Consider the following 56,147-nt stretch of genomic DNA (forward strand, 5'->3'; position numbering starts at 1 on the left):
ACCGGTTACCAGATCTTCGCACCATCCAGGACCTAACCGGTTACCCTGCTTTCCGATCATGCCCTCTAAACGCGGCCTTTTTCGTGCCCGCTGGATGGGCAATCGCCGAATATTATGCATTTATGCATAAATTTACTTGCGCCTCTATTGCCAATGTATGTCAGCACAGATACTGTTTATTTATACAGTTTACGCAAGGAGCGAATTGTGGACCATGCACCCTCCCCTACATCGAAACTGAGAAGTTCGTACGAACTTGTCGGCCTTCGTCTCCAAGGGCTTATCGCCTCTCCTCGGGTCCAGAGGATTCAGTTGGTCGAGATATCCAGGCGCGAAGATGAGAGCCCTGAAGCCTGGCAACAGGTGATCCAGGATATCGGCGACACCGCCGGTATAAGGGTCGAGCATTTGGATGACGGCGTCGTCCGGATCGGCTGGCGCGAGTACTGCGATTCCTAAATGAGCCCGCCATTGAGCGGGCTTTTTATCGCCTCCCATAAAATATATGGGAATACCCATTGACGATAAATATGGGGTTGCCTATATTCGTGTTCATCGAGACGCCACGGCGAATCGTCAGCAGCGAAAGCTGCGCCGCTCTTTAGCGACACTCCTTGCCGGATCACCACCGGCCCAGATTCAAAGGCAGCGATGAACCGGCCTCAACGGTTCAGAGGGTTGGCAACTGACCCGGGCGTGCAGCGTAAAGCGCCAAATCTAGTTTTCCGGCGGACAGGGTCGCGGTCGGAGAAACAACGGAGTGCGAACTGGACATGGGCCAGGTTGTATCGGATGCGCACCAACGAATGGATTTACCCGTGATCAGCCAGTAGCGGGTCACGGCTCCACAGATTTACTGATGCCGCTTCTATGAGGCGGCATTGGAAATCAACGGGAGTCACAAAATGCTCAACATCAACGAAGCTGAACTCAAGAAATCCATCGTGTCGAACGTCGCCGATCAGTTGCTGCGGGAGGATGAAGATCTCACCGAAATGGTCGCGAAGGAGGTGAAAAAGCGCATCGACAAAATCTTCGATGAGCGCGTGACCTCGCAGATTCAGAAGGCGATCGACGAAACCATCAACGGTTCGTTCGAGCGCGAATATCGCCGGGTGAACCAGTGGGGTGAGCAGGAATGGCCATCTACCACGTTGCGCAAGGAACTGGAAAAAACGGTAACCGCCTACTGGAACGGCAAGGTAAACCCCGGAGATGGCAAGCCAGCATCTAGCGATTACAACTCAGTCACCCGGGCTCAGTGGCTTATGACCAAGATCTGCGCCGAAGACTTCAGCAAGCAAATGCAGCAAAGCGTGGCTAACGTAACCGGCGCCCTGAAAGACGGCTTGCGCAATCAGCTTGCCAATCAAATGGACCATATGCTGAACGACCTTTTCAAAATCAAAAGCCTGCAAGACCAGGGCAAGGTTGAAAAGCCGTATTGAACAACCTGCGCCACGACAGCCTGTCGTTAACTGCCCGATCCTCTCTATGAGAGCGCATCGGAGTGTGAACTGAGTACCGCCAGCCAGCGCGAGAGCAAAGGCAGACAAACGTCATGCAGTTCACACCCCAATGCGGTCATGCAATCAACGCTGTAGAAAATTTGAATTAGCCGGTTGTCCTTCCGGTCAAGAATTATGAGCGCAGTAAATCTGACGAGGTAAAAGCATGACTATCCAAGCAGAGACACTCGTACAACTGACTGAAGCACTCCGGGAGCGCGGGCTGAAATTGGTATCTGATGTCCACTTCATCCGTGCCCCGTATCGGCAAAATCACCGCTGGATCTGCTCAGTAGAGTAACGATCCATTTTGCTGACGGCCTGGCTCGATAGCCGGCCGTTGGCACCTCCTCGCTGCATCCCCTTTGCTTTATCCCCGACACCACTCGCATGCACTCCCCTTCGCGCCCAACGGCTACCAGCGAAGCGAATGAGTGCGGCCGAGTTTTGTTGAATCCATACCCGCCAACCTGGAGGCGACCATGAACGCAGCATTGAAGATGTGCCAACAGCGTTACGACGCTCAGTTGCCTCCAGAGGTCAGCGAGGGCGACGAGGTTACGGAATGGCTTGAGCATTCGGCGGTGCGCCTGGTGTGCGGCGTCGATATCAAGTGGAAGCGTCGCTACGGCCAGCCGCAAGTGGTGACGTTCGACCGGTTCTGTAAGGTCCTGCAGGGTCACCTAAACCAGCGCCAGATAGATGGCCTGGACCATCGCGACTCGTTTGCCCGCCTGCTGCTGTCGGCAATGCTCGGCAGTCAGAGCGATGCGCGGTCCCACGCTGCCGACCTTCTGGGCCAACAGCGCCCGATTGAGGCAGTCGAGAAGATCGCTGTAGCGCTGCTGAGGCCGTATGCCGAAGACGCCGTAGCAGCAGAACGGGAAGAGCGCGAAGACGACGTGGATGACGACCTATGAGCCCACACATCCTGATCGACGAAGCGCTTGATGCTCTGGCGCACCCCGCAAGCGAGCCAGGCGCCCAGGTCGTCGTCCAGCGAATGATTACGAGCATGCTCACCGGCGGCGTGATCACCATCGAAGAATTCAACCACTACTGCCAGCGCCTGCTGAAAATCACCAGGCACCGCAAGGAGGCTGCATGACCACGCCAATAGTGAAATCGCTGATCGACGAGCAAATCGAAGAGCTGCCTGCCGACCGCATGATCCTGGCCTTCACCCACACCAAGTGGCTGGGCGCCCTTTCGCTGGCACATGACGCTGGCATCCCAAATGTTCACGCATGGAGCGGCCGCGCCTGCTTGTGCGGTGAGTGGACAGTCGCTTATGAGGTGAAGGCATGAAGATTGATCTGACCAAAAAACCGGACGGTGCCACTCACATCAACCCGCACTCGGGACTGTGGGTGAAGTGCTTCGGCGGCAACTCTGGTAGCTACCAATTCTTCAAGAACGACGAGTGGGAAATGGGCTTCGGGTGCATGAGCAACTCCTACCTTGAGATAGCCCAGCCGGAACCCTGGACAGGCGAAGGCCTGCCGCCTGTTGGGACGGTATGCGAGTTTGCCGGGTTCAATCCCGAGGAAACCATGCCAACAGACCCGCGTGTTGGCGATCAAGTGACGGTGATAGCGCACTTCATGAGTGGATCTTTCGAGGTAGCTGCATTCACCTTTTATGCGCCTCCTGAGTTCGAATATTTGCAAGTCGCTCAAGGCGCATACGGTTGCTTCCGCCCCATCCGCACGCCAGAACAGATCGCCGAAGAGGCTCGCCTCGCAGAGCTAAACCTAATGATCGGCGCGATCAAGGATCACCCAGGTGGACGGCACGGCGTTGATCATCTGACTCAGCTCAAGATTCATGAAGAGGCCTGCATCAATCTGTACGACGCTGGCTGGCGTAAGCAGCTGTAGCCATGACCACCCACCAGCGCACCCGGCGCATGCTGATTTGGCGCGGCTCCTTCTGCGCCCTATCCCTCTTCACCTTCCTGATGTTGCTCAGCGCTCTCGCTGATCGAATCACTCAATAACCAACACCTTCAAGCGCTGCGAGCATCGCGGCAGGGAGTCACCGTGTCCGCACAACAGCAAGTCATCACCATCGACGACATCAGCGCCGACAACGCGCCGGCTATTTACGTAGCTGGCGGCCTGGGCCAGTTCTTCGAGGCGGTGAAGGCCGAAGTCACAGGCGAGGTGCCCGATCTGACTACTGTGAAAGGTCGCGCTCGCATTGCATCCCTGGCCGCAACCGTCAGCAAATCCAAAAAGGCAGTCGAAACACCTGGCCGCGATTACCTGAAGCGCCTGAAGGAAATGCCCAAGGTGGTCGAGGCTGAACTTCGCGAGTTCGTCGACGCTATGGATGCTCTGCGCGACGAGACGCGCAAGCCTCTGACTGACTGGGAAGCGGCTGTGGCTGCCAAGAAGCGCGAGATCGAAGCATGGGTTGGTGAGCTGCGCCTTGACCCGCTGACTATCAGCACTGCCGACTCCGAATACCTGAAAATCAGCATCGGCGCCTTTGAAGGCATCGTGATTGATGGCGAGTGGCTTGGCGATTACGAGGCCGAGGCGCTGCGTTTGAAGGCGGACACCTTAGAAGCGCTGCGTGCCGCCCTAGTGAAGCGCGAACAATACGAGGCTGAGCAGGCCGAACTGGTCCGGTTGCGTGCCGAGGCGGAAGCTCAGGCCCAGCGGGACCGTGATGCAGAGATTGCAAGGGTTGCCGCAGAACAAGCCAGAATCCAAGCCGAGCAGCAGGCCAAAGCCGAGCGAGAAGCTGCCGCGCGACGTGAACAGGAATTACTGGACCAGGCCGCCGCCACTCAGCGCGCCGCCGCACAGGCTGCACTGGATGCCGAGGCCGCCGCCGAACGCCAGCGCCTGCAACTGGAGCTGCAAGCCGAACAGTCCCGCGCAGCAGCGGCACAGGCTGAAGCCAATCGCATCGCCGCCGAGCAGCACGCTGAGCAAGAACGCATTGCTGCGGTGCGACGGGCTGAAGAGGCTGCCGAATTAGCTCGTCAAGATGAGCGCCGTCGAGCTGATGCGGCCGCCGCCGAAATTGTCCGTCAGCAAGAGATGCGCGAACGCGACGAGGCGCATCGCCGCGCCATTAATCGCACTGCCCTGGAAGCCTTCATCGCAGGCGGCATGCCAGAGGAATGCGCCAAGCAGGCAGTCAAATTGATTGCCCAGCGCAAGATCCCAGCTATCACCATTTCCTATTGAGGTCGCCATGACTAACTCAGCCCTGGCCGAGCGCACCGAAACTCGGCAGGTCGCCAGCCCGGCGGCCACCAACGAATCAACCGCGATGCTGACAATGATCCAGCGGGCCGCGACCGACCCGGCGTTCGATGCAGACAAAATGCAGAAGATGATGGAGATGTACGAGCGCCACACGGATCGCACGGCAGCAGCAGCCTTTAACGCCGCGATGGTTCGGGCTCAAGCGGAAATCGGTCCCGTATTTCGTGACAAGTTCAACGCCCAAACGAGTAGCGCCTATGCGGCTCTTGAGTCGATTGATCGCAAGATTTCACCGGTCTACACGCTCCACGGATTTTCGCTGTCGTTTGGCACTGGCGATAGCCCACTGGTCGGTCACATCCGCACTGTCTGCGACTGCATGCATGAGGCTGGGCACACAAAGACCTATCACGTCGATCTTCCTATCGACTCTGCGGGCATCAAAGGTAGCGTGAACAAGACCGGGGTTCATGCAGCAGGATCTACCTTCAGTTACGCCCGTCGCTACCTGACAATGATGATTTTCAATGTTGTGCTGACGAACGAGGATAACGACGGAAACGGCGAAGAGGTCCAGCCCCACAGCCTTGGTGAGCTGATGAATGAGTGGATTCCGAAGGCCTACGCCGCCGACTCCAAAGAATCACTCACGGCAATTTGGCAAGAGGGCGTAAAGGCCTCTAAGGACCTGAAAGCCACCGACAATAAGACCGCGACTGACCTCTACGAAGCATTGAAAGTAGCGGTAACCACTCGCGGCATGCAGCTCAGCGCAGCGCCGCAAGAAGGAGTAAGCCAATGATCATAGTCAACTGCACACAAGGCTCCGCTGAATGGCTACAGGCCCGCGCCGGGGTCATCACCGCAAGCATGTTCAGCACCGCCCGCTCCAAGGTTAACGGACTGACAGCACAACAGAAGATCTACGTCGACGCCATGCTGGCCGGGCACAGCGAAAGCAAATCCCGCGACCTGGCCGGCTACAAGGCTGGGCCAAAAGCAGAGGTCGTTCAGCGCGCTCTAGATGGGGAGAAAGTCGGCGAGCCATCTAACGCCGCGCTTACCTACGCCTTTGAGCTGGCGGTTGAGCGGATCGGCGGTGCGCCGCTGGATGGCGGGTTCGAAACTTGGCAGATGCGCCGAGGGCATGAACTGGAGCCGGAAGCCCGCATGGAACACGAAATTCAGACGGGCTTGATCGTCACACAGGTCGGACTGGTGAAGACTGACGATGGCGTCTTCGGCGCCAGCGCGGACGGATTCATCGGCGAGGACGGCGGTGCTGAGTACAAGTGCTTCCTAGCCCCTGACAAGCTTCGCGCCTTCCACATCGACAACGATGCCAGCGAGGTCATCGACCAGGTGCAGGGTTGTATGTGGATCGCCGACAAAAAGTGGTGGCACATCGGAATGTACTGCCCACTACTGAAGCCGGTAGGCCGCCAGCTCTGGTGGAAAGAGTTCAAGCGCGACGACGACTACATCGAAAGCCTTGAGGAAGACCTGTGGGAATTCAAGCTGCTGGTTGACGGGTACGAGGCGGCGCTCAGGAGTAAAGCAGCATGATCAGCCCAGAACTCAGCACTATCCGCCAGAAGGATGTCGACCGCGACTGGATCGCCCGCGCCATGGCCGAATTTGAAGGCCGTGACGCCCTCGAAACACTGCCGATGCAAGTTCGCGATGCTGACTTCGGCACGATGTTCAACGGCAAAGCCCGAGACGGCACGCGGGCCGAGCCAAACCAATCGCTGGAATCCAAGGTAGCGGCAGCGGCATCAGCGATGACCATCACCGAAGCCATGAAGACGTTTCACCTCAGTGAACGTGATCTGAAGCGCATGGCGACCCGCATGGGTTTCAAGTTCAAGCGTGGCTACACCACCAACCAGAACCACAAGGCTACCGACGGCCCGATGGTTGAACGAATCACGGCGCTGCGAGACGTAGGCCTGAACCGGTCCCAGGTGATGAAGCAGACCGGCATGAGCTACGATAAATTCCACCGCCTGCTTAAGGACTACAACATCGTTTTCCCGGCACTGCCGTTCAACTTGCGGAACGGAAAGAAGAAGTCTTGAAGCAATCCATAGCCCGCACCCAGCAACGCAAACGTCAAACCTGGCTCGCACTGCCGGCCAGCGGAATAGAAGAGGTAGGCCATGGCAGCCGAACAGAAGGAACGCACAGCCAGGCTTGCCGAGAAGCGGCAGGAACTGGGCGAGCAGGAATTGCGGCACACGGTCCCGTACGGCACCCGGCAGATGCTCGACGAGCTGATGTGCTGGCATGAGATCGAGGAAATCAGCGAGGCGGTGCAACTGCTGGTGCTGAATGGCCGGGCCGAGGATCTGCCGTCGGCACCGCCGAAGCTCAAAGGGCCGTCCGATATCATCCGTCACTACTTCCGACAGGGAATGCGTGACCGGCTGGCGGCACTCACCGCAGAACTGGGCGAAACGAAAGACCGGGCGACCATCTGGCGACTGATCGCACATGCCCACTCGCTGGGCGCTGAGAACTCGGTACCACTCTTCGAAATTAAGCGCCACAATTATGAAATACCAGAAACCGTGGCGCGCAAATTATGGAAAGCAGGCCTTGCAGAATCGCTTCAAATTATCGCCGCCGACGACGGCGAAAGTTGAATGGACACCCATGCATCTAATTAGCTAAGAAATTCAATAAGCTGACTGCCCAGTTTCGTAGTGCGCTTCTCGAGAAGACCATTAAGACTGTTGGTCATATCAAGCCCACCTTGCTGGATCAGCCCTCGCTGAACAAGGTCCATCCAAATCGGCTCATAAAGTTCTCGCCGATTTTGTAAACTTGGTATCGCGACCTCAAGAACCCTTATCAAGCTGCCCATGCTGAAGTTAGGCGGGATTATATCCTTGCTTTTAAACCACCGCGCCGGAAAATCAAAAAACTGAAGCAGCCTGATATGTGTCACCGTACACACATCTACAAAATTTAGAAATAATTGTCGACAGTCATCATCTGGGCAATTAGGCAGTGCGGAATTCTTTACTGCATTTCGTAATGCTTCAAGCTTTTCTAACTCGTGATTTCTTAGCGATATATTGCATGCCTGCGCAACGGTGCTAATAAAAGACTCATTCTCCTGAAGATCTTTTTCAGTTAGAACTCCATTCTCCAATATCTCATTCAGTTCATCTGAAACTTGGATCATCCACTCAGTTCGCCGCTTTGAAAGTGGACCTTCAAACATCGAGTTAAAAAATTCGACCATAGCCCCCCCGGCAATGGGGACTGTTCCAAGTGCAATCCGTATTACGCGATTTACTTTCTCGCCTGCCGGTTCATCCAATGGATCAACAAGCCCTACGTCGATTTTGCTCATACTTTCTCCTTGATCCGGCTCCATGCCGGTCACCCGTGATAACTCAACTAAAACCTAATAGCCACCACCGGCCACGGAGCGGGATTTCTGATGGCAGTCTATGTTCGCTCGTGACGGTAATCGACCCAATATTTCCAAACACGCTGTGATACATCACCAAGCTCGTGCAAGCCGCCGAGTTTATCCGTATACACCCAAGATGGAATTTGATTATGCCCCGGATCGTCATAGGGCATGTTCCGGTCGCGAATATCGTAGGTCTGTAGCCGCTTCGCTGGATGCTTGACGTCATTGACAAGCAATCTGCAAATATCGAGCGCAGTACCCGCATCACAATCAACGCCTTTAACCATTTCGATCAGATCTACAGGATTTTTTACCCCACGCTGTTTTGCAGTTTTGTCGGTCATGTGATTCAGAAAGAATAGCGCAGTGATTAACCGGCGATAGATCAAGGAAAAACGATCTCTATCGACCGGCACGTCACGTTGGTATTCCTTCCAAAACTCTAGAAAGGCGGGCGCAGCGAGCTCTCTAAAGTAACCTCGAACGTCATTTAAACCGACTTCACCCACGCGACACTCCTTTTTCCGGCCCCATGCCGGGCCGTCCACAAATACCCCCATATCAACGAATCACGCCAGCCGGCGAGGCAGGCGCACGCTTGGAGATAACCCATGAGCACCTTTGCAGTGTTTGGAATGACCCTCGATGTCGCCAAGACAGAGGCCCGCAAGAAGACGGCTGGCACCCGGAAGAACCCGAAGGCTCCTGGCGGCGTCGAGCCGATCCCAGAAGCCGAATGGCTGGAACTGGTCGCAAAGCGCACCGAGAAGATCATGGGGGGGGGCGGCGGTCCGCCAGCTCTCGCCACTCTTCGACGCGCCGCAGTACGCCGAGCAGTTCATTGAGCTGGCCCGCAAGACGCTGAGGTGCCGCGACATGCATATCCGGGCGAAGGCCGTGCTGGTGGACGCCAAGGGCAAGCCAATCATTAACCCAAAGACGAAGGTGCCAAAGGTGGGGTTTGCGGGCTGGCCAATCAAGTCAGAAGGCCAGGCCGCCTGAAGCTGCCTTGCATAGGGCTCTGTTTGTTTATTCACTCCTTACGAATTTAAATGAATTTTAGTTAGACCCACGCGCTGTAAGGTTCAAGCGGTCTTAACTCTAGCCGAGCCCTATTAACTTGCCTCTCGGCAAACGCCGACGCCTCGAACTTGGTTTTCCCGACTTTAAGTGCAATCCTCTCCGCAGCATTATAAAACTGGCGCTCCACGGGTGTTAGATCTTTCATAACTCACTCCAATTTAGTTTTTCAACAGCGCAACAATAAACAAAAATACAACTTAGGTGTTTGTAAAAACCATTTTTATCGATTGTATTTTTCAATGAACCGAAGTTTGACATGCATTCATCCGGTATAACTTCCGACACAATATTTGATTTTTTCCAAACTTAACTTCGGAGTCCTACATGCCCGTCACTTATGGAAGCGTGTGCAGCGGCATCGAAGCTGCGACACAAGCCTGGCAACCGCTGGGCATGCGCGCCGCCTGGTTCGCCGAGATTGAGCCGTTCCCCTCGGCGGTTCTGGCCCACCACTACCCCGACGTGCCGAATCACGGCGACATGACCAAGCTGGCCGCAATGGTGCTGGCCGGCAAGATCCCGGCGCCGGGTGTTCTGGTCGGCGGCACGCCGTGCCAGGCCTTCTCGGTCGCCGGTATGCGCGAAGGACTCACCGACCCGCGCGGCGCCCTCACCATCAAATACGTGGAGCTTGCAGATGCAGTTGACTATGTTCGCGCCGGCCAGCGAAAGCCCGCCAGCGTTATCGTCTGGGAGAACGTCCCCGGCGTCCTCAGCGACAAAGGGAACGCCTTCGGATGCTTTCTTGGCGCGCTTGCTGGGGAAGACTGCGAGCTGCAGCCTCCAGGGAAAAAATGGCAGGACGCTGGTTGTGTGTATGGACCCAAAAGAACAATCGCGTGGCGGGTCCTGGACGCCCAATATTTCGGCCTGGCCCAACGACGCCGTCGTGTGTTCGTTGTCGCAAGTGCTAGAGACGGGTTCGATCCCAGCGAGGTACTTTTTGAGCGCGAAGGCGTGCGCCGGGATACTGCGCCGCGCCGAGGCCAGGGGCAGGACGTTACCGGAACAGCTCCTTTCGGCCCTGCGCTCCAGTGCGGAGAAGGATGCGAGTACGTCTTCCCCGAGCAGTTAGGCGCTTACGGCTGCCCGAACTGCGAAGGTGACTTCGGGCCAGCAGTATCGATGTTCGGCGGCATCCCGGCATTCGGCTCTGGGCGTATGTCCGGTTCTATCGAGAAGGCGGGTACCCTCACTCACCATGAAGGCCGCAACGATCTGGACAGCGAAACATTCTTTGTTCAGGACAGGCCGGTTTCTGCACTGACCGCCACCGGCGTAGGCGCATGCGGTGCTGACGACAACCAGGCCCAGGCCGGGCACTTGATAGCAGGTACACTCAACGCCAACGGCAAGGCGGCTGGCAGCGCGACTAATCAGGACGCCGAGTCGGGTCTGCTTGTGGTGCATGGCACGCAAGACCCCGGGGTCAGCAACAAACTTGCTTTCGCCCTGGGCAGGAACAATGGACAGGAGAACGCTGTGTTGGCTTTCTCCTGCAAGGATCACGGTGCTGACGTTGGGGCTATCGCTCCCACGCTGCGCGCCATGAACCACTCAGGAAGCCACGCCAACGCTGGTGGACAGGTGGCTGTGTGCATCACCGGCGACATCACCCATACGCTGAAGGCCGAAGGATTTGATGGCAGCGAGGATGGCACAGGCCGTGGCCATCCAATCGTTCCCGCTTACTCCACCAAGCTGCATCACACAGCCGCTCTCGGCGCGGGCAAGTGGTACGAGGAATACACAGCCTCTCTGGACGCCTGCAGCCCGCCTCCCGCGCTGCTTGCACCAAGCCAGGTTCGCCGCCTGACACCGCGAGAGTGCGAACGCCTCCAGGGCTTCCCCGACGACTACACGCGCATCCCGTGGCGTGGCAGGGTGTTGGGCCTCTGCCCGGACGGACCCCGCTACAAGGCGATCGGCAACAGCAAGGCCGTCACCGTGGTTCGATGGATCGGCCAGCGGCTATTGCGTCAATTGGCGAGCTGATCAGCAAGCGCCAGGCGGTATGCCGTCTTTGTTGAAGTCCTTCAAACGCTCCTGCTCTTCCTCAGTGGAATGCATCGGGATTTCTTGCTCTGGCTCTTTCTTCTTTTCTTCACTCATCGCTATGTCCTCTGGGTGGTTGCTATTTCGGCACCTGTTGGAATCAGCAGTTCAAATCAATCCACTCCAGCGCCCGGGCATGGCCCGGCAAGGACTCCCCGTGAAACGGATTTACCTGAGCGGCCCCATGACCGGCCTGCCCGGCCTCAACTTCGCCGCCTTCCACGCAATGACCACCAACCTGCGCGCCAGCGGCCACACCGTCACCAACCCCGCCGAGATCAACCCCGACGGCGGAACCTGGAACGACTGCATGCGCCGCGATATTGCCACCCTGATGGACTGCGACACCGTGGCCACCCTGCCCGGCTGGGAGCATTCAAAGGGCGCCCGCCTGGAAGTCCTGATCGCCGAACGCCTCGGCATGACGGTTGTGAAAGCCCATGATCTGTTAACGAGGGAGGCTGCTGTTCGCACAGAGCGTCAAGCGCTTCAGACGCTCCTGCGGAAAAACGCTGGACGCTGATCATGGGACGGTGAGGATGAATGGATAAGATTCAGCCAGCGCTTTACTCGCCTAAACGGCTCGACTAGCAAGAAACTGAGATTTCAGTCGAACGCTGATTTGTCATATCTGTTAAGACAAAGCCATCACTAGCGCCCGCCTCGAGAATATCCAGAACGTATTCTCGAAACTCCCAAAGCAGCTGGAAATCGCTTAACCCTCGCTCAGCTGCTTGGAGAGTACAGAACAGCTCTGCAAAATGGGAGTTACGGCACAAACGCCTATTGCCGTAAAGGTCTGTGGGCTCACTAAAAAACGTCTCGCCGCTTGGACTGATGAGCCGAAGAATAAATTTCATATACCCACCCCTTTTTAAGTATAAGTGGCAACCAGCGAGATATTTCTAACTCAGATAATGACAATTTGCCACCACTCACCAACTGGAATCCGATAAGAGGTATGGGAGCCCAACTACGTGCCTCCGGATACTTAAATTAGCCCCCAAAACATATAAAGAGTACATCCGTACTCTACCCGCAAAACCTGTAACCCCTCCCCCTTCAAATTCAGCAGCTAAATGTCCCCTAGCGATGAAATCAGCCTTGATCACATGGATTAGCGTCTGACGAATTGAGAAATGAGTTCCACGCCTCAAACGCGTGGTGATGGCGAAGCGTAGCAGCGTCCCAATCAACGCCGACCACTTCCTTCGCGGAAACCATCATCATAATTTTGCTGGTGGCTGCGTCGAGTTCGATTAAGAGCTGGTGAGATTTGAACCTGAAGTCATCTAATCCGCACATACATTCGCCTTGCGACAGGTCTAGCCGGAAATTCCGTGTTGTACCCGTCTAACTGACGACAGAGCGTTGATGCCAAACGTTCCATAGCGTAGACGAGCTACCGTTTCGCTTGATTTGAGCCCGCTCGGGGAAGTTTCTCAGGCTTCGAGGTGGTAATCGACCGTGTAGCGCGCGGGGCTTTTAGCCTCGCCAAATCAAGGCCCCTCGCCAGAGCCTCCGTCATGGTTTCACCAGGCAATGATTCAGGTACCTCCTCAAAAAGCATCTTCTCATCCGCCCTGTAAACGCCTATGAACAACTCCGTCCGTCCAAGAAGCGACATACGGACTTGGACATTTAACATGGTGCCATCGGCCTGCCGCTCGTCCACGGATCGAGTGTGAAGCGAGGGGTCCGCCCAATCCCAGAAAACCTTGCCTCTTCGTCTCATCTGCATCTCCCTGATATTTAGGCGGCGATTATGCGACTTGTACGAATCTGAACGAAATACCACTCAGAAAATATTTATTCACCCCTCACCTCTAAAGTCAGCCGCTATAGCGGCAAGGACAGGTATCACCCAATGGAAACTACAGACGCTGTAGAGATTGCTTTCGTCAATGGCGCGGCGGCAGCTTGCGGCTGCAAGTCTAGGTTCAGCAGTGGCGGCGGCGAGTATTCGGACGTGCACTTAGTAACTCTGTGCGGAGAGCACAGCGGGAACAAGCCTTTCGGGCCGGTCGAGGTTAAGCGCGATGCGGATGGTTGGTGGTATCACCCAAACATCCCGAGCTTTGGCGAAGGCGAAGACCCGGCGCCCTACATTGCCTGGGTCAAGGAACAGGGACTGGAACTGAAAGGCTGGCACTCTGGTGACGAACTCGAGGATCTTCCTGAAGAGGATGCTGCGTGCACCGCCTGGAATCCCGAATCGCCAGGCCCTGAGTGGTTCCTGATGGGGATCTTCGATACGGATGACGGCCCCTATGTTCAGTGGGCGCGCCGGGAGGTTGCGCCATGAGCCGAAGCGGATATAGCGATGATTGTGGCGGATGGGATTTGATCTGCTGGAGGGGTGCCGTGAATTCGGCGTTGAAGGGAAAGCGCGGTCAGGCTTTCCTGATCGAATTGCGCGATGCGCTGGACGCTATGCCTGAGAAACGCCTGGTGGCAGACACCCTCGAAGCCGATGGCCAGTTCTGCACCCTGGGCGTTCTCGGGGCAAAGCGCGGCATCGACATGGGAACCATAGATGCGCATTGCCGCGAGAAAGTGTCGGAAGCATTCGGGATAGCGCCAGCCATGGCAGCAGAAGTCGTGTTCGAGAACGACGAGTGTGGATGGAACGAAACCCCAGAGCAGCGCTGGCAGCGGATGCGCAAATGGGTAGACGGTCATATCAAGGAGGTGACGCCATGATCGCCGCCCTCTGGTTCGCCTACGTCTTCATCTACAAGGGGCCAAGGCCATGAGCCTGCCGTACGAGAACGCCACCAGCGGCGACAAGGCATTCGCCGAAATCCAGAAGATCCTGGGCCGCTTCGGCTGCGACAACTACGGGATCATGCACAAAGCCAAGGAGCAGATCACCCTGGTGCAGTTCGAACACCGCGGCCGTACGGTGCAGTTACCCGGGCACTGGGGCGGCTATGCCAGCGCCTGGCTTCGCGAGCATCCACACAGCAGTCGCATGCGCTCGACACCCGACGAACACCGGCAGAAGGCAGCAGACATTGCACAGATCGCCGTCTGCTCAATGCTGCGCGACTGGGTGAAGGCCCAGGTCACTGCGGTCGAGTGCCAGCTCATGACGTTCGAAGAGGTATTCATGCCTCACATGCTGCTGCCCGACGGGCGCCGCATGGTTGAAGCCGCGCAGAAAATGTTGCCGCCCGCGCAATAACCCCAATCCCCCTACATGCCTGCCGGTGAGCGGCGGGCAAGGTGCTCACCCAGAAGAATCAGCCTCGCCATCCGTGGGCTGGTAAAGAGCCTATCTTCTGGGTGAGCGCGCCAAACATACATCCGAATAACAATCATTATCAAATATTTCCGATAACCGCCCAGCGCGGAAAGGACACCCCATGTTCGCTATGAAACTCACCCTGATACTGCTGGGCGCTTTGCTGTACCTGTTCGGAACCGGCTGCTGGTTTTTCTGGACTGGTCCTTACCTGCTCGATACAGGCACCACTGAGGCATTGCTGTACGCCTTTGGCGGGACCTGCACCTGGCTACTGACAACCTTTGGTGTTGCCGTACAAATTATCAAAACAGCGCGGCCCACGGCGGGCGGGAGGTAGTTATGGCAGAAGCCGATGAAAAATCAGATGCATTTCAGCTCGACAAAGTGCCGGAAGTTCGCATGGCCGAAATCATCGGCACCACCAAGCGGGCGCTGGAAGGCAAGCGCGACCGAGGCGTAATACCTGAGGGCGTCTGGAACAAGATAGATGGCCGAATTTTTTATAGCTTGAGGAGATATGAAGCATGGCTAGAAAGCCAATGGGCCTGCCCACAGGAGTTGAATTCGTTGGTCAGTCCGTTCGTATTCGGTTCACTTGGAGAGGCGAGCGGCGCTGCGAAACTCTCGCATACCCACAAACCCCAAAAGGGATTAAAGCGGCAGCCGATCTACGCGATCAAGTAATAAGCCTGGCCAAGCATGGGGTTCTGAATGATCAGCGGTACGCCGAGATGTTCCCGAACTCCAGTTACACGCCTGTTTCACTGGTGATGACGTTCGGTGAGTATGCACAGGCTTGGATCAACAGCTTGGAGATCGTGCCAGGCACCCGCAGAAACTATCGCTCAACGATCAACACTTACTGGATGCCTTGGCTTGGCCAGCTCCCAATCACTTCAATCACTACGATGGTGCTGCGCAGAGTCATCAGCGAAACAGCCTGGGAATCGCAGTCGGTTAAGCGCGAGTCGATAGCACGGGTCACATCGCTGTTGAAAGCGGCCATGCAAGATGAGCTGATTGAACGTAACCCTGCTGCACCGATCAAGCTACCCAAGAAGGCAAAAAAACAGGTTGATCCTTTTTCCGGAGATGAAGCGGCCGCAATCATTGAATGGATGTACGCAAATTTTAAAAAGCCAGGTGTGCGGATATTTGCTGCTTACTTTGAATTTGCTTTCTTCAGTGGGATGAGGACAGGAGAGATAGCGGCATTGCGCTGGGATGAGATCGACATGGATGCGCGAACAGCACACGTTTGCCGGATCGTTGTAGATGGGGAAGTAGAGGAGCGCACCAAAACTAAGTACGCGCGGACAGTGATGCTCAATAGCCGAGCGCTGAATGCCTTGCGGCAGGCCAGGCAGATCGCGGATGATCGCTTGCTACAGAGGCGTAGGATTAAAACGGCATCGCCGTTTGTGTTTCCACCATCGGGTGGCTCTGAATTCATCTGCCGACCGTCTCAGACCGGCGACCAATTCAGCAAGGCATTGACGGCGCTTGATCTGCGGCATCGGCCGCAGTACAACTGCAGACACACGTATGCCACCATGTGCATCATGGCGGGCGTAAATCCTGCGTTTATCGCCGACCAGCTTGGACACAGCATCCAAGTGTTGCTGACGACTTATGCAAAATGGATGTCGTCTACCACTGACTGGTCAGAAGTAGGGAAGCTCGAAAAATCAATGATCGGTACAAAATCGGTACAAGCGTAACCAATCATCGGGTTACAGCCTTTATTTAAAGGCTCTCTATCACTTTCTGATCCATACTCCTAAAATGTAACGGCATTTGTCATAAAACCCGTATCCAAACGGTATTTCCTTACTTTTTAGCGAGTTCACCCGCGTGAAAATTCGTCTCTCTATTGTCAGCCTATTTTTTGCATTTACAGGCACCTTCGCACACGCAGCCGAAACCACCCTGGCTCCGCGTGATACGTCCAAACTTCAGATCGCTTCCGGCAGCGCCATGCTCGTCGACCTGCAGACCAATAAAGTCATTTATTCCAGCAATCCCGACGTGGTGGTGCCTATCGCCTCGGTGAGCAAATTGATGACCGGCCTGGTGGTGCTGGAAGCCAAGCAGAACATGGATGAATACATCGATATCAACATCAAGGACACGCCGGAGATGAAAGGCGTGTTTTCCCGGGTGAAAATCGGCAGCGAAATGCCGCGCAAAGAGATGCTGCTGATCGCCCTGATGTCCTCGGAAAACCGCGCCGCCGCCAGCCTGGCTCACCACTACCCGGGCGGCTATCCGGCCTTTATCGCGGCGATGAACGCCAAGGCCAAGGCGCTGGGCATGACCAGCACCCACTACGTCGAACCCACCGGCCTGTCGATTCACAACGTATCCACGGCCCGTGACCTGAGCAAGCTGCTGGCCTATGCGCGCAAATTTCCGATGCTCAGCCAGCTGAGTACCACCAAAGAAAAGACAGTGTCGTTCCGCAAACCCAACTACACCCTGGGTTTCTCCAACACCGACCATCTGATCAACCGCGCCAACTGGGATATCAAGCTGACCAAGACCGGTTTCACCAACCAGGCCGGCCATTGCCTGGTGCTGGTGACGAGCATGGGTAACCGCCCGGTTTCATTGGTGATCCTGGACGCCTTCGGCAAATTCACGCACTTCGCCGACGCCGGTCGTATTCGCAATTGGGTCGAGACCGGCAAGAGTGGTTCGGTGCCGGACGTCGCGTTGCGCTACAAGGCTGACAAAAATCTGAAAAACCGCCCGAATGCCGCAGAAGTGCGTCGCTAAGCGGCAGATCGATAAAAACGGCGCCTTGGGCTAAGGCCAGTCAGTTAAGGCTTTTTGTAGGAGCGGGCTTGCTCGCAAAAAACTCACAGGCGCCGTGTTAATTCAGGCAACACGCGTTATCGTTGACGGTTTTCGCGAGCAAGCTCGCTCCTACAGACGGCACTTTCGCTTAACTGACTGGCATTACGCCCTGGGCGCCGTTTTTCATTTGCGTTGCGCCAACACCTTGAGCGCCTGCGCCGCCGCCTGCTCCTGGCCGGCCTGGGCCGTGGCGTTGGCCGACTCGCGCCAGCGTTGTGCATCCACATTGGCGGGCAGCTGGCTTGGACGCTGGGTCAATATGGCCCAGTGACCGGCGCTTTTCCACGCGGATTCAAAGTCACTGAAGCTCATCTGCATCCGCCGCTCCATGCCGGAGCGCAGCAGCACGGTGCTCTTTTGTTGATTGAACCCCACCACCACGACATACCGGGTCCCGGACCAGAAACTCGGGTTGAGCCGCGCCATCACCGGGTACCCCGCCGCCACTTGCGCCAGCACCGCCGTCAGTTGGCTCTCCAGCGGGTACACCATCAGCCCGTACTCCCGCGCCAGCACCTGCATGTTGCGCTCAAGGTCGGCCTCACCGCCCGGCAGGTGCAGCGGCTTATCCAACAGACCCGGTGTCATGACAATGCCTTGTTGCGACAGCATGCTGGCCAAGGCGCTGGGGCCACTCTGATAGGCCTCGCTGCGAAAGGTCGGTACGCCATTGAGTTCGACGCGTTCCGGCAGGCCCGGCAGTTTCGAGGGGTGCCCGGAACACGCCGCGAGCCCCAAGGCACAGGCCAGCAACAAGGTGGTTTTAACGTTCGAGCGTAACCGCAATTTTTTACTCTCTTGATCAACTGCCGGTGAGGCCCCAGATCATAGCCCAATCGCGTTCAGGTAGGAGAGCGGCGGCATTGATATAGCAAACAAGTTGGACGGACTCGACCATTGGTCAATAGCAGGCAACCGCCGGCTAGCTAGACTGTCCATTGAGAAGACTGTGTGTGTGCCCCGAACGGGGCGAAAGGAGGCCAAAATGAGCCTTGCAACTACGATTTTCCTGTTGATCTGCGGTTGGCTGGCCGTAGCCGGCGCCATGCTGTGGGGCGTGATGCGCGTGACGCGTCGCCATCATCACCCCCACGTCAAGCCCGCCAAGCCACCTGAAGCGGCGGCGGCACGGCACGCTTAGCCAGGCATGCAATTGAAGTCCTGGGTCGCGGCAACTTCCTTGCCGTGACCATCCTTGAGCACCGCGCGCACGGTAGTGCCCAGGCTCGACTCGACCAGGGTGTAATGCTCACCCGCCTTGAAGTGTTTGTACTCGACACGTCCCTGACAGTCCTGCTGGTTGTCGTCGCCCGCCTCCTCTTCAAATAAGGTCACATCCAGTCGATGATCGCCCGGGGTCACTTCAAAGAAACGCCCGTCATCCACGCGCTTGCCGTCGACGCGTTCGGCCATCAGGTCATTCGGGGCTTCTTCCTTCAAACCAATCCACGCTTCGCTCGGGTCCGCCTTGGGGATCGGGCCGGCACACGCCGACAGCAGCAATACAGCACCGAGGGCAGGAATCAACAACAGAGGTTTAAGTGACATGGCAGGGCTCCAAAGAACATCAGTAAAAAGACGAAGCGAAATGTGTCGCGTCCGATGGATGACAAGCTTGGAGAGCGGCCCTTTGTAGAACAAATGAATACACATGAAACGTTCTTCAGCGCTTAACTAAATGTTCCTTCATTTGGCTGAAAGGTGCGTGTTAGGTGGGTCGGGCAAGACTGCCGGGGTTTGCAATCCTGCTCCCTCGGAGGTTCACGCATGCTCGGGCTGGTAAAGACCGCACTGCAAAAGCCGTACACGTTTATCGTGTTGGCCATATTCATTTGCATCATCGGGCCGATGGCGGCCCTGCGAACCCCTACGGATGTGTTTCCCGATATCGGTATCCCCGTGGTCGCCGTGGTCTGGCAGTACAACGGCCTGTCACCGGACGCCATGGCCGGGCGGGTGATCTATACCTACGAACGCTCGCTGAGCACCACCGTCAACGACATCGAACATATCGAATCGCAATCGCTGCCCGGCATGGGCATCGTGAAGATCTTCTTCCAGCCCGGCGTGGATATCCGTACCGCCAACGCCCAGGTAACCGCGGTTTCACAAACCGTGCTCAAGCAGATGCCACCGGGTATCACCCCGCCACTGATCCTCAACTACAGCGCCTCCACGGTACCGATCCTGCAAATGGCGTTCTCCAGCCCCAGCCTGTCGGAAGCCAAGATCCGCGACCTGGTGCAGAACAACATTCGCCTGCCTTTAAGCGCCCTGCCCGGCCTGGCCATGCCCACGCCAATGGGTGGCAAGCAGCGGCAGATCACCCTCGACCTCGACCCTCAGGCACTGGCCGCCAAAGGCCTGTCGGCACAGGACGTGGGCAATGCCCTGGCGCTGCAAAACCAGATCATCCCGGTGGGCACCGCCAAGCTCGGTCCCAATGAATACACGATCCTGCTCAACAACAGCCCCAAGGCCATCGATGAACTCAACGACCTGCCGATCAAGACCGTCGACGGCGCGCTGATCACCATCGGCCAGGTAGCCCACGTGCGCGACGGCTCGCCGCCGCAGACCAACATCGTGCGGGTCGACGGCCACCGCGCCGTACTGATGCCGGCGCTGAAAAACGGCAGCATCTCCACCCTGTCGATCATCGATGGTATTCGCCAGATGCTGCCGCGCATCAACGAAACCCTGCCACCTTCACTGAAGACCTCGCTGCTCGGTGACGCCTCGGTGTTCGTCAAGCAATCGGTCGGCAGCGTGGCCCGGGAAGGCATCATTGCCGCACTACTGACCAGCGCGATGATCTTGCTGTTCCTCGGCAGCTGGCGTTCCACACTGATCATCGCCGCCTCGATCCCGTTGGCGGTGCTGTCAGCCATCGCGCTGCTGGCGGTCAGCGGGCAAACCCTCAACGTGATGACCCTCGGCGGGCTGGCGTTGGCGGTAGGGATCCTGGTGGACGACGCCACGGTGACCATCGAAAACATCAACTGGCACCTGGAACAAGGCAAGGCGGTGAAAACCGCAATCCTCGACGGCGCCGCGCAGATCGTCGGCCCGGCATTCGTCTCGCTGCTGTGTATCTGCATCGTGTTCGTGCCGATGTTCCTGCTGCACGGCATCGCCGGGTATCTGTTCCGGCCGATGGCCCTGGCGGTGATCTTCGCCATGGCCAGCTCGTTCATCCTCTCGCGGACGCTGGTGCCAACCCTGGCGATGTTCCTGCTCAAGCCGCATACACCGGAGCAAGGTGCGGGGCATCACCCGGAAGATGACTTCATCAATCACCACGAGGGCGAGCAACACAGCAAACCGCGCAATCGCGTGCTGCAATCGGTGCTGAATTTTCAGCAAGATTTCGAGCGTCACTTCTCGAACATCCGCGACACTTACCACGGCCTGCTGACCCTGGCGCTGGGCAATCGCAAGCGCTTTATCGTCGGCTTCCTGGCCTGCGTGATCGCCTCGTTCCTGCTGCTGCCAAGCCTGGGCCAGGACTTCTTCCCGGCCACCGACGCCGGTGCCCTGGCCCTGCACGTACGCTTGCCGCTGGGCACGCGTATTGAAGAAAGCGCGGCGGCGTTCGACCGGATTGAAGCGCGGATTCGTGAAGTGATCCCGGCGCAAGAACTGGACACCATCGTCGACAACATCGGTATTCCGTTGAGCGGCATCGACATGGCCTACAGCAGCAGCGGCACCATCGGCCCGCAGGATGGCGACATCCAGGTCACCTTGAAAGAAGACCATGCGCCCACCGCCGACTACGTGAAAAAACTGCGTGAAGCCTTGCCGGAAAGTTTTCCCGGCAGCCACTTCGCGTTTCTACCGGCCGACATCAGCAGCCAGATCCTCAACTTCGGCGCCCCGGCGCCACTGGATGTGAAAATCTCCGGGCGCAGCGATGAGGAAAACCGCGCCTACGCCGTGGAACTTGAACGTCGCCTTTCGCACATTCCGGGCATCGCCGACCTGCGTATCCAGCAGTCCACCGGCTACCCGTCGCTGCAAGTCAACGTCGACCGTATGCGTGCCAATGGCCTGGGCATTACCGAGAGGGACGTGACCAACAGCATGGTCGCCTCCCTCGCCGGCAGTTCGCAGACCGCGCCGACCTTCTGGCTGAACCCGGCCAACGGCGTGTCGTACTCCATCGTCGCGGCGACGCCGCAGTACCGCCTGGACAGCCTACCGTCACTGGAAGCGTTGCCGGTCACAGGTGCCGGCGGCCAGTCGCAGATCCTCGGCGGCATGGCGACCATCTCCCGCGTGCAAAGCCCGGCGGTGGTGACCCACTACAACATCCAGCCGACCCTGGACCTGTACGCCAACGTGCAAGGTCGTGACCTGGGTGGCGTGGCCCGCGATGTGCAAAAAGTGCTGGACGATACCGCCTCCATGCGCCCCAAAGGCGCGGTGATCAGCTTGCATGGGCAAATCGACGCGTTGCACGAGGCGTTCAGCGGTTTGAGCTTCGGCCTGCTCGGTGCGGTGGTGCTGATCTACTTGCTGATCGTGGTCAACTTCCAGTCATGGGTCGATCCGTTCGTGATCATCACCGCCTTGCCGGCAGCCTTGGCGGGCATCGTATGGATGCTGTTCCTCAGCGGCACCTCGCTGTCGGTACCGGCGCTCACCGGCGCCATCCTGTGCATGGGCGTGGCCACCGCCAACTCGATCCTGGTGGTGAGCTTCTGCCGTGAGCGCCTGGCCGAACACGGCGATGCATTAAAGGCTGCGCTGGAAGCCGGCTACACGCGCTTCCGCCCGGTGTGCATGACGGCCCTGGCGATGATCATCGGCATGTTGCCCCTGGCCATTTCCGAAGAGCAGAACGCCCCGCTCGGCCGGGCCGTGATCGGCGGCTTGATCCTCGCCACCACTGCCACTTTGTTGTTTGTTCCCGTGGTCTTCAGCCTGGTCCACGGTCGTCACCCTACTCGCGCTGCTGCTGGAGAAACGTCTCATGTCGTCTGATCACAAACCCTCGCGCAAGCGTCTGATGCTCATGGGTGTCGGCGGCTTGACGTTGGCCGCCCTGTTGGTCGCCAACGGCCTCCACGCCCGCACGATGCACGAACAATCGGTTACCGCCTGGACGGAAGCCGCGGCCATCCCGCAGGTGATGGTGTTCCAACCCAAACAGAACGCCACCGGCGACACCCTGCGCTTGCCCGCGCATCTGGAAGCCTGGAGCAAAGCGCCGATCCACGCCCGGGTCAGCGGTTACTTGAAGGATTGGAAAGTCGATATCGGCAGCCAGGTCAACGCCGGGCAAGTGCTCGCCGAAATCGACAGCCCGGACCTCGATCAGCAACTGGCGCAAGCCCACGCCCGACTGGTCCAGGAACAGGCCGATGCACGCCTGGCTGAAACCACCGCCACGCGTTGGCAAAACCTGCTGGCCAGCCACTCGGTGTCACGCCAGGAGGCCGATGAAAAAACCTCCAACGCCGCCGCCGCCAAAGCCAACGCCGCAGCCGCCGCTGCCGATTACGCACGCCTGTCGGCGCTGGAAAGCTACAAGACCCTCCGCGCGCCCTTCACCGGCACTATCACAGCGCGCAACACCGATATCGGCCAGTTGATCAAGGCCGATACCGACAGCGACCCGGAGCTGTTCGACATCGCCGACACTCATCAGCTGCGCCTCTATGTGCCGGTACCACAGAACTACGCAGCGGTGATCCACCCGGGCCTTGAAGCCGAACTGACCGTACCTGAGCACCCTGGCGAACACTTCAAGGCGCGCCTGATCGGCGATTCCACCGCCATCGACCGCCGCTCCGGCACCATGCTCGCCCAGTTCGTCGCCGACAACCCCAAGGGCGAGTTGCTGCCAGGTGACTACGCCGAAGCGACCCTGCCGATTCCGGCGGACACCCACGGCGTGAGCATCCCGGCCAGCGCGTTGATCTTCCGCGCCCAAGGCACCCAGGTCGCGGTGCTGGACGCGCAAAACCACGTGCACCTGCGAGACATCCACATCGGTCTCGACCTCGGCGAGCGCCTGATCATCGACCAGGGTTTGAAACCTGCCGACCGCGTAGTCGACAACCCGCCCGACGCATTGCGCGAGGGTGATCCGGTACAACTGGCCGACGCCTCCGGAGGTGCGCATGCGCCCAAGGCTTAAGCCCCTCGCGGCGTTGATGCTGCTGGTACTGCAAGGCTGCTCGATGGCGCCCACCTACAAGGTGCCCCCGGTGGACCTGCCGGCCGGCTACCGCGAACAGACCAGCGACGGCCCGTGGCACAGCGCGCAACCGTCCGATCATCTGGCACCCGAATGGTGGAAGCTTTACCACGACTCGCGCCTGAACGACCTGCAACAACAACTGCTCAAGGCCAACCCGGACCTGGCGGCGGCACTGGCGCACTTCGACGCGTCCCAGGCCTACGCCAGCCAACTGCACGCGGGACTGTTCCCGCAGATCAGCGCCAGCGCACAACCCGTGCGTCAGCGCCAGTCGGATTCGCGGCCGCTGCGCGGTACTACCCAGCCATCGGTGTACAACAGCAACACCGCAGGGTTTTCCCTGAGCTACGACCTCGACCTGTGGGGCAAAATCCGTAATCAGGTCGCGGCCGGGGATGCCCAGGCGCAGGCGTCCGGGGACGATCTGGCGGTGGCACGCCTGAGCCTGCAACACCAATTGGCAACCTTGTATGTGCAGCTCAACGGGCTGGATGCGCAAAGCCGGATTCTCACCAGCTCGCTGGATGATTTCGGCCAGGCGTTGCAACTGACACGTAGCCGCTATGAAGGCCAGATTGCTTCGGAACTGGACCTGACGCGCGCACAAAACCAGCTGGCCGAAGCCAAGGCACAGCTGGATGAAGTGCGTGGGCAACGCAACCTGACCGAGCATGCCATTGGCGAGCTGGTCGGCGTGGCGGCCAGCGATTTTTCGTTGCCGCCGAGCCGGCAACTGATGGCCTTACCGGGCATTCCATCGCAGCTACCCAGCCAACTGCTGCAACGTCGACCGGACATTGCAGCGGCGGAACGCCGGGTGTTTGCGGCTAATGCAACTATTGGCGTGGCGAAGGCGGCGTGGTATCCGAATTTCAGCCTGACCGGATTGATCGGCGGGCAGACGCAAGGCGTCGGCAATCTGCTGTCGGCCGGCAACCGTTACTGGGCGCTTGGGCCGTTGGTGAATCTGCCGATCTTTGACGGCGGGCGTTTGAGCGCCAATGAACGCCAGGCCAAAGCTGAGTTTGAAGAGGCCTCGGCGCAGTACCGCAGCCATGTACTGAAAGCCGTGCGCGAGGTGGAGGATAACCTGGCGCAACTGAGGGATTTGCAGCAGGAAGCCCAGGATGAACAAGCGGCGGCGGATGCGGCGCAGCACACGCAGTCTCTGGCGATGAACAGCTATCAGGCCGGGGCCGTGAGTTATCTGGATGTGGTCACCGCGCAGACCGCTGCATTGCAGGCGCAACGGGCGTTGCAGGCCGTGCAGACACGGCAGTTGCAGGCGAGCGTGGGGTTGGTCACCGCCTTGGGCGGTGGGTGGCAACCGGGCGCCTGACAGGACGACCGATAGCGATGTTTCAGCTGAACCATCGCTATCGGGAGCAAGCCCCCACACGTTCCTTCACCCCATTTCAGGCAGCGAGTTTGCCGCTGGCGATGGCGGCTGAAGCAGCCACCATTGCACGCAACAACACCGCACACCCCGCTGCCAGATCATCCGGTGCGGCGTTCTCGATTTCGTTGTGGCTGATGCCGCCTTCACAGGGCACAAAGATCATCCCCGCCGGGCCGAGCTCGGCGACGAAAATCGCGTCGTGCCCTGCCCCGCTGACGATGTCCATGTTCGACAGGCCCAGCCCGTTCGCCGCGTCGCGCACAGCATTGACACAACCTTCGTCGAAATACAGTGGCGGGAAATCCGCCGTGGGCTCCATGTCGAAACTCAACCCATGCCTGGCACAGGTTTCATCGATCACGCTGCGCACTTGGGCAATCATCGAATCCAGCCGTGCCGGTTCCAGATGCCGGAAGTCCAGGGTCATACGCACTTCACCCGGGATGACGTTACGTGAGCCAGGATAGGCTTGAAGGCAACCCACCGTTCCACACGCATGGGGCTGGTGCCCCAACGCTGCCGCATTCACGGCTGCGACCACCGCCGCCGCGCCCACCAAGGCGTCCTTGCGCAGGTGCATCGGTGTCGGTCCCGCGTGGGCTTCAACGCCGCGCAGCTTCAGGTCGAACCACTTCTGCCCCAATGCCCCCAGCACCACGCCGATGGTTTTTTTCTGGTCCTCGAGAATCGGCCCCTGCTCGATATGCGCTTCGAAATAGGCGCCGACCTTATGGCCTGTCGCGGGACGTGAGCCCGCGTAGCCAATCGCATTCAACGCATCGCCCACGCTTACGCCATCGGCATCTATCTTGGCCAGGGTATCCGCCAGGCTGAATTTCTCGGCAAACACCCCCGAGCCCATCATGCACGGAGGAAAACGCGACCCCTCTTCGTTGGTCCACACCACCACTTCCAGTGGGGCCTCGGTTTCCACCTTCAGGTCATTGAGCGTGCGTAACACTTCCACCCCCGCCAGCACGCCGAAACAACCGTCGAACTTGCCGCCGGTGGGCTGGGTGTCGATATGGCTGCCGGTCATCACCGGTGGCAGGTTGGGGTTGCGCCCGGGGCGGCGCGCGAAGATATTGCCGATACCGTCGACGGTGACCGTGCAACCGGCCTCCTCGCACCACTGCACGAACAGGTCGCGGGCCTGGCGATCGAGGTCGGTAAGGGCCAGGCGGCACACGCCACCCTTGGGAGTGGCGCCGAGCCTGGCCAAGTCCATCAAGGACTGCCACAAGCGTTCACGGTTGATGTGCTGATGGGTGGATTGCAGAACGTCCAGGGCAGCGTTCATGGGGATCTCCTCAGGCTACATTTCTCAGGAATTGACGGCGACCGGACTGGCCCCGCGCTTGGCATTCAAGCCGTAGTACAACAAGCCGCCCAACGCCGAACCGGTAAACCAGCCATAGCTGTAGAACCAGTTGAAGGCGTCACTGCCCAGCGACAGCAAGGTCAGCACCACCGGCACGCCGAAGGCGATAAAACCGCTCCAGTTCCACGCCGGATAGACGTCGTCGCGGTACAGACCGGCGAGGTCCAATTGCTGCTTGCGGGTGATGAAATAGTCCACCACCATGATCCCGGCAATCGGTCCCAACAGGCTTGAATAGCCCAGCAACCAGTTGGAATACACAGTTTCAAGGCTCACATCCGAGACGATCAGCCCGAGTTTTTTCAGCAACTCGTGCCCCATCAATGTCAGCCCCACCAAGCCAGTCAGAATCACGGCGGTCGTGCGATTGATCAGCTTGGGCGCGATGTTCTGGAAGTCATTGGTGGGCGATACGATGTTCGCCGCCGTGTTGGTGGACAACGTCGCGATGATGATCAACGCCATGGCGACCGCCACCCACACCGGGCTCTGGATATGCCCGATCAAGCTCACCGGGTCGGAGACGCTGACGCCCACCAGTTTCACTGAGGCGGCGGTCATGATCACGCCGAGGGCAGCGAACAGGAACATGGTCAACGGCAAGCCGAAAATCTGGCCGAGAATCTGGTCTTTCTGGCTTTTGGCATAGCGGCTGAAATCGGGAATGTTCAGCGACAACGTGGCCCAGAAACCCACCATCGCGGTAAGGCCGGCCATGAAGTAGCCAATGAGGCTCGCCCCTTGCGGGCGCTTGGGTGGGATGGCCATGAGTTCGCTGAGCGACACATTCGGCATCGCCCACACCAGCAGGCCGATCCCCACCGCCACCAGCAACGGCGCCGACAGGGTTTCCAGGCGCTTGATCGACTCGGCACCACGCAGTACCACCCACAGGTTCAGGGTCCAGAAGATCATGAAGCCGATCACTTCGCCGGTGCCGCCCAGGGACTTCCAGCCTTCGAAAATCGAGCCCAGGAACAGATGGATCGCCAACCCGCCGAACATCGTCTGGATCCCGAACCAGCCGCACGCCACCAGCGCCCGGATCAGGCACGGTATGTTGGAGCCGAGAATGCCAAAGGACGAACGCAATAACACCGGAAACGGAATGCCGTACTTGGTGCCCGGAAACGCGTTGAGGGTCAGCGGAATCAGCACCACGATATTGGCCAGCAGGATCGCAATCAGCGCTTCGCCCACCGACAATCCGAAATACGCGGTAAGCACCCCGCCCAAGGTGTAGGTCGGCACGCAGATCGACATGCCGACCCACAGCGCGGTGATGTGCCACTTGTTCCAGGTACGCTCATGCACCTTGCTCGGTGCCATGTCGTGGTTGTAGCGAGGGCTGTCGAGGACGTCGGGGCCGGCGTCGAGTTCGTACAGGCCGTTGCGCTCAATGACTTGCGATCTGTTCTGTTGCATGGCCGCTCCACGGTTTTTTCGAATTATTGTTGCTCACCCCGCGCTGACGCAGGATGGCCGGAGTACCGCGTTAACAACATGACATCACGGGCCCGGCCAGCCGTCATTGCACTCAATAACCGTGCCGACAACCCACCTCGAACCCGCACCGCTTATATAACCTGCTGATGTTTATCAGCTTTCCGATTGAGCCTCGGGTACTTGCGACGTTACTCAGGCTAAATAACGTGGAAGTTGTTCGAACCGTCAGGACCAATCTGGTGCAACACAATTATTTTTATTTCCCGTCGCCGTCAAGTGGCATATCTCAAGCGTCTGATTTGCAATAAGAAATGTTGCTGAATTTAAGAACCTGTCAAGTGCGTCAAAATGGTGAGAGCCCGCTACATTTTGGTGATTCTTAATTTTTATCCTTATAAATCAACTAATTAAACAAAGAATAAGCTTATAAAAAATCTTCTTGCCCATTATAAAATCTCGGGCTAGTTTCTATTCCTGTCACCGATGACAGGAATTAATCGACCATCGGCAAGCCGCATTACAACACTTAGAACTGGCACAAGCCGGTCAAGCCTGTGAGGAACTCGACATGTCGCTGTTGATCCGTGGCGCCACCGTTATTACCCATGATGAAAGTTACCGCGCCGATGTTTTATGCGCAGGCGGTCTAATTCGGGCTATTGGCACGAATCTGGATCTTCCCGCCGGCACTGAAGTACTCGATGGCAGCGGCCAATACTTGATGCCCGGCGGCATCGACCCCCATACCCATATGCAACTGCCCTTCATGGGCACCGTGGCCAGCGAAGACTTTTTCAGTGGCACGGCGGCGGGCCTGGCGGGCGGCACAACCTCGATCATCGACTTCGTGATTCCCAACCCCCAGCAGTCGTTGCTGGAAGCCTTTCACCAATGGCGCGGCTGGGCGCAGAAGTCTGCAGCCGACTACGGCTTTCACGTCGCGATCACCTGGTGGAGCGAGCAGGTGCGCGAGGAAATGGCCGAGCTGGTCAGCCATCACGGCATCAACAGCTTCAAGCACTTCATGGCCTACAAGAACGCGATCATGGCGGCCGATGACACCCTGGTCGCCAGCTTCGAACGCTGCCTGGAACTGGGTGCGGTGCCCACCGTGCACGCGGAAAACGGCGAGCTGGTGTACCACCTGCAACGCAAGCTCATGGCCCAGGGCATTACCGGGCCGGAAGCGCACCCGCTGTCGCGTCCTTCCCAGGTGGAGGGCGAAGCGGCCAGCCGCGCGATCCGTATCGCCGAGACCCTGGGTACACCGTTGTACCTGGTGCATGTGTCGACCAAAGAAGCCCTCGACGAAATCACCTACGCCCGTGGCAAGGGCCAGCCGGTCTACGGCGAGGTCCTCGCCGGGCACCTGCTGCTCGATGACAGTGTCTACCGGCACCCCGACTGGCAAACCGCCGCCGGCTACGTGATGAGCCCGCCGTTCCGGCCACGCGGGCACCAGGAAGCGCTGTGGCATGGGCTGCAATCAGGCAACCTGCACACCACCGCCACCGACCATTGCTGCTTCTGCGCCGAGCAAAAAGCCGCCGGTCGCGACGACTTCAGCAAGATCCCCAACGGCACCGCCGGTATCGAAGACCGCATGGCGCTGCTGTGGGATGAAGGCGTCAACACCGGGCGCCTGTCTATGCAGGAGTTCGTCGCGCTGACGTCCACCAACACCGCAAAGATCTTCAACCTCTACCCCCGCAAAGGTGCGATCCGGGTGGGTGCGGATGCCGACCTGGTGCTGTGGGACCCGCAAGGAACGCGGACCATCTCCGCCAAGACCCACCACCAAAACGTCGACTTCAACATCTTCGAAGGCAAGACCGTACGCGGCGTGCCCAGCCACACCATCAGCCAGGGCAAGCTGGTCTGGGCCGATGGCGACCTGCGCGCCGAGCGCGGTGCCGGGCGGTATGTAGAGCGGCCTGCGTATCCGCCGGTGTTCGAGCAGTTGAGCAAGCGGGCTGAGCATTCCAGGCCCACCGCTGTGGAACGCTGAAAGCGGCCTTCGGCCTTTCGCCGGCAAGCCCGGTTCCCACCTGTCGATGTGTGAACACATTCAACATGTGGGCACTGGCTTGCCGGCGAAGGGGCCCGCACCGGCAACACAAAAACCAATGCCCATCAGAGGCAGCACCTCAATAACCGTGAGGCCAACACCGTGATCCAGACCCTGACCCACCTCCCCCACCCTCATGCGGACGGGGCAACGTTAGCCAGCCAGTTCACCGACCTGGCGCCGCCCCTCAACCGCCGTCAAGCCCAACTGGAAGCCTCGCGCTGCCTGTATTGCTACGACGCGCCGTGCGTGAATGCGTGCCCCAGCGAGATCGATATCCCGTCGTTCATCCGCAATATCCACACTGAAAACGTGCAAGGTGCGGCGCAGAAAATCCTCTCGGCCAACATCCTCGGCGGCAGCTGTGCCCGGGTCTGCCCGACTGAGATCCTGTGTCAGCAGGCCTGCGTGCGTAACTACGCCGAGGAATGCGCCCCGGTGTTGATTGGCCTGTTGCAACGTTACGCCATCGATAACGCGCACTTCAGCGAACACCCGTTCCAGCGCGCCGCAGCCACCGGCAAACGCATCGCTGTGGTCGGCGCCGGGCCTGCGGGGTTGGCCTGCGCGCATCGCGTGGCCTTGCACGGTCATGACGTGGTGATTTTCGAAGCGCGGGAAAAAGCCGGCGGGCTGAATGAATACGGCATCGCCAAATACAAACTGGTGGATGACTTTGCGCAAAAGGAATTGGATTTCCTGTTGCAGATCGGCGGTATCGAGATTCGCCACGGCCAGCGCCTGGGGGACAACCTGACCTTGAGCGAGCTGCACCAGCAATTTGATGCGGTGTTCCTCGGCCTCGGCCTGGCCGCCAGCAAACAACTCGGTGTGCCCCACGAAGATGCGCCCGGCCTGCTTGCCGCCACCGACTACATCCGCGAACTGCGCCAGGCCGATGACCTGAGTCAATTGCCCCTGGCCGACCGTTGCATTGTGCTCGGCGCCGGCAACACAGCCATCGACATGGCCGTGCAAATGGCCCGCCTGGGGGCTCGCGACGTGAACCTCGTTTACCGTCGTGGCCTGGCGGAGATGGGCGCCACCCAGCATGAGCAGGACATCGCCAAGGCCAATCAGGTGCGGCTGCTGACCTGGGCCCAGCCCGAAGCGGTGCTGCTGGATGATCAAGGTCGTGTACGCGGCATGCGCTTCCTGCGCACGCACCAGGAAAACGGTCGCCTGCACCCGACCGGCGAAACCTTTGAGTTGGCCGCTGACGCGATCTTCAAGGCCATTGGCCAAGGGTTCGACGACGCGGCCCTGCGCGACCCCTTGGCCCAGCAACTGCACCGCGTCGGCGAGCGCATCTTCGTCGACGAGCATCTGCGCACCAGCATTCCAGGCGTCTATGCCGGGGGCGACTGCGTCAGCCTCGGCCAGGACCTCACCGTGCAGGCGGTGCAACATGGCAAGCTGGCCGCCGAGTCCATGCACGCCCAACTCATGCTGAATGTGGAGGCTGCGTAATGGCCGATCTCTCGATTGTGTTCGCCGGTATCAAGGCCCCCAACCCATTCTGGCTGGCCTCCGCGCCGCCCACCGATAAAGCCTACAACGTGGTCCGCGCCTTCGAGGCCGGCTGGGGCGGCGTGGTGTGGAAAACCCTGGGTGAAGACCCGGCGGCGGTGAATGTGTCGTCACGCTACTCGGCCCACTACGGCGCCAATCGTGAAGTGCTGGGCATCAACAATATCGAGCTGATCACCGACCGCTCCCTGGAGATCAACCTGCGGGAAATCACCCAGGTGAAAAAGGACTGGCCGGACCGCGCGCTGATCGTCTCGCTGATGGTGCCCTGTGTTGAAGAGTCGTGGAAAAACATCCTGCCCCTGGTGGAGGCCACCGGCTGCGACGGCATCGAGCTGAATTTCGGTTGCCCCCACGGCATGCCCGAACGCGGCATGGGCGCGGCGGTAGGCCAGGTGCCGGAGTATGTGGAGCAAGTGACACGCTGGTGCAAGACGTACTGCTCGCTGCCGGTGATCGTCAAGCTCACGCCGAATATCACCGACATCCGAGTGGCGGCGCGTGCCGCCTATCGCGGCGGCGCGGACGCGGTATCGCTGATCAACACCATCAACTCCATCACCAGTGTGGACCTGGAACGTATGGTCGCCCTGCCGGTGGTCGGCACCCAGAGCACCCACGGCGGTTATTGCGGCTCGGCGGTCAAACCGATTGCCCTGAACATGGTCGCGGAAATCGCCCGCGATCCACAAACCCGAGGCCTGCCCATCTGCGGAATCGGCGGCATCGGCAACTGGCGCGATGCAGCGGAGTTCGTCGCCCTGGGTTGCGGCGCGGTGCAGGTGTGCACGGCGGCGATGTTGCATGGGTTTCGCATTGTGGAAGAGATGAAGGACGGGCTGTCGCGCTGGATGGACAGTCAGGGTTACACGAGCCTGCAGGACTTCTCCGGGCGGGCGGTGGGCAATACCACGGATTGGAAGTACCTGGACATCAACTACCAGGTGATCGCCAAGATTGACCAGCAAGCCTGCATTGGCTGCGGGCGTTGTCATATCGCCTGTGAAGACACCTCGCACCAGGCGATTGCGAGTCTGAAGCAGGCGGATGGCACGCATCGATACGAGGTGATCGACGATGAGTGCGTCGGTTGCAACCTGTGCCAGATCACCTGTCCGGTGGCGGACTGTATCGAAATGGTGCCGATGGACACGGGCAAGCCGTTTTTGAATTGGACGCAGGATCCGCGTAACCCTTATCGGGAAGCGGTGTAGGTCTTCAGAGCGCTATCGGGAGCAAGTCCCCCCATCAGGCCGGGTTCGCAATTTTGTGCTTGTGAATAGGGTCAAATGGGGCTTGCTCCCGCTGAGGCCAGCCCCCCAACACAGACCTCAAGGCTCCAGGCCAATTCCCCGCAAAATCACACTGGTCACGGTCTGAATCGCCTTCTCGAACTGCATGTCCGACAACGGCTGGTGATCATTCAGAATCGTCACCTGATGATCAAAGTCTGCATAGTGCTGGGTTGACGCCCAGATCATATACAGCAGGCTCGACGGTTCCACCGGCAGGATGCGTTTGTCTTCCACCCATTGGCGAATTTTCGCTTCCTTCATCTTGGCCCAGTCGTACAGGCTTTCATCCAGCGCCTGGCCCAAGGTCGGCGCGCCGTGAATGATTTCGTTGGCCCAGACTTTCGACCCATAGGGCCGCGTGCGCGAGCGCTGCATCTTGGCGCGGATGTAACTGCTCAACACCACACGCGGGTCGTCGAAGGTTTCGAAGCTCAGGGCATCCTGTTTCCACACGTCCAGCAGGTCGAACAGCACAGCGCTGTACAGTTCGCTCTTGGTGGTGAAGTAGTAATGCAGGTTGGAACGCGGCAGTTGCACTTCCTCGGCGATGTCGGCCATGGCGGTGCTGCCATACCCTTTCACCGCGAAGACCTTTTCCGCCGCCAGCAGGATTTTTTCGACGTTGACTCGACGAATTCCGATTTTATGATTGCCCATAAGGGCTCCCTGACAACAACATGGCTTCAAGACTACCATCGGCTCTAGGCCGCGGCGACACGCCACAACGAAACTTCTGACGCGAACCTTTCCCCCGGAAAACGGATTGGTTAGCATCGCGGTCCCGATGAAGGACCCTGATCATGACTATTCGACCGCGTGTCGCCACTGACGACGCCGTGCTGGGTGCACTGTGGGAACGCTCGGTGCGTGCCACTCATGACTTCCTGCCTGAGGACGACATCCAACGTTTGCTGCCCGTGGTGCGTGATGCTTACCTGCCCATGCCCGCCCTGGATGTGTGGGTGTATGAAGACCAAAACGGTATCGGCGGGTTCATCGCCACCGGCGGGCACAATGTGGAAATGCTGTTTATCGACCCCGACCGACGTGGCCAGGGCATCGGCCGGCAATTGCTCGACCACGCCCGTGCCCGCCATGACACCCTGACGGTAGACGTCAACGAACAAAACCCACAGGCCGTGGGTTTCTATCTGCACTATGGTTTTATCCAGGTCGCGCGCTCACCGCTGGATGGCGAAGGCAAACCCTTTCCCTTGCTGCATATGGCTTTACCCACTTCCTGAACTGAAGGTATCGAACAATGCTGATCAAGAACGCCCTGACCACCGTCGCCCTGCTCGCATCCCTGCTGGGCGCCTCGGCCGCATTTGCCCATGCCCACCTCAAGAGCTCGACGCCCGCGGCCGACAGCACCGTCGCCGCGCCCGCCGACCTGCGCCTGACCTTCAGCGAAGGCGTCGAAGCCACCTTCACCAAGGTGTCCCTGAGCAAGGATGGCACCGAAGTCGCGATCAAAGGCCTGGAAACCCCCGACACCGACAAGAAAACCCTAGTCGTCACGCCAGCCGCCCCCCTCGCTGCCGGCAACTACAAAGTGGTGTGGAATGCCGTGTCGGTCGACACCCACAAGAGCAACGGTGAATACAGCTTCAAGGTCGGCCAATAACCCATGGCGACACTGCTGGTGCTGTGCCGCTTTGTGCATTTCATCGTCGTGCTGTTGATGTTCGGGGCCTGTGCATTCAGGCCCCGCTTGTTGGGCACAGAACGGCAACCGGCACTTGACCGGCAACTGCTGCGTATCACTCGCGTGCTCGCCGGGGTGGGGTTGTGCTCCGGCGTGGCCTGGTTGCTGTTGATCACCGCCAGCATGGCCGGCAGTTGGGACGCGGCGCTGCAACCGGCTACCGTGCAGGTGGTGCTGGGCAAAACCTTCTTTGGCCAGGTGTGGGTCTGGCATCTGTTGTTGAACCTGCTGCTGGTGATCGCACTGATCAAGCCCTGGCCCGCTTTGCGCCTGCCGTTGATCATTCTGCTGTTGGCCACACTGGCACCTGTAGGTCATGGCGCCATGCTCGATGGGTTGAGCGGGCAGTTGCTGATCCTCAACCAGGTGGTGCACCTGATGTGCGTGGGTGCCTGGCTCGGCGGGTTGCTGTTGCTGGTGTTGGTGCTCATACAGCCCCGACAGCATGCGCTGGCAGCGATCCTGAAGCGCTTCAGCGGCGTGGGGTATGGTCTGGTCGCCGGGCTGCTGGTGACGGGGTTGATCAATGTGCGCGTGCTCACCGGGCAGCTATGGCCCACGCCCTTGTTCAACGGTTTTGCCCTGATTCTGTTGATCAAAGTGCTGCTGGTGCTGGGCATGTTGGCGCTGGCGCTGCTGAACCGGTTGCGTATCGAACGCTGTGAAGAGCACTTGGGCAGCCTGAAAGCCAGTGTGCTGTTGGAAGGGTTACTGGGCATAGCGGCGGTGGCTGCGGTCTCCCTGCTTGGCACTCTCCCACCGATGGTCATGACCGGCTAAAAAACCAACGCTGAAATGCAGGCGACGCGATCCGGCACGAACGCCGCGGCGATACCCTTGCAGAAGCCTGGCTCCCACATTGACGTAGCGATTCTTGGTCGAATCACCCTGGTTATCGTACAACCTCTGCTTGACAGCCCTCGAAAACCCCGTAAATATCCCGCCAGATGTTGTACGACGACGTACGACAAATAATAAAAATTACAAAAATGGGAGCTTCACTGTGCGTTCATTCGCCCGCAATTCCTCGTCGTGTATCGGTCTCCTCAGCCTTGGCAGCCTGGCGTTTACCCTCCCCCTCAGCGCTCAGGCGGAAGGTTTTATCGACGACGCCAAGGCCACGCTCAATCTGCGCAACGCCTACTTCAACCGCAATTTCACCAACCCGACCAATCCCCAGGGCATGGCGCAAGAGTGGACACAGAACTTCATCCTCGATGCCAAGTCCGGCTTCACACAGGGCACCGTGGGTTTCGGGATTGATGTGCTGGGCTTGTACTCGCAAAAGCTGGATGGCGGCAAAGGCACGGGCGGCACGCAGTTGCTGCCGATCCACAGCGATGGCCGTCCGGCCGACAACTTCGGTCGACTGGGCGTGGCGCTGAAAACCAAGCTGTCGAAGACCGAATTGAAGGTGGGCGAATGGATGCCGGTGCTGCCGATCCTGCGCTCCGACGACGGCCGCTCGCTGCCGCAGACGTTCCGTGGCGGCCAGGTCACCTCCAACGAAATCGCCGGCCTGACCCTCTATGGCGGCCAGTTCCGCGGTAACAGCCCGCGCAACGACGCGAGCATGGAAGACATGTTCATGAACGGTAAAGCCGCGTTCACCTCCGACCGCTTCAACTTCGGCGGCGCCGAATACACCTTCAACGACAAGCGCACACAGGTCGGTGTGTGGTACGCCGAACTGACCGATATCTACCAGCAACAGTATTTCAACCTGACTCACAGCCAGCCCGTGGGCGACTGGACCCTGGGTGCCAACCTCGGCTTTTTCAACGGCAAGGAAGACGGCAGCGCCCTGGCCGGCAACCTCGACAACAAGACCGCCTTCGCCCTGCTGTCGGCCAAGTACAACGGCAACACCTTCTATGTGGGCCTGCAGAAACTCACCGGTGACAGCGTATGGATGCGGGTCAACGGCACCAGTGGCGGCACCTTGGCGAACGACAGCTACAACGCCAGCTACGATAACGCCAAGGAAAAATCCTGGCAGGTGCGCCATGACTTCAACTTCGTAGTGCTTGGCATTCCGGGGCTGACCATGATGAACCGCTATATCAGCGGCAGTAACGTGCACACAGGGGCGATCACCGACGGTAAGGAATGGGGCCGTGAATCGGAACTGGCCTACACGGTGCAAAGCGGTGCCTTGAAGGATCTGAATGTGCGCTGGCGCAATTCGACCATGCGTCGGGATTTCAGCAACAATGAGTTTGATGAGAATCGGATCTTTATCAGCTACCCGATTTCGCTGTTGTAAGGTTGCGGACCGAGCACACACGTTGAGTCATTGCACATCCCTCATTTGAAAACCCATCACCGGTAATGGCGTTGACAACCTGGGGGATCCCTAACAATACTTCCACCCAGTCATACGACAACCTACAACAACAATGGAACCCTCATGACCACCACCACAACCACGCCTGTTCCATTCAACCGCTTGCTGCTCACCGGTGCCGCCGGTGGGCTGGGCAAGGTGCTGCGCGAACGCCTGCGCCCCTACGCCCAGGTACTGCGCCTGTCGGATATCGCTGACATGGCCCCGGCTGCCGACGCCGGCGAAGAAGTGCAAACCTGTGACCTCTCCGATAAACAAGCCGTGCATCATCTGGTCGAAGGTGTCGATGCGATCCTGCACTTCGGCGGCGTGTCGGTTGAGCGCCCGTTCGAAGAAGTCCTCGGCGCCAACATCTGCGGGATTTTCCATATCTATGAAGCCGCCCGTCGCCATGGCGTGAAGCGCGTGATTTTCGCCAGTTCCAATCACGTGATCGGCTTCTACAAGCAAGGTGAAAAACTCGACGCCCACTCCCCTCGCCGTCCGGACAGCTATTACGGCCTGTCCAAATCCTACGGCGAAGACATGGCCAGTTTCTACTTCGACCGTTACGGCATCGAGACCGTGAGCATCCGTATCGGCTCCTCGTTCCCGGAGCCGCAGAACCGCCGGATGATGCACACCTGGCTGAGCTTCGACGACCTCACACACCTGCTGGAGCGCGCGCTCTACACACCCGACGTCGGCCATACCGTGGTGTACGGCATGTCGGATAACCTCGACACCTGGTGGGACAACCGCTACGCCGCGCACCTGGGCTTTACCCCAAAGGACAGCTCCGAGGTGTTCCGCGCCCAGGTCGAAACCCAACCGCCCGTGGCCGACAATGACCCGGCCAAGGTTTACCAGGGCGGTGCGTTCTGCGCGGCCGGACCGTTCGGTGATTGACCAATGACCGCTGAATTGATTGTCGACGCGCGCAATGCCGTGGGCGAATGCCCGGTGTGGGTGCCTGAGGAAAACGCGCTGTACTGGGTGGATATTCCCAATGGCGGCCTGCAGCGCTGGAGCGCCGGCACCGGTCACATCGCCGCCTGGAAAGCCCCGCAGATGCTCGCCTGTATCGCCCGCACCGCGGCCGGCAACTGGATCGCCGGGATGGAAACCGGCTTTTTCCAGCTCACCCCCCACAACGACGGCAGCCTCGACAGCACAGGCTTGGCGACCGTCGAACACCCGCGTGCGGATATGCGCCTGAACGACGGCCGCTGTGACCGTCAAGGCCGCTTCTGGGCCGGCAGCATGGTGTTGAATATGGGCTTGAACGCGGCCGAGGGCACCCTCTACCGCTACGAGTCCGGCCGGCTGCCACACGCTCAACTGGGCGGTTTCATCACCCTCAACGGCCTGGCCTTCAGCCCCGATGGACGCACGATGTATGCCTCGGACTCACACCCGCTGGTGCAGCAGATCTGGGCCTTCGACTACGACATCGACACCGGCACGCCGTCCAATCGCCGCGTGTTCGTGGACATGCACCACCACCCCGGCCGCCCCGACGGTGCTGCCGTCGATGCCGACGGTTGCTACTGGATCTGCGCCAACGACGCCGGGCTCGTCCACCGCTTCACCCCCGAGGGTCGCCTCGACCGCTCCCTCAGCGTGCCGGTAAAAAAACCCACCATGTGCGCCTTCGGCGGCAGTCGCCTGGACACTCTGTTCGTCACCTCGATCCGTGACGACCAGAGCCAGCAGTCCCCGGCCGGCGGCGTATTCGCCCTCAACCCGGGAGTCCAGGGGCTACCCGAACCCACCTTTGCGCGCTAGGTAGCGCTTCAAGGCGGGCTGTTTTTCAGGCGGCCCGCCGTGTCGATACTGACGACTACCGACAACCCCGGCCGCAGCCGCTCGCTCTCGGCCTGATCAGGGTCAACCGTTATCCGCACCGGCACGCGCTGAGCGATCTTCACGAAATTGCCGGTGGCATTGTCCGCCTGCAACAGGCTGAACTCCGAACCCGTCGCCGGGGAAATATGCTGCACCGTACCGTGAAACTTGCGATGGTTCAGTGCGTCCACGGTGAAAGTCACCGGCTGGCCGACCTGCACGTGGTCCATCTGGGTTTCTTTCATATTGGCGATCACCCACAACTGCGGGGGCACCAGGGCCATCAGCTGTGCGCCGGAATTGACATAGGCGCCAAGGCGCACGCCAATCTGCCCCAATTGGCCGTCACGCGGCGCGGTGATGCGAGTGTTGGACAGGTCGATACGTGCCAGCTCCACCGCCGCCTCGGCACTGGCCACGGCAGCTTCCAGGGAGCCGCGATTGACGATCACCGTTTGCAGATCCTGCCGGGCAATTTCCAGGCTGGCCTTGGCCTGGGCCACCGCGGCGAGCGTCTGCGCATTCGCCGCACGGGTCACGTCCAACTCGCGCTTGGACACTGAGCCGTCGCTGATCAGCGCTTCATTGCGACGCAGGTCGGCGATGCTCTTGCGTGACTGCGCCTCGCTGTCCGCCAACGCGGCCTGGCGCAGCTTGATGGTGGCTTCGGCGCTGTTGCGCTGCTGCACCACATTGGCCAACGAGGCTTTCTGCACCGCCAATTGCGCCAGCGCCTGGTCGAGGCGCTGCTTGTAGATGCGGTCATCCAGGCGCACCAGCAGGTCGCCAGCCTTGACGTACTGGAAATCCTGCACCGGTACTTCAAACACATAACCGCTCAGTTGCGGCCCGATGATCGTCACCTGGCCGCGCACCAACGCGTTCTCCGTGGTTTCCACGGCGCTGCTGAACGGTGGCAACTGCCAGGCATACAGCACGATCAGCACGCCGACGATGGCGATCGCGGCAAAGCCCAGGGATGAGATGATGCGCACCCGCAGCGAACGCGGCTCGGTGATGGTTGAGCCCGGCGGGGTACTGCCTTCCGGGGTTGAGGCGATGGCGTTGGTGGTGGTTGTGGTTGATTCGGTCATGAAGAAACGCCGCTGGGTTGAACGGGAGGGGCTGCTGCTCGGGTAGTGCTCATCAGCCACAGGCTGCGGATAAAGATCCAGAGCATAGTCAGTATTGCGATGATCGCGATCAGCATGAAGACATCGTTGTAAGCCATTACGTTTGCCTCCCGGGTCGCTGCCGTGGCAAGGCTGCGGATACCCATGAGGTTACGCAGTTCCGGGTCGGCGACGATACCGCCATAGGCCGAACCGCCGCTCTGCACGCGCGCGGCCACACGCGGGTCGAGCAAGGTCAGGTGCTCGACGAGCATGCTCGAATGATACTTCTCGCGCACGATCTGGAAGGTGCCGAGCAAGGCCGCGCCGATCAGGCCGCCGAGGTTCTGGCAAATGCCGAACATCACCGAAAAACTCACCAGGTTGCGCGGGTTGGTCAGCACGTTCTTCGTGCCCAGCACCATGGTCGGCCCCAGGAAGAAAGTACCGCCAAAGCCCAGCAGGAACTGGCTGATATACAGATTCTGCGGCCGGGTCAGGTTGCTGGAGAAACTGTCCATCACCGAGCCCACGGCCATCAGCGCCAGAGAAATCACCAATGGCATCAGCAGGTGCGCAGGGTTGATGGTCAATGCGCTGACCACCAGCCCGGCAATCGCCCCGGCCAGCATGACCACATACAGCGTGTGCATCTGCTGGTAGCTCATGTTCAGCATCTGCATGAACCCCACCGCACCGGTGGACTGTTCCGACAGCACCATGCGAATCAGGATCACCGCCAGCGCCAGGCGAATCATGGTGCCGCTGCCGAGCCAGCGGGTCATCAGCATTGGGTTGGCGCGGTTATGCTCGATGGCCAGCCCGGCCATGATCAGCACCAGGGAACAGGCCGAGGCGATGCCGATCCAGGGTGCTTCCAGCCACCAGTCGATACGGCCCAGGGACAGCACCGCGCACAGCAGCGCCACGCCGGTGGCGAGGATGGCGAAGGTGAGGAAATCGAGCTTTTCGAAGGTCTTGAAGCGGTCGCCGGGTGGCAGCTTGAGCAGGAACACGCAACCCAGGCAGATCAGCGCCATGCCCAGCTCAAACAGGTAGAGGCCACGCCACTCGGCAATCTGCAGCAAGTCTTCGGAGAACAATCGCGCCAGGGGCAAGGCCAACTGCGCGGTGCCCAACCCCAGCACCAGGGCTTTGAGGCGCCACTTGGCCGGGAACGCCTGGATCATGTAGTACAAACCCAGGGAACTCAGCGCCGCCCCCACCATGCCATGGGCCGCCCGAACCGCAATGGCCGAACTGAGGTCGTTGACGAACAAGTGGCCGAAGGTCACCAGCGCATACAGCACCAGGAACACCTCGGTAAACGCACGCAGGCCGAACTGCTGGCGGAACTTAACCAGCAGCAGGTTCATGCACACATTGGTCATCACATAGGCGGCGGGTAGCCAGGCCATTTCGGCGGTGGTCGCACCCAGTGCGCCTTGCAGGTATTGCAGGTTGGCGATAACCAGGGCATTGCCCAGGCCACCGGTGATCGCCACCAGCACGCCTACCAGCGCGAACAGCCAGCGCTTGCGTGTGGGGTGCAGCGGTGTAGACGGCGAGCCGGGCAGGCTCGGACGCTCGTGAGGCTCCCAGGTGTGGGGAGTGTATTTGTCCATTCGATGACCTAGATGAGCCGACGGGTTAGGTCGGTAAAACCATGACCCAGGGATAGTAAACCTGAGAGCCGCTCATCTTGCCATCTTGGGGTGGGATTGAAGCCCGTATTCTGTAGGAGCGAGCTTGCTCGCGAAAAAACCACAGGCGCCGCGTTCATTCAGGAAGCACGCGTTATCGTTGACGTTTTTCGCGAGCAAGCTCGCTCCTACAGTGGTTGTTCAGATGTTTCTGGAGCGCATTTGCGATCAGATCCAGCCCAGCCAGCTCCAGTAAGTGGCGGCAAATACCAGCATCAACAGATAACCCACCAACGTCACCAGGATGCCCACCTTGGCAAATTGGCGCGCCGTAAATGTCCCCGTCCCCAGACACACCATGTTCTGCGGCGCATTGATCGGCAAAATAAACCCGTAACTCATCACAAACCCCAGCAACATCGCCATCCCCAGGCGACTGAATTCTCCCGGCAGGGTCTGCAACACGGCAATCAGGATCGGCAGCAACGCCGAGGTCAATGCCGTCGCGCTGGCGAACCCCAGGTGAATCAGGATCAGGAACGCTCCCAGAATCGCAAACACCCCCAACGGCCCCACTTGATCCAACCCGGTGTGCGCCACCACCTGCGAACCCAGCCATTGCCCGGCCTGGGTCGTCAGCAGCGCCGTGCCCAGGCTGATACCCACACCGAACACAATCACCGTGCCCCACGGAATGCGCGATTGCACATCCTTCCAGGTCATCACGCCCAGGCCCGGCAGCAGCAGGAACACCAGCCCGGCGTAGGTGGTGGAGGTGGTATCGAAACTGTGCAGGCGCCCTTCCGTGGCCCACGCCAGCAGCAACAACACCGAAACGGCCAGCAGGCGTTTCTGCGGGCCGGTCATGGGGCCGATCTCCACCAGCGATTGCGCCACCGCTTCTTTACCACCGGGGATGCTGTCGGTTTCCGGCGGCAGCAACTTGAGCACCAGGAACAACAGCACGGCCGACATAATCAGCGCCCACGGCGCGCCGGCGATCAGCCAGTCGATCCACGACACGCGCTGACCGAGCATCTTGTCCATGAAGCCGACGGTCAGCAGGTTCTGCGCTGCCGCGGTCTGGATCCCGACGTTCCAGATGCTGGTGCCCTGGGCCACCACGATCATGATGCCGGCGGCGATGTTCGAGCGCTTGTCGACGCCAAAAGCGGCGATCACCCCCATCATGATCGGCACCACACAGGCACTGCGCGCCGTGGCGCTGGGCACCACCAGGCTGAGCAGGAGGGTGACGGCAATCGCGCCCAGCAGGATGCGCCGGGTGCTGGTGCCGACGCGGCTCAGGGTCACCAACGCGATGCGCCGGTCCAGGCCGGTGTGGGTCATCGCCGCCGCAATAAACAGGGCCCCCGCCACCAGCGCCAGCGCAGGATTGGAGAAGCCCGTCAGCGCCATACTGATGGCTGGGCTTGAGCCGATCAGGTGCGTCGGGTCTTGCAGCGATGGCGCGGTGCCGAGCAAAAACGCCATGAGCGAGGTGATCATGATCGCACTGGCTTCATAAGACACCGCTTCGCTGATCCACACCACCACGGCAAATGCGAGGATCGCCAGCATGCGCTGCCCCGCCACTGGCAGGTCGGCGGGCAGCGGCAACAGCAGCACGCCAACCATCACCAGTACGGCGACCACCAGGCCCAGGGGTAACTTGAAGGATGCAGCGGTTGTGGCAGGGGCGTTCATGGGGGACTCCGGGCCTCTAAATCAGGCCTGGAGCATGAGGCAAAGCGTCGCGTAGCGTGTTGACAGGTATCAACGCTCTAAGCCAACAACTGGCTCAACACCGCACGCAACTTGCCCGGCTTGACCGGTTTATTCAGCAACGGTGCGTCCAGCCGACGCAACGCGCGGCGGCATTGGTCGGTGCGGTCGGCGGTAATGATCACCGCCGCAATCTTCTGCCCGAAATGCTCGCGCAGGTGCTTGACCACCTCACACCCGAGAACCCCATGGTCCAGATGGTAGTCCGCCAGGATCAACTCCGGCGCCCTGCCCTGCAACGCCAGCAATGCGCCCGCCTGGTCGGTGGCGGTGAGCACTTCGCAACCCCACTGCCCGAGTAACGCCTGCATGCTGTCGAGGATGCTCACTTCGTTGTCGATTACCAGTAGACGCCGACCCGGCAGCGGGTTGCCGGTGCTCGGTTGCACCGGCAGTTGGCTGATCGCCGGCGGCATCTCTGCGCCCAGGGGGACTTCGATGCTGAACATCGAACCGCGCCCCGGCCAGGACCGTACGGCCACCGGGTGGCCGAGGATTTCGGCGATACGCTCGACAATCGCCAACCCCAGCCCGACACCCTTGCGGTCCGCCGCACGGCCGACGTCGAGTTGGTTGAACTCGAGGAAGATCGACTCCAGCCGGTCAGCCGCAATCCCACGCCCGGTGTCCCATACCTCGATACACAGGCGGTCACCCCGGCGCCGTGCGCCGAGCAGAATGCACCCCTCATCGGTGTAGCGGCAGGCATTGCTCAGGAAGTTACGCAGGATGCGCGTCAGCAGGCGCAAGTCGGTACGGATCGCATAACGGCCGGTGTGCACCCGCAGGTTCAGCCCCGTCGCCTCGGCCACCGACTGAAACTCCGAAACCAGCGGCGCGAACAGTTCATCGAGCCGATACACGGCCAGGTCCGGCTTGACCGCCGCCTGGTCCAGTCGCGAGATATCCAGCAAGTCCGTGAGCAAATCCTCGGCGCCTTCCAGCGCCTGGTGCGCACGCTCCACCAGCACCTGCTCGACGCTGGGCAATTGCCGCTCGCGTAACGTGGCGATCAACAGGCGTGCGGCGTTCAGTGGTTGCAGCAAGTCATGGCTGGCGGCGGCGAGGTATTTGTCCTTGCTGCGGTTGGCGGCTTCGGCAGCGTCGCGAGCGTCGCGCAGGTCCTGTTCGATGCGCTCGCGTTGGGCGATCTGTTGTTGCAGGTTGAGGTTGGCTTCCAGCAGCTCATCGGTACGCGCGGCGACCCGTTGCTCCAGCTCGTCGTTGAGACGGATATAGCGTTTGCGCTCGGCCTCCAGTTCATCCAGCCGTGCGGTGAGCTCCGGGTAATGGCTTTTACGCGCCGACTGGTCGCCAAGGCCCAGCAACCCGGCGAGGGCACGCTGCTGGTCGTCAGAGAGCTTCGCCATAGACGACCTCGACATCGCGCTGGCTCGACTCCCGTGGGTTGGTGAGGATGCACGGGTCGTGCATCGCATGTTGTGACAGGAACGGAATGTCCGCCACTCGCACCCCATGCAGGCCCAGGGTTTCGTGGAAGCCTATCGCGTGTTTCAGCGCAATCAGATGGTCCACCAGCCGCCCGCAGATCTGCCGGTGGTTGAGGCCCCGGCAGTCGATGCCGAACGTCTCGGCGATCACCTGGAAACGCTCCGGTGCCGAGTTGTAGTTGAACGCCACCACATGCTCCACCAGCACCGCGTTACACAGGCCATGGGGCAGGTCGAGAAAGCCGCCCAGGCTGTGGGACATGGCATGTACCGCGCCGAGGATCGCATTGGAGAACGCCAGCCCGGCCTGCATGCTACCGAGCATGATTTTCTCGCGCAGGGCAATATCGCCGGGGTTGGCGATCATCTGCACCAGGTTGCCGTTGATCAGGCGCATCGCCTCCAGCGCGTGGGGGTCGGTGAGCGGGCCGTGGCCGGTGGAAACGAACGCTTCGATGGCGTGCACCAACGCGTCGATGCCGGTACAGGCCGACAGGAACGGGTCCATGCTGGCGGTGGTTTCCGGGTCGATCAGCGACACGTCCGGCACCACGGCCTTGCTGACGATGGAGAACTTCATGCGTTCCTGCTGATTGGAGATGATCACGAACTGCGAGACATCCGCCGAGGTGCCGGCGGTGGTCGGAATCAGGATCAGCGGCGGGCTGGGTACGCGAATCGTGTCCACGCCCTCGAAATCGAGGATGCTGCGGCCGTGGGCGACCACGATGCCGATGGCCTTGCCGCAGTCCATCGGGCTGCCGCCGCCGATGGCGACAATCACGTCACAGTGGTGTTCGCGGTACACCTCGGCGCCGAGCATCACTTCTTCGACGCGGGGGTTGGGCGAGACGGCGCTGTACAGGCAGTAGTCGATGCCAAGGGCTTGCAGGCTGGCTTCGACATCGGCCACCCAACCGGCGGCGATGACACCGGGGTCGCTTACCACCAGCACCTTGCGTGCGCCGAAGGTCTTGGCGTAGTTACCGACGTTGTGCCGGCAACCGGCACCGAAGATGATTTCAGGAGAGACGAATTTACGCAGCTGGCTCAGGGTCTGGCTCATTGGTAAGCCTGTTTTTATTATTTTGGAAGATGCGCTCCACACTAACCCATCCGGCTGCGATTGCAATCAGACCAAAGGGGCATCCTCCACACAGCACCGGCCAGCACAAGGCTGGCCGGGGTGGATCAACGGCTGGCGAAGTACATGGTCACTTCGAAGCCGATACGCAGGTCGGTAAACGCGGGTTTAGTCCACATGGGCATGTCCTCTTGTTGTGCCGGAAGATCCCGGTCAGGTCATTAATGCATGGGGGGATTGGGAGGCGAATGCTACTTTCGACGTAGCGGCCGCCGTGCATTAGTCGCGGATGCAGGGCGAGGCGGGGACGGCCCATTACGCTCTAACTGTGTTGCAGGCATTCAATGGAGCGATCCACCGTGGTCTTGGCTATTTCCAGCAGATGCCACACCGCCAAAATCTTCGCGCGTTCAGGGCTTGTCAGCAGTTCACCGCAATCGAGCGCGGTGGCCGAGGCGCTGTCGAGCAAACTGGCGGTGTAAAGCAGCGCATCTTCGAAGCTCAGGTCTTCGTTGACGGAGTGAACGCCCTGGGTGGGCAGGTAGTGGTCGATGGCGCGATTGAAGGCCGCGCGGTCTTTGGCGGGGTCAATGGGTGGATCGGGGATGACTTTATTCATGCTGTAACTCCTATTGAGCAAGGGAGCTACCGCCAACGCTGCTAAACGAGGGTGGCAGCTGTACGCGGGTTAGCAGACCGGTCAATAGGAAAACCAGCGCACCCGAAGGTGCCCCACGCACAGCCACCATAAAAGAAGCAGTGAACCGTGTACCTATTGAAGTCAGGCTGCTAAACCCGATCACTGATTTGTCAGTGACGGACCGCAGACTAGCCACCGATTCCAGCAGGCACAAGGCGGCAGGGATTGTCTAGGAAACGTCCTGCAATTTAAAGGGATGCGCCTTGCTGGCCCTTTACAAAGCATGACCAAATGCCACCAGCCCTGCCAATCAAACCTCGGCATGCGGCCCATGTGGGAGAGGTTTGCGCCCTCCCACATTGAACCGCATTGCCAGTTTGAGGCTTAGAAGAAACCCAGCGGATTGATGTCGTAGCTCACCAACAGGTTCTTGGTCTGCTGGTAGTGATCGAGCATCATCTTGTGGTTCTCACGGCCCACACCCGACTTCTTGTACCCGCCGAATGCCGCATGTGCCGGGTACAGGTGATAACAGTTGGTCCACACCCGCCCGGCCTTGATCGCACGGCCCATGCGGTAGGCGCGGTTGATGTCGCGGGTCCATAGGCCGGCGCCCAGGCCGAACTCGCTGTCGTTGGCGATCGCCAGCGCTTCGGCCTCGTCCTTGAAGGTGGTCACGCCCACCACGGGGCCGAAGATTTCCTCCTGGAACACGCGCATCTTGTTATGCCCCTTGAGCAAGGTCGGCTGGATGTAATAGCCGCTGGACAGGTCGCCCTCCAAACGCTCCGCCGCGCCGCCGGTAAGGAGCACGGCGCCTTCTTGCTGGGCGATTTCCAGGTAGGACAGGATCTTGTCGTATTGCTGCTGTGACGCCTGGGCGCCGACCATGGTCTCGGTGTCCAGTGGATTACCGCGCTTGATCCTGACGATTTTCTTCATCACCTCGGCCATGAACGGCTCGTAGATCGACTCCTGCACCAACGCCCGCGACGGGCAGGTACACACTTCGCCCTGGTTGAAGAACGCCAGCACCAACCCTTCGGCGGCCTTTTCAATAAAGGCCGGTTCGGCGCTCATGATGTCTTCAAAGAAGATGTTCGGCGACTTGCCGCCCAGCTCGACGGTGGACGGGATGATGTTCTCGGCGGCGGCATGCATGATGTGCGCGCCCACCGGGGTGGAACCGGTGAACGCGATCTTGGCGATGCGCTTGCTGGTGGCCAGCGCCTCCCCGGCTTCGCGACCAAAGCCTTGCACGATGTTGAGCACGCCGGGCGGCAGCAGGTCGCCGATCAGCTCGGCAAACAGCATGATCGAAAGCGGCGTCTGCTCGGCGGGCTTGAGCACGATGCAGTTACCGGCCGCCAACGCCGGGGCCAGTTTCCACGCGGCCATCAGCAGCGGGAAGTTCCACGGAATGATCTGCCCGACCACGCCCAGCGGCTCGTGGAAGTGATAGGCCGCGGTGTGCTCGTTGATCTCGGCCGCGCCGCCTTCCTGGGCACGGATGCAACCGGCAAAGTAACGGAAGTGGTCGGCGGCCAGGGGCACGTCGGCGTTGAGGGTTTCGCGCACGGCCTTACCGTTGTCCCAGGTTTCGGCCACGGCCAGTATTTCCAGGTGCTGCTCGATACGCTCGGCAATTTTCAGCAGCACCAGGGAACGGTCCTGGGCCGAGGTTTTGCCCCAGGCATCAGCGGCGGCATGGGCGGCGTCCAATGCCTTGTCGACATCGGCGGCGCTGGAGCGCGGGAATTCGGCGATCACTTCACCGGTGACCGGCGAGGTGTTGGTGAAGTAGTCACCTTTGAGCGGCGCGACAAACTCGCCGCCGATGTAATTACCGTAGCGCGGCTTGAACGTGACGATGGCGCCAGGGGTGCCAGGTTGTGCGTAGATCATGGTGAGGCCTCTGTCGGGGTCCGGGCCTGTCGGTCAACAGGCGATGAGCCGATGGTAGAGAGCCCTCGCCTCCGGGCGAATGCGCCGTTGGCAGGAGGGCCCTTGTCATTTGGTCGTAGAACTAGTGCTTGGCCACCAGTTCCTTGGGCAGCTTGAAGGTCCAGAGCATGCCGCCCTGGTTGAAATCCTTGACCCGCTTGGCCACCTCGCCACCCCACAGCGGCACCGCCCCGCCCCAGCCGGAGAGCACCGACACGTATTGCTCGCCGTCCATCTCCCAGGTCACGGGCGAGCCCAGTACGCCGGAGCCGGTCTGGAATTCCCAGACTTTCTCACCGGTCTTGGCGTTGAAGGCCTGCAGGAAGCCTTCCGGCGTACCGGTGAAAACCAGGTTGCCCTTGGTGGTGAGCACCCCGCCCCACAGCGGCGCGAAGTTCTTGTGGCGCCAGACTTCCTTGCCGGTTTTCGGGTCGATGGCGCGCAGCACGCCGATATAGTCTTCATTCAACGGCTTGATGGTGAAGCCCGCGCCGAGGAACGCCGCGCCTTTCTTGTAGGCGATGCCTTCGTTCCAGATGTCCATGCCCCACTCGTTGGACGGCACATAGAACAGCCCTGTGTCGCGGTTGTAGGCCATCGGCATCCAGTTCTTGGCCCCCAGGAACGCCGGGGCGACAAACACCGAGGTGCCCTTGGTTTCGCTGCCGGGGGCACCGGGACGGCTGGCTTCGTTATAGATCGGCCGCCCCTCCTTATCCAGGCCGCTGGCCCAGGTGATCTTGTCGACAAACGGGAAGCCGCGGATGAATTTGCCGTTGGTGCGGTCGAGCACGTAGAAGAAGCCATTGCGGTCGGCGGTGGCCGCCGCCTTGATTTCCTTGCCGCCTTCGCTGTAGTTGAAGGCGATCAACTCGTTCACGCCGTCAAAGTCCCAACCGTCGTGAGGCGTGCTCTGGAAGTGCCACTTGATGGTGCCGTCATCCGGGTTGAGGGCCAGGCGCGAGGAGGAATAGAGATTATCGCCAGGGCGCAGGTGGGAGTTCCACGGTGCCGGGTTGCCGGTGCCGAACAGCAGCAGATTGGTTTGCGGGTCGTAGTAGCCGCCCAGCCAGGGCGCGGCGCCGCCGGTCTTCCACAGGTCGCCGGGCCAGGTCTTGCCGGGCGCACCGCCGGAGATACCGTTTTCCACGGCCTTGCCGTCTTTGTACACATAGCCCATATGACCTTCGACCGTTGGCCGGGTCCACAGCAAGTCGCCGTTCTTCGGGTCATACGCTTCGATTTTGCCCACCACGCCGAACTCGCCACCGGCCACGCCGGTAATCAGCTTGCCGTTGACCACCAGGGGCGCGGCGCTGATGGAGTAGCCTTCTTTGTGGTCGGCGACCTTTTTACTCCACACCACTTTGCCGGTGTCTTTGTTCAGCGCGACGAGTTTGGCGTCGAGCGTGCCGAAGAACACCAGGTCGCCGTAAAGTGCCACGCCCCGGTTGATCACGTCACAGCAGGGGCGAATGTCATCGGGCAGGCGCGCGTCGTATTGCCAGAGTTTCTTGCCCGTGCGCGCGTCCACCGCGAACACCCTCGAGTAGGAGCCGGTGAGGTACATCACGCCGTCCTTGACCATCGGCTGCGCCTGCTGCCCACGCTGTTTCTCGCCACCAAAAGAAAAGGCCCAGGCCGGGCGCAGGTCTTTGACGTTGTCGACATTCAGCGTATCGAGCGGGCTGTAGCGCTGACCCTGGACCCCCAGGCCGTTGGTAACGATCTGGCCAGGGTTTTGCGGGTCCTGGAGGATGTCCTGATCGGTCACGCCGGCATGGGCCTGGCCGGATAACAGGATGGCACCGAGCAACACACTCAAGGCGAAGGGTTGGCGACGTGCGGGTTGGGTCATGACGGCTACCTCTGCGGTTTTTTTGTTATACCCGGGAAATTTTCCCGGTCTGGTACCGATTCTTGGGCGCGCAGGCCGTCGTCACAATTGACCGCTGTATCGAGATTGCTAGTTCCTTAGTAGCGGTGCCGGGATGTCCACCCGCTGCAGTTGCTCGCGCTCGTAACGTGGGTACAGGTGGCTGACGCTGCGGATCAGCTCGTAGCGGTTCAGGCTGATCGCGGCAAAGCGCTCGGGGATCGGGCTGCGGATCAGCTCGGCCATATCGCTGCCCTGTGCGGCGCCGTCGCGCAGCAACTGATCGAGCCAGGTCAAGTAGTCGCGCATTTGCTTGAGCGGCCGCGCATCGTCGGCGACCGGGCCGTGGCCGGGCACCAGCAGGGTCCAGGGCAAGGCTTGCAGACGGGCGATATCCGCCAGCCATGTGGCCAGCCCCGGGCTGTTGGGGGTGGTGAGCGCACGTTGGTAGAACACCAGGTCGCCGGCAAACAGCACGCCAGTCTTGCTGTCGAGGATCGCCAGGTCGGCGCCGGTATGCCCGGTGAAGGCCAGCAAGCGCAGATCATGGCTGCCAAAGCTCAGCACACCGGGTTCGAGCACTTGGGTGGGCAACACCACTTCGGTACCGCGCATCCGGTCGCCGACCAGGCGGTAGAGGTTTTCGGCCATGCCATCGCCCTGCTCGTGAAGCAAGCGCGTGGTGTCGGCCAGGGCGCCGATGGGCACCGTTTTGAACGCCTGGTTGCCCAGCGCGTGGTCGGGATGATGATGGGTCAGCAGCACTTGGATCACCGGCTTGGCGGTGACGCCGGCAATCGCCTGGCGCATCGCTTCGCCGTAGCGCCTGGACGGCCCCGTGTCGATCACCACCACACCCGCTTCGGTCACGATGAACCCGGTGTTGACGATGTTGCCGCCATTGGCCTTGTTGAAGTTGTCGGTGCTGCCCTCCAGCAGCCAGGTGTCGTCGGCAATCAGCCGGGGCTTGAGGTCGTAGTCGAGGCCGGCCAATGCAGGCAGGCTCAGGCAGAACAACAGTATCCAGCGCATACCGCGCTCCTCTGGGTCAGGGAATGGCGGCGTCGATCTGGTTGCCGCTGGTGTCGCGCAGCAGCAGGCGCGTCTGCCCGCGCCTTTCGATGTCAAAGGCCAGGTTGGGGTTTTCGCTGACCGCCGCAAACAGTTCAAGCTCAGCCAACACCCGGCCCTGCTCATCGCGCAATTGGGCGTGGTTGAGGTAAAACTCGGGGATACCGCTGACCAGGCCATTGTCCATCGGGTGCGCCACCTGCACGCGCAAGCGGCTGAACTCACCGCGCGGGTAACGCCCGCCCAGCACCTCGCCGATATGCTCTTCCCAGCCCGCCTGGGTGCGCACCACACTGGGCGCGGTGCAACCGCCACCGGCCGCGTCGATCAGGGTCGAGCCGACGTGCCACACGCCGTCATCGGTGAGCACCGCCGCGCGCAGCGGCGTGGCCTGTTCGACGCGGATACGGATCGACAGCCACGGCAATACGCCGGCCTTGGGTTGGAAGTCGACGATTTTCGGCAGCGGGTTGAGTTCGGCCCAAACGAGGATTTTCACCACGTGGCCGTTGAAGGCGCGGGCGTCGATCTCCAGCGGCACCTGCCGCGCATCTTCGGCAAATGGCGGCGCCAGCAGCTTGACCCGCTCGTCGAACACGAACGGCGCATCGCCCAAAAACTGCTTCTGATAAAACGCCCACATCACCGACGGCACCGGATCAACCTCAGCAGCGTGAGCCGCGAGCGGCAGCCAGCAAGCCAACATCAGCCCCAGGCGCCAGCTCATTGGTACATCTCGGGCACTTCATAGCGCAGGCCGTAATGGCTGTAGATGGCTTGCAGCGAGCCGTCGCGGATCAGGCCTTCCAACGCCTCTTCCACGGCGTAGGCCAACTGGCGGTTGCTTTCATGCACCGCCATGCCGATCTCCCAGCGTTGTTTGCCCATATTGGGGTAGGCGTTTTCGGCCAGGGCCAGTTGCGGGTCGTGGGCCTCATGCACCTGCCAGTCGACTTCACCGCGCATGGCCATCACGGCGTCGACCTTCCCGGCTTTCATCGCCGCAAAGGCCTGGGGCACGCCAGGGTAATGATGGGTCTTGCCGGCGAGCATGCCATTGAACACCGACGTGAGGTAAAACGACGGCACGCTGTCGACTTCGACGCCGATAGGGTGCCGTTCGAATACCGCCACACTGGCGACGCTGTCCAGGCGCCGACGATCATAGGCAACCTGCCATTGTTCGTTCTGGTAAGGCCCGAACATCACCACCTGGCCGTTTTCCAGTTCGCCCTGGTCGTTGCGCCTCTGCGCGTAGTCGTGGTCGTAGGGCGCGCGGAGCATCAGGTCAGCCAATTGATGATGGTGCAACGGGCTGCCGCGCCAGATGTAATCGCGCAGGTCGTCGTCGAGCTTTTCCCCGGCGGGCATCCAGATCAGCGTCAACCGCACGCCCAGGGCCTTGGCCAGCGCCTGCGCGAGCTCCACATCGACCCCGCGCGACGTAGCATCCTGCTTAAAGCTGTAAGGGGCGAAGTCCTGGTACACCGCCACTTTCAACTCGCCGGCGGCGATCATCTGGTCATAGCTGCGCACCTGCGCCTGGGCGATCTGGCCGCACAGCAACAACAGGCCCAGCACCGCTGCGAGCAGGCGCATGGCTTACTCCTCGACGCGCACGGAGTCCAGGTAAGTGCGCACCGCCCACAACGCCTCCTGGCTCAAATAGTCCGCCATTTTCGGCATGTAGACCCGGCCGTCGCGTACCGCGCCATGGCGCACGCGCTCGACAAACCACTCATCCCCCGCCTCTCCCGCATCGAGCATGCGCAGGTCGGGGGCGATGCCTCCGGACTTGGCTTCCAGCCCATGGCACGCGGCGCAGTTCTGGTTGTAGGCGGACGCGCCGATCTCCACCGCTTTATCGTGTTCCGGGGAGGTGCGATAGGGGTTCACGGCAGCCCAACCGTCAGCGTCGACTGCCACACCGGCATCCTTGATCGACGTCAGGCCTTTGGTCTCCACCGCTTGCGGAACCACGTTGCCATGGGCCAACGCGGAACCGGCCCCGATCACACCCACCAACAGCCCGGCCACGAGCAAGGCATTGCGTTTTGTTGTCATTATTTTTGCCCTCAGGGTTGCACGCAAAACCTCATTGTTCGAGGTTATGGCAGGCATCTTAGAAACCCTGGGCCACGGGCCGTATGCTGCTTTGGTGGCCGCGCCCTCCTCCCTTGGTAGTAGGGCTTGCGAGGCACACCTGAAACAGCGGCGCCGCGGGAAGTCTTCCCGGCCTCAGCGGGACTTTTTCCGTAGCCGTCCGCCAAAGTGGTCTGGAACAAGACGCTCGGCGACCACGCCGCCGGCTGCACCATGACCGGAGCACCGGTGCTGATCAAAGAACAGCAAGGACCAGGACGGCAACGTCATCAAGGCCACCGGCCACGCATCCAGCCCGTCCGGCTCCGTCACCGGTAATGCCGCGCCCCGCGCAATGAGTTACTACCTTGGTACTGGCTCAGCGGTACTTTCTGCATATTTGCACGGGGCATGGGCCTTTCTATGCTGGCGCTACCTGTCATGGAGTGCCTTATGCGCCCGCTCGCCCCCTATGCCCTGATCTGCCTGCTGGCGATGGTGTGTGCCCCTGGCAGCCAGGCCGCCGAGGCACCGTTGCCGGTGCAAATCGGTTACCTGGGGTATCGCCCCGACCCGGGGCCGTTGCTGTCCAATGTCATCGGCGAACCCGCCGATGCCGGGCAGCGCGGCGCCGAATTGGCGATCATCGACAGCAACAGCACCGGGGCCTTTCTCAACCAGCGCTACAGCCTTACAAGCGCCACGGTCGACACGCCCGAGGCCTTGCTCGCCGCCGCCACGGCCCAGCATGAACAGGGCCTGCGCCTGTTTGTAGTCAACGCCCCCGCTGCCAGCCTGCGCCAACTCAGCGCCGCATTGCCCGACAGCCTGCTGTTCAACGCCGGCAGTGCCGACGACAGCCTGCGCAGCACCGATTGCCTGGGCAACGTGCTGCACAGCCTGGCGAGCCGCGCGATGCTGGCCGATGCGCTGATGCAGTTTCTGGTGGTGCGCAAATGGCAGCGGGCCCTGCTGATCGTCGGCCCCACCGAGGATGACCAAGCGTATGCCAGCGCCCTGCGCCGCGCCGCCAAGCGTTTCGGCGTGCGCTGGGTGGCGGAAAAGGCCTGGCGTTTCGATAACGATCAGCGCCGCAGCGCCCAGGCCGATATGCCGCTGTTCACCCAGGCCGATGACTATGACGTGGTGCTGGTGGCCGATGAGCGCGGCGACTTCGGCGAATACGTGCCCTACCAGACGTGGTACCCACGCCCGGTGGCCGGCACCCAGGGCCTGACACCCACCGGCTGGCACAAGACCGTGGAAACCTACGGCGCCGCCCAGTTGCAAAAACGTTTCGAGGCCCTGGCCGGACGCTGGATGAACGACCGCGACTTCGCCGCCTGGATGGCCGTGCGCAGCGTCGCCAGCGCCGTCAGCAAGCTGCGCCAGGCCGACCCCATGGCGATCCGCCAACTGGCGCTGGGCGAGCAGTTGCCGCTGGATGGCTTCAAGGGTCGCAAGCTCAGTTATCGCCCCTGGAACGGCCAATTGCGCCAGCCGATCCCCATCGTGCAACCGCGCGCACTGGTCAGCACCTCGCCCCAGGAAGGCTTCCTGCACCCCTTCAACGAAATGGACAGCCTGGGCTATGACAAGCCCGAGGTGACCTGCCGCTACCCCTGAACGCTTAAAACAATAAGGAATCCGCCATGCGCCGCACCCTGCTTTCATGCGCCCTGCTGCTTGCCGCCGGGCACGCCGTGGCCAGCACCGCCTGGGTCTCCAACGAGAAAGACAACAGCCTGAGCCTGATCGACATGCAGACCCTGCAAGTCACCGACACCCTCAAGGTCGGCCAGCGTCCACGCGGCCTGCTGCTGTCCCATGACAATAAGCTGCTGTATATCTGCGCCAGCGACTCGGACCGGGTGCAAGTGATGGACGTGGCCACCCGCAAGATCATCAAGGAACTGCCCTCCGGCAAAGACCCCGAGCAATTCGCCCTGCACCCCAATAACCGCTGGCTGTACGTATCCAACGAAGACGACGCGCTGGTCACGGTGATCGACACCGAAACCGCCAAGGTCCTCGGCCAGATCAACGTCGGCGTCGAGCCCGAAGGCATGGCGGTCAGCCCCGATGGCAAGTGGGCGGTCAACACCAGCGAAACCACGAACATGCTGCATTGGATCGACACCAGCACCCAGACCCTGGCCGACAGTACCCTGGTGGACCAGCGCCCGCGCTTCGTCGAGTTCAGCCACGATGGTGCGCAACTCTGGGCCTCGGCGGAAATCGGCGGCACCGTGACGATTCTCGACGTGGCCAGTCGCGCGGTCCTCAAGACCCTGACCTTCAAGATCAAGGGCGTGCACCCGGACAAAGTGCAACCGGTGGGCATCAAGCTCAGTGCCGATGGCAAGTACGCTTTTGTCGCGCTGGGCCCGGCCAACCATGTGGCGGTGATTGACGCCAAGACCTTCGAGATCCTTGACTACCTGGTGGTCGGCCGCCGCGTCTGGCAGTTGGCATTCACGCCTGATGAGAAACAGTTGCTGGCCACCAACGGTGTGAGCGGCGATGTGTCGGTCATCGACGTGGACAGCCTCAAGGTCGTCAAGTCGATCAAGGTCGGGCGCTACCCATGGGGTGTGGTGGTGACACCATGAACGCGCTGGACGTAAGCCGGATCAGCTTCGCCTATGGCGCCCGGCAGGCGTTGCAGGAGGTGAGTTTCAGCCTGGCGCCGGGGCACTTTGCGGCGTTGCTCGGGCCGAACGGGGCCGGCAAGTCGACGTTGATCGCCCTCCTCACCCGCTTGTACGACTTGCAGGCCGGCGCGATCCGGGTAGGCGGGCATTGCCTGGTACAAACCCCGCGCGCGGCGTTGCAGCA

At 60.4% G+C, this 56,147-nt stretch carries 58 protein-coding genes (1 of these 58 running past the window's edge); 37 read left to right on the plus strand and 21 right to left on the minus strand.

Annotated elements, in window-relative coordinates:
• The first annotated feature begins 207 nt into the window (after positions 1-207).
• From M5B97_RS14340 to M5B97_RS14390, 11 genes are all read left to right on the plus strand, one after another.
• On the plus strand, positions 208-459 hold the full coding sequence (locus M5B97_RS14340) for a DUF1654 domain-containing protein (protein WP_248731811.1): 252 nt from the start codon (positions 208-210) through the stop codon (positions 457-459).
• A gap of 446 nt (positions 460-905) precedes the next feature.
• Complete coding sequence (locus M5B97_RS14345) at positions 906-1,448, plus strand: hypothetical protein (protein WP_248731812.1); 543 nt, start codon at positions 906-908, stop codon at positions 1,446-1,448.
• A gap of 542 nt (positions 1,449-1,990) precedes the next feature.
• Positions 1,991-2,428, plus strand: a complete 438-nt coding sequence (locus tag M5B97_RS14350; protein ID WP_248731813.1) for a hypothetical protein — start codon at positions 1,991-1,993, stop codon at positions 2,426-2,428.
• On the plus strand, positions 2,425-2,616 hold the full coding sequence (locus M5B97_RS14355) for a hypothetical protein (protein ID WP_248731814.1): 192 nt from the start codon (positions 2,425-2,427) through the stop codon (positions 2,614-2,616). Before M5B97_RS14350 ends, M5B97_RS14355 begins: the two co-directional genes overlap by 4 nt.
• Positions 2,613-2,816, plus strand: a complete 204-nt coding sequence (locus tag M5B97_RS14360) for a hypothetical protein (RefSeq protein WP_123351017.1) — start codon at positions 2,613-2,615, stop codon at positions 2,814-2,816. The genes M5B97_RS14355 and M5B97_RS14360 overlap by 4 nt, the downstream gene beginning before the upstream one ends.
• Positions 2,813-3,388, plus strand: coding sequence for a hypothetical protein (locus M5B97_RS14365; protein WP_248731815.1), 576 nt, complete (start codon positions 2,813-2,815; stop codon positions 3,386-3,388). The genes M5B97_RS14360 and M5B97_RS14365 overlap by 4 nt, the downstream gene beginning before the upstream one ends.
• 162 nt (positions 3,389-3,550) lie before the next feature.
• Positions 3,551-4,711, plus strand: a complete 1,161-nt coding sequence (locus tag M5B97_RS14370; protein ID WP_134657808.1) for a hypothetical protein — start codon at positions 3,551-3,553, stop codon at positions 4,709-4,711.
• Positions 4,712-4,718: 7 nt separating this feature from the next.
• Positions 4,719-5,534 carry an ERF family protein gene (locus M5B97_RS14375; RefSeq protein WP_248731816.1) on the plus strand — a complete coding sequence of 272 codons (816 nt, stop codon included), beginning with the start codon at positions 4,719-4,721 and terminating at the stop codon, positions 5,532-5,534.
• Entirely contained in the window at positions 5,531-6,298 is a 768-nt protein-coding gene (locus M5B97_RS14380) for a lambda exonuclease family protein (protein WP_134657809.1), read from the plus strand. The genes M5B97_RS14375 and M5B97_RS14380 overlap by 4 nt, the downstream gene beginning before the upstream one ends.
• On the plus strand, positions 6,295-6,813 hold the full coding sequence (locus M5B97_RS14385; protein ID WP_248731817.1) for a hypothetical protein: 519 nt from the start codon (positions 6,295-6,297) through the stop codon (positions 6,811-6,813). Before M5B97_RS14380 ends, M5B97_RS14385 begins: the two co-directional genes overlap by 4 nt.
• An 81-nt stretch (positions 6,814-6,894) precedes the next feature.
• Positions 6,895-7,380, plus strand: coding sequence for a hypothetical protein (locus M5B97_RS14390; RefSeq protein WP_248731818.1), 486 nt, complete (start codon positions 6,895-6,897; stop codon positions 7,378-7,380).
• A 20-nt stretch (positions 7,381-7,400) separates the two neighbouring features.
• Here the strand turns inward: M5B97_RS14390 and M5B97_RS14395 are convergent, their stop codons facing one another.
• Together M5B97_RS14395 and M5B97_RS14400 are read right to left on the minus strand one after the other, a co-directional pair.
• Positions 7,401-8,096, minus strand: coding sequence for a WASH complex subunit 5 (locus M5B97_RS14395; protein WP_248731819.1), 696 nt, complete (start codon positions 8,094-8,096; stop codon positions 7,401-7,403).
• Between the two features lie 98 nt (positions 8,097-8,194).
• Positions 8,195-8,671 carry a hypothetical protein gene (locus tag M5B97_RS14400; RefSeq protein WP_248731820.1) on the minus strand — a complete coding sequence of 159 codons (477 nt, stop codon included), beginning with the start codon at positions 8,669-8,671 and terminating at the stop codon, positions 8,195-8,197.
• 102 nt (positions 8,672-8,773) lie between these two features.
• Here M5B97_RS14400 and M5B97_RS14405 point away from each other — a divergent pair, with 102 nt between their 5' ends.
• From M5B97_RS14405 to M5B97_RS14415, 3 genes are all read left to right on the plus strand, one after another.
• Positions 8,774-9,007, plus strand: coding sequence for a hypothetical protein (locus M5B97_RS14405; RefSeq protein ID WP_248731821.1), 234 nt, complete (start codon positions 8,774-8,776; stop codon positions 9,005-9,007).
• A 562-nt stretch (positions 9,008-9,569) separates the two neighbouring features.
• Positions 9,570-11,240, plus strand: a complete 1,671-nt coding sequence (locus M5B97_RS14410; RefSeq protein ID WP_248731822.1) for a DNA cytosine methyltransferase — start codon at positions 9,570-9,572, stop codon at positions 11,238-11,240.
• Between the two features lie 217 nt (positions 11,241-11,457).
• Positions 11,458-11,823, plus strand: a complete 366-nt coding sequence (locus tag M5B97_RS14415; protein ID WP_248731823.1) for a DUF4406 domain-containing protein — start codon at positions 11,458-11,460, stop codon at positions 11,821-11,823.
• Between the two features lie 879 nt (positions 11,824-12,702).
• Here M5B97_RS14415 and M5B97_RS14420 read toward each other — a convergent pair.
• On the minus strand, positions 12,703-13,041 hold the full coding sequence (locus M5B97_RS14420) for a hypothetical protein (RefSeq protein ID WP_248731824.1): 339 nt from the start codon (positions 13,039-13,041) through the stop codon (positions 12,703-12,705).
• 126 nt (positions 13,042-13,167) lie between these two features.
• Here M5B97_RS14420 and M5B97_RS14425 point away from each other — a divergent pair, with 126 nt between their 5' ends.
• The 7 genes from M5B97_RS14425 to pbpG all read left to right on the plus strand — a co-directional run bounded on the left by M5B97_RS14425 (position 13,168) and on the right by pbpG (position 17,328).
• Positions 13,168-13,605, plus strand: a complete 438-nt coding sequence (locus M5B97_RS14425; protein WP_248731825.1) for a hypothetical protein — start codon at positions 13,168-13,170, stop codon at positions 13,603-13,605.
• Between the two features lie 59 nt (positions 13,606-13,664).
• Complete coding sequence (locus tag M5B97_RS14430; protein WP_248731826.1) at positions 13,665-14,003, plus strand: hypothetical protein; 339 nt, start codon at positions 13,665-13,667, stop codon at positions 14,001-14,003.
• Positions 14,004-14,052: 49 nt separating this feature from the next.
• Complete coding sequence (locus M5B97_RS14435; RefSeq protein ID WP_055135596.1) at positions 14,053-14,487, plus strand: hypothetical protein; 435 nt, start codon at positions 14,053-14,055, stop codon at positions 14,485-14,487.
• Positions 14,488-14,668: 181 nt separating this feature from the next.
• Complete coding sequence (locus tag M5B97_RS14440) at positions 14,669-14,887, plus strand: hypothetical protein (protein WP_248731827.1); 219 nt, start codon at positions 14,669-14,671, stop codon at positions 14,885-14,887.
• 2 nt (positions 14,888-14,889) lie between these two features.
• Positions 14,890-15,234, plus strand: coding sequence for a hypothetical protein (locus tag M5B97_RS27715; protein WP_248731828.1), 345 nt, complete (start codon positions 14,890-14,892; stop codon positions 15,232-15,234).
• A complete protein-coding gene (locus tag M5B97_RS14450; RefSeq protein WP_248731958.1) occupies positions 15,135-16,271 on the plus strand; it encodes a tyrosine-type recombinase/integrase in 1,137 nt (378 codons plus the stop codon). The genes M5B97_RS27715 and M5B97_RS14450 overlap by 100 nt, the downstream gene beginning before the upstream one ends.
• Positions 16,272-16,404: 133 nt before the next feature.
• A complete protein-coding gene (pbpG, locus tag M5B97_RS14455) occupies positions 16,405-17,328 on the plus strand; it encodes a D-alanyl-D-alanine endopeptidase (RefSeq protein WP_134657823.1) in 924 nt (307 codons plus the stop codon).
• A 204-nt stretch (positions 17,329-17,532) separates the two neighbouring features.
• Here pbpG and M5B97_RS14460 read toward each other — a convergent pair whose 3' ends face one another.
• The gene (locus M5B97_RS14460) at positions 17,533-18,195 is read right to left on the minus strand and encodes a peptidase C39 family protein (protein WP_248731829.1); all 663 of its coding nucleotides are present in this window, start codon (positions 18,193-18,195) and stop codon (positions 17,533-17,535) included.
• Between the two features lie 199 nt (positions 18,196-18,394).
• Between M5B97_RS14460 and M5B97_RS14465 the strand changes: the two genes are divergently transcribed.
• A complete protein-coding gene (locus M5B97_RS14465) occupies positions 18,395-18,550 on the plus strand; it encodes a hypothetical protein (protein WP_248731830.1) in 156 nt (51 codons plus the stop codon).
• On the opposite strand, the gene M5B97_RS14470 is transcribed toward M5B97_RS14465, so the two are convergent.
• Positions 18,547-18,957 (minus strand): hypothetical protein, encoded by a 411-nt coding sequence (locus M5B97_RS14470; protein ID WP_123717887.1) that lies wholly within the window; start codon positions 18,955-18,957, stop codon positions 18,547-18,549. The two genes, M5B97_RS14465 and M5B97_RS14470, sit on opposite strands and share 4 nt — an antisense overlap.
• A 219-nt stretch (positions 18,958-19,176) precedes the next feature.
• Here M5B97_RS14470 and M5B97_RS14475 point away from each other — a divergent pair, with 219 nt between their 5' ends.
• The 3 genes from M5B97_RS14475 to M5B97_RS14485 are packed head-to-tail and all read left to right on the plus strand — an operon-like array spanning position 19,177 to position 24,959.
• On the plus strand, positions 19,177-22,398 hold the full coding sequence (locus tag M5B97_RS14475; RefSeq protein WP_248731831.1) for an efflux RND transporter permease subunit: 3,222 nt from the start codon (positions 19,177-19,179) through the stop codon (positions 22,396-22,398).
• Positions 22,388-23,557: an efflux RND transporter periplasmic adaptor subunit gene (locus M5B97_RS14480; protein ID WP_248731832.1), complete on the plus strand. Its 1,170-nt coding sequence runs from the start codon at positions 22,388-22,390 to the stop codon at positions 23,555-23,557. The genes M5B97_RS14475 and M5B97_RS14480 overlap by 11 nt, the downstream gene beginning before the upstream one ends.
• Complete coding sequence (locus M5B97_RS14485; RefSeq protein ID WP_248731833.1) at positions 23,541-24,959, plus strand: efflux transporter outer membrane subunit; 1,419 nt, start codon at positions 23,541-23,543, stop codon at positions 24,957-24,959. Before M5B97_RS14480 ends, M5B97_RS14485 begins: the two co-directional genes overlap by 17 nt.
• Positions 24,960-25,035: 76 nt before the next feature.
• On the opposite strand, the gene M5B97_RS14490 is transcribed toward M5B97_RS14485, so the two are convergent.
• Positions 25,036-26,319 carry a Zn-dependent hydrolase gene (locus M5B97_RS14490; protein WP_248731834.1) on the minus strand — a complete coding sequence of 428 codons (1,284 nt, stop codon included), beginning with the start codon at positions 26,317-26,319 and terminating at the stop codon, positions 25,036-25,038.
• A 24-nt stretch (positions 26,320-26,343) separates the two neighbouring features.
• Positions 26,344-27,825 (minus strand): NCS1 family nucleobase:cation symporter-1, encoded by a 1,482-nt coding sequence (locus M5B97_RS14495; protein WP_248731835.1) that lies wholly within the window; start codon positions 27,823-27,825, stop codon positions 26,344-26,346.
• Positions 27,826-28,414: 589 nt separating this feature from the next.
• On the opposite strand from M5B97_RS14495, the gene hydA reads away from it, so the two are divergent.
• From hydA to preA, 3 genes are all read left to right on the plus strand, one after another.
• Positions 28,415-29,854 carry a dihydropyrimidinase gene (gene hydA, locus M5B97_RS14500; protein WP_248731836.1) on the plus strand — a complete coding sequence of 480 codons (1,440 nt, stop codon included), beginning with the start codon at positions 28,415-28,417 and terminating at the stop codon, positions 29,852-29,854.
• Between the two features lie 162 nt (positions 29,855-30,016).
• A complete protein-coding gene (locus M5B97_RS14505; protein WP_248731837.1) occupies positions 30,017-31,384 on the plus strand; it encodes an NAD(P)-dependent oxidoreductase in 1,368 nt (455 codons plus the stop codon).
• The gene (preA, locus tag M5B97_RS14510) at positions 31,384-32,658 is read left to right on the plus strand and encodes an NAD-dependent dihydropyrimidine dehydrogenase subunit PreA (protein ID WP_248731838.1); all 1,275 of its coding nucleotides are present in this window, start codon (positions 31,384-31,386) and stop codon (positions 32,656-32,658) included. Before M5B97_RS14505 ends, preA begins: the two co-directional genes overlap by 1 nt.
• A gap of 117 nt (positions 32,659-32,775) precedes the next feature.
• Here preA and M5B97_RS14515 read toward each other — a convergent pair whose 3' ends face one another.
• Positions 32,776-33,396: a TetR/AcrR family transcriptional regulator gene (locus M5B97_RS14515; protein ID WP_060756775.1), complete on the minus strand. Its 621-nt coding sequence runs from the start codon at positions 33,394-33,396 to the stop codon at positions 32,776-32,778.
• 143 nt (positions 33,397-33,539) lie between these two features.
• Here M5B97_RS14515 and M5B97_RS14520 point away from each other — a divergent pair, with 143 nt between their 5' ends.
• The 6 genes from M5B97_RS14520 (at position 33,540) to M5B97_RS14545 (ending at position 38,561) form a co-directional block, all read left to right on the plus strand.
• Positions 33,540-33,983: a GNAT family N-acetyltransferase gene (locus M5B97_RS14520; protein ID WP_123717895.1), complete on the plus strand. Its 444-nt coding sequence runs from the start codon at positions 33,540-33,542 to the stop codon at positions 33,981-33,983.
• 17 nt (positions 33,984-34,000) lie between these two features.
• Positions 34,001-34,366, plus strand: coding sequence for a copper homeostasis periplasmic binding protein CopC (copC, locus tag M5B97_RS14525; RefSeq protein ID WP_123717896.1), 366 nt, complete (start codon positions 34,001-34,003; stop codon positions 34,364-34,366).
• A gap of 3 nt (positions 34,367-34,369) precedes the next feature.
• The gene (gene copD / locus M5B97_RS14530; RefSeq protein WP_248731839.1) at positions 34,370-35,227 is read left to right on the plus strand and encodes a copper homeostasis membrane protein CopD; all 858 of its coding nucleotides are present in this window, start codon (positions 34,370-34,372) and stop codon (positions 35,225-35,227) included.
• Positions 35,228-35,450: 223 nt separating this feature from the next.
• Positions 35,451-36,713: an OprD family porin gene (locus M5B97_RS14535; RefSeq protein WP_134657834.1), complete on the plus strand. Its 1,263-nt coding sequence runs from the start codon at positions 35,451-35,453 to the stop codon at positions 36,711-36,713.
• Positions 36,714-36,857: 144 nt separating this feature from the next.
• Entirely contained in the window at positions 36,858-37,682 is an 825-nt protein-coding gene (locus M5B97_RS14540; RefSeq protein ID WP_134657835.1) for an NAD(P)-dependent oxidoreductase, read from the plus strand.
• Between the two features lie 3 nt (positions 37,683-37,685).
• Positions 37,686-38,561, plus strand: a complete 876-nt coding sequence (locus M5B97_RS14545; RefSeq protein ID WP_248731840.1) for an SMP-30/gluconolactonase/LRE family protein — start codon at positions 37,686-37,688, stop codon at positions 38,559-38,561.
• 8 nt (positions 38,562-38,569) lie between these two features.
• Here the strand turns inward: M5B97_RS14545 and M5B97_RS14550 are convergent, their stop codons facing one another.
• The 13 genes from M5B97_RS14550 to pedF form a co-directional block, all read right to left on the minus strand.
• Entirely contained in the window at positions 38,570-39,715 is a 1,146-nt protein-coding gene (locus M5B97_RS14550) for an HlyD family secretion protein (RefSeq protein WP_248731841.1), read from the minus strand.
• Positions 39,712-41,358, minus strand: coding sequence for an MFS transporter (locus M5B97_RS14555; RefSeq protein ID WP_134657838.1), 1,647 nt, complete (start codon positions 41,356-41,358; stop codon positions 39,712-39,714). Before M5B97_RS14555 ends, M5B97_RS14550 begins: the two co-directional genes overlap by 4 nt.
• A 246-nt stretch (positions 41,359-41,604) precedes the next feature.
• A complete protein-coding gene (locus tag M5B97_RS14560; RefSeq protein WP_134657839.1) occupies positions 41,605-43,083 on the minus strand; it encodes a DASS family sodium-coupled anion symporter in 1,479 nt (492 codons plus the stop codon).
• Between the two features lie 77 nt (positions 43,084-43,160).
• Positions 43,161-44,531, minus strand: coding sequence for a hybrid sensor histidine kinase/response regulator (locus tag M5B97_RS14565; RefSeq protein ID WP_248731842.1), 1,371 nt, complete (start codon positions 44,529-44,531; stop codon positions 43,161-43,163).
• Positions 44,515-45,678, minus strand: coding sequence for an alcohol dehydrogenase-like regulatory protein ErcA (gene ercA / locus M5B97_RS14570; RefSeq protein ID WP_123717905.1), 1,164 nt, complete (start codon positions 45,676-45,678; stop codon positions 44,515-44,517). Before ercA ends, M5B97_RS14565 begins: the two co-directional genes overlap by 17 nt.
• A gap of 125 nt (positions 45,679-45,803) precedes the next feature.
• A complete protein-coding gene (gene pqqA / locus M5B97_RS14575; RefSeq protein WP_010209364.1) occupies positions 45,804-45,875 on the minus strand; it encodes a pyrroloquinoline quinone precursor peptide PqqA in 72 nt (23 codons plus the stop codon).
• Between the two features lie 143 nt (positions 45,876-46,018).
• On the minus strand, positions 46,019-46,315 hold the full coding sequence (locus M5B97_RS14580) for a hypothetical protein (RefSeq protein WP_248731843.1): 297 nt from the start codon (positions 46,313-46,315) through the stop codon (positions 46,019-46,021).
• 405 nt (positions 46,316-46,720) lie between these two features.
• Entirely contained in the window at positions 46,721-48,241 is a 1,521-nt protein-coding gene (locus tag M5B97_RS14585) for an aldehyde dehydrogenase family protein (protein ID WP_248731844.1), read from the minus strand.
• A gap of 121 nt (positions 48,242-48,362) precedes the next feature.
• Positions 48,363-50,138 (minus strand): PQQ-dependent methanol/ethanol family dehydrogenase, encoded by a 1,776-nt coding sequence (locus tag M5B97_RS14590; RefSeq protein WP_248731845.1) that lies wholly within the window; start codon positions 50,136-50,138, stop codon positions 48,363-48,365.
• Between the two features lie 108 nt (positions 50,139-50,246).
• The gene (locus tag M5B97_RS14595) at positions 50,247-51,188 is read right to left on the minus strand and encodes a quinoprotein relay system zinc metallohydrolase 1 (RefSeq protein ID WP_248731846.1); all 942 of its coding nucleotides are present in this window, start codon (positions 51,186-51,188) and stop codon (positions 50,247-50,249) included.
• A 16-nt stretch (positions 51,189-51,204) separates the two neighbouring features.
• Positions 51,205-51,954: a quinoprotein dehydrogenase-associated SoxYZ-like carrier gene (locus tag M5B97_RS14600; RefSeq protein ID WP_248731847.1), complete on the minus strand. Its 750-nt coding sequence runs from the start codon at positions 51,952-51,954 to the stop codon at positions 51,205-51,207.
• Positions 51,951-52,826, minus strand: a complete 876-nt coding sequence (locus tag M5B97_RS14605; RefSeq protein WP_248731848.1) for a transporter substrate-binding domain-containing protein — start codon at positions 52,824-52,826, stop codon at positions 51,951-51,953. The genes M5B97_RS14600 and M5B97_RS14605 overlap by 4 nt, the downstream gene beginning before the upstream one ends.
• Positions 52,827-52,829: 3 nt before the next feature.
• Positions 52,830-53,291 (minus strand): cytochrome c-550 PedF, encoded by a 462-nt coding sequence (gene pedF, locus M5B97_RS14610; protein ID WP_134657846.1) that lies wholly within the window; start codon positions 53,289-53,291, stop codon positions 52,830-52,832.
• A gap of 471 nt (positions 53,292-53,762) precedes the next feature.
• Here pedF and M5B97_RS14615 point away from each other — a divergent pair, with 471 nt between their 5' ends.
• The 3 genes in view from M5B97_RS14615 to M5B97_RS14625 are tightly spaced (at most 26 nt apart) and all read left to right on the plus strand, a layout consistent with a single transcriptional unit that may run on beyond the window.
• Positions 53,763-54,935: an ABC transporter substrate-binding protein gene (locus M5B97_RS14615; RefSeq protein WP_248731849.1), complete on the plus strand. Its 1,173-nt coding sequence runs from the start codon at positions 53,763-53,765 to the stop codon at positions 54,933-54,935.
• A 26-nt stretch (positions 54,936-54,961) separates the two neighbouring features.
• On the plus strand, positions 54,962-55,921 hold the full coding sequence (locus M5B97_RS14620; RefSeq protein ID WP_248731850.1) for a YVTN family beta-propeller repeat protein: 960 nt from the start codon (positions 54,962-54,964) through the stop codon (positions 55,919-55,921).
• Positions 55,918-56,147, plus strand: partial view of an ABC transporter ATP-binding protein gene (locus M5B97_RS14625; RefSeq protein WP_248731851.1) — the beginning only. Its footprint extends 511 nt past the window's final position; only the first 230 of its 741 coding nucleotides appear in the window; its start codon is at positions 55,918-55,920; the stop codon falls past the right edge of the window. The genes M5B97_RS14620 and M5B97_RS14625 overlap by 4 nt, the downstream gene beginning before the upstream one ends.

The organism is Pseudomonas sp. MWU13-2517 (assembly GCF_023242545.1).
In the GTDB taxonomy this organism is placed as follows: domain Bacteria; phylum Pseudomonadota; class Gammaproteobacteria; order Pseudomonadales; family Pseudomonadaceae; genus Aquipseudomonas.

What these genes read in the sequence shown, in the direction of transcription:
- M5B97_RS14345 (WP_248731812.1), top strand. Translation starts at nt 906, where the DNA reads ATGCTCAACATCAACGAAGCTGAACTCAAGAAATCCATCGTGTCGAAC.
- M5B97_RS14350 (WP_248731813.1), top strand. Translation starts at nt 1,991, where the DNA reads ATGAACGCAGCATTGAAGATGTGCCAACAGCGTTACGACGCTCAGTTG.
- M5B97_RS14355 (WP_248731814.1), top strand. Translation starts at nt 2,425, where the DNA reads ATGAGCCCACACATCCTGATCGACGAAGCGCTTGATGCTCTGGCGCAC.
- M5B97_RS14360 (WP_123351017.1), top strand. Translation starts at nt 2,613, where the DNA reads ATGACCACGCCAATAGTGAAATCGCTGATCGACGAGCAAATCGAAGAG.
- M5B97_RS14365 (WP_248731815.1), top strand. Translation starts at nt 2,813, where the DNA reads ATGAAGATTGATCTGACCAAAAAACCGGACGGTGCCACTCACATCAAC.
- M5B97_RS14375 (WP_248731816.1), top strand. Translation starts at nt 4,719, where the DNA reads ATGACTAACTCAGCCCTGGCCGAGCGCACCGAAACTCGGCAGGTCGCC.
- M5B97_RS14380 (WP_134657809.1), top strand. Translation starts at nt 5,531, where the DNA reads ATGATCATAGTCAACTGCACACAAGGCTCCGCTGAATGGCTACAGGCC.
- M5B97_RS14385 (WP_248731817.1), top strand. Translation starts at nt 6,295, where the DNA reads ATGATCAGCCCAGAACTCAGCACTATCCGCCAGAAGGATGTCGACCGC.
- M5B97_RS14390 (WP_248731818.1), top strand. Translation starts at nt 6,895, where the DNA reads ATGGCAGCCGAACAGAAGGAACGCACAGCCAGGCTTGCCGAGAAGCGG.
- M5B97_RS14395 (WP_248731819.1), bottom strand. Translation starts at nt 8,096, where the DNA reads ATGAGCAAAATCGACGTAGGGCTTGTTGATCCATTGGATGAACCGGCA.
- M5B97_RS14405 (WP_248731821.1), top strand. Translation starts at nt 8,774, where the DNA reads ATGAGCACCTTTGCAGTGTTTGGAATGACCCTCGATGTCGCCAAGACA.
- M5B97_RS14410 (WP_248731822.1), top strand. Translation starts at nt 9,570, where the DNA reads ATGCCCGTCACTTATGGAAGCGTGTGCAGCGGCATCGAAGCTGCGACA.
- M5B97_RS14420 (WP_248731824.1), bottom strand. Translation starts at nt 13,041, where the DNA reads ATGCAGATGAGACGAAGAGGCAAGGTTTTCTGGGATTGGGCGGACCCC.
- M5B97_RS14425 (WP_248731825.1), top strand. Translation starts at nt 13,168, where the DNA reads ATGGAAACTACAGACGCTGTAGAGATTGCTTTCGTCAATGGCGCGGCG.
- M5B97_RS14435 (WP_055135596.1), top strand. Translation starts at nt 14,053, where the DNA reads ATGAGCCTGCCGTACGAGAACGCCACCAGCGGCGACAAGGCATTCGCC.
- M5B97_RS14440 (WP_248731827.1), top strand. Translation starts at nt 14,669, where the DNA reads ATGTTCGCTATGAAACTCACCCTGATACTGCTGGGCGCTTTGCTGTAC.
- M5B97_RS27715 (WP_248731828.1), top strand. Translation starts at nt 14,890, where the DNA reads ATGGCAGAAGCCGATGAAAAATCAGATGCATTTCAGCTCGACAAAGTG.
- M5B97_RS14465 (WP_248731830.1), top strand. Translation starts at nt 18,395, where the DNA reads ATGAGCCTTGCAACTACGATTTTCCTGTTGATCTGCGGTTGGCTGGCC.
- M5B97_RS14470 (WP_123717887.1), bottom strand. Translation starts at nt 18,957, where the DNA reads ATGTCACTTAAACCTCTGTTGTTGATTCCTGCCCTCGGTGCTGTATTG.
- M5B97_RS14475 (WP_248731831.1), top strand. Translation starts at nt 19,177, where the DNA reads ATGCTCGGGCTGGTAAAGACCGCACTGCAAAAGCCGTACACGTTTATC.
- M5B97_RS14480 (WP_248731832.1), top strand. Translation starts at nt 22,388, where the DNA reads ATGTCGTCTGATCACAAACCCTCGCGCAAGCGTCTGATGCTCATGGGT.
- M5B97_RS14485 (WP_248731833.1), top strand. Translation starts at nt 23,541, where the DNA reads ATGCGCCCAAGGCTTAAGCCCCTCGCGGCGTTGATGCTGCTGGTACTG.
- M5B97_RS14490 (WP_248731834.1), bottom strand. Translation starts at nt 26,319, where the DNA reads ATGAACGCTGCCCTGGACGTTCTGCAATCCACCCATCAGCACATCAAC.
- M5B97_RS14495 (WP_248731835.1), bottom strand. Translation starts at nt 27,825, where the DNA reads ATGCAACAGAACAGATCGCAAGTCATTGAGCGCAACGGCCTGTACGAA.
- hydA (WP_248731836.1), top strand. Translation starts at nt 28,415, where the DNA reads ATGTCGCTGTTGATCCGTGGCGCCACCGTTATTACCCATGATGAAAGT.
- preA (WP_248731838.1), top strand. Translation starts at nt 31,384, where the DNA reads ATGGCCGATCTCTCGATTGTGTTCGCCGGTATCAAGGCCCCCAACCCA.
- M5B97_RS14515 (WP_060756775.1), bottom strand. Translation starts at nt 33,396, where the DNA reads ATGGGCAATCATAAAATCGGAATTCGTCGAGTCAACGTCGAAAAAATC.
- M5B97_RS14520 (WP_123717895.1), top strand. Translation starts at nt 33,540, where the DNA reads ATGACTATTCGACCGCGTGTCGCCACTGACGACGCCGTGCTGGGTGCA.
- copC (WP_123717896.1), top strand. Translation starts at nt 34,001, where the DNA reads ATGCTGATCAAGAACGCCCTGACCACCGTCGCCCTGCTCGCATCCCTG.
- copD (WP_248731839.1), top strand. Translation starts at nt 34,370, where the DNA reads ATGGCGACACTGCTGGTGCTGTGCCGCTTTGTGCATTTCATCGTCGTG.
- M5B97_RS14540 (WP_134657835.1), top strand. Translation starts at nt 36,858, where the DNA reads ATGACCACCACCACAACCACGCCTGTTCCATTCAACCGCTTGCTGCTC.
- M5B97_RS14545 (WP_248731840.1), top strand. Translation starts at nt 37,686, where the DNA reads ATGACCGCTGAATTGATTGTCGACGCGCGCAATGCCGTGGGCGAATGC.
- M5B97_RS14550 (WP_248731841.1), bottom strand. Translation starts at nt 39,715, where the DNA reads ATGACCGAATCAACCACAACCACCACCAACGCCATCGCCTCAACCCCG.
- M5B97_RS14555 (WP_134657838.1), bottom strand. Translation starts at nt 41,358, where the DNA reads ATGGACAAATACACTCCCCACACCTGGGAGCCTCACGAGCGTCCGAGC.
- M5B97_RS14560 (WP_134657839.1), bottom strand. Translation starts at nt 43,083, where the DNA reads ATGAACGCCCCTGCCACAACCGCTGCATCCTTCAAGTTACCCCTGGGC.
- M5B97_RS14565 (WP_248731842.1), bottom strand. Translation starts at nt 44,531, where the DNA reads ATGGCGAAGCTCTCTGACGACCAGCAGCGTGCCCTCGCCGGGTTGCTG.
- ercA (WP_123717905.1), bottom strand. Translation starts at nt 45,678, where the DNA reads ATGAGCCAGACCCTGAGCCAGCTGCGTAAATTCGTCTCTCCTGAAATC.
- M5B97_RS14580 (WP_248731843.1), bottom strand. Translation starts at nt 46,315, where the DNA reads ATGAATAAAGTCATCCCCGATCCACCCATTGACCCCGCCAAAGACCGC.
- M5B97_RS14585 (WP_248731844.1), bottom strand. Translation starts at nt 48,241, where the DNA reads ATGATCTACGCACAACCTGGCACCCCTGGCGCCATCGTCACGTTCAAG.
- M5B97_RS14590 (WP_248731845.1), bottom strand. Translation starts at nt 50,138, where the DNA reads ATGACCCAACCCGCACGTCGCCAACCCTTCGCCTTGAGTGTGTTGCTC.
- M5B97_RS14595 (WP_248731846.1), bottom strand. Translation starts at nt 51,188, where the DNA reads ATGCGCTGGATACTGTTGTTCTGCCTGAGCCTGCCTGCATTGGCCGGC.
- M5B97_RS14600 (WP_248731847.1), bottom strand. Translation starts at nt 51,954, where the DNA reads ATGAGCTGGCGCCTGGGGCTGATGTTGGCTTGCTGGCTGCCGCTCGCG.
- M5B97_RS14605 (WP_248731848.1), bottom strand. Translation starts at nt 52,826, where the DNA reads ATGCGCCTGCTCGCAGCGGTGCTGGGCCTGTTGTTGCTGTGCGGCCAG.
- pedF (WP_134657846.1), bottom strand. Translation starts at nt 53,291, where the DNA reads ATGACAACAAAACGCAATGCCTTGCTCGTGGCCGGGCTGTTGGTGGGT.
- M5B97_RS14615 (WP_248731849.1), top strand. Translation starts at nt 53,763, where the DNA reads ATGCGCCCGCTCGCCCCCTATGCCCTGATCTGCCTGCTGGCGATGGTG.
- M5B97_RS14620 (WP_248731850.1), top strand. Translation starts at nt 54,962, where the DNA reads ATGCGCCGCACCCTGCTTTCATGCGCCCTGCTGCTTGCCGCCGGGCAC.